Source organism: Pseudovibrio sp. Ad37, from assembly GCF_001623075.1.
GTDB lineage: Bacteria > Pseudomonadota > Alphaproteobacteria > Rhizobiales > Stappiaceae > Pseudovibrio.
This window is the reverse complement of record NZ_LMCF01000067.1, coordinates 57,672-114,478: the sequence shown is the minus strand read 5'-3', so window position 1 is coordinate 114,478 and position 56,807 is coordinate 57,672. Positions and strand designations below refer to the sequence as shown.

Below are 56,807 nucleotides of genomic sequence, written 5' to 3'. Positions count from 1 at the left end.
CGATCAGCGCCCAGAGCATCAACGGCCATGGCCGCACAGATCGCACTATCAATACCGCCGGACAGGCCCAGCACCACGCCGGGGAAGCCATTCTTGTTTACGTAGTCTTTCAGGCCAAGCACGCAAGCAAGCCAGTCTGCTTCCTGTGTATCTGGCATTGGAACGATGCGAGTTGGTTTTGCGAACCACAGACCTTCTGCATCTTTATTGAAGTCGAGGTAATCTGTTTCCTCGGTGAACTGACCGAGTTGCATCACCAATGAGCGATCATGATTGAGGGCAAAGGATGCGCCGTCAAACACGAGCTCATCCTGACCACCAACCTGATTACAATACACGAGCGGAAGGCCCGTTTCGACAACACGAGAGAGCATGATCTGCATGCGCTCATCTATTTTATCGCGGTAGTAAGGAGACCCATTTGGAACCAGCAGGATTTCAGCGCCTGTCTCTTCCAGACATTCGCAAACCTCATCGGACCAAGTGTCTTCACAAATCGGAACGCCAAGGCGCACACCACGGAAACTCATCGGACCCGGATTGGGCCCAGCATCGAAGACACGCTTTTCATCGAAAACGCCATAGTTTGGCAGGTCGACCTTGTAACGCAGGCCCTCAATGTTGCCGTTGTCGAGCAGTGCGACGGCGTTGTAGAGCTTATCCTCTTCGGCCCATGGCAGGCCAACGAGCAGTGCGGGACCACCATCAGCCGTTTCTTTTGCCAAGCCTTCCAGTTCACGCTTACAGGCAGCTACGAAGGCTGGCTTCAAGACCAGATCCTCTGGCGGATAGCCAGCCAGAAACAGCTCAGAATACAAAACCAGATCAGCGCCTTGTTCGGCGGCCAGCTTTCGGTGATGACGCACTTTCTCAGCATTACCGGAGATATCACCAAGGCAAAGGTTGGCCTGTACGACGGCCAAACGGAACTGGTCTTTAATCATCATATAAACTTCAAAGGCTTTAGTGGATGGAAGGGGTGGCCCTGTTTGCTTCGAGCTTTAATAGCTTTGGTTCTCGTGTACCGCGTTTTTGTAGCAGAGAAAAGTCGATCCATCACATAGTTGACGGTTGAGGAAAGGATTCACAGGGTGAAAATCAATCTGACGACTTCTTCTTCACCTGCCCAGAATCTTTCGCCTTTGCCATGAGGTCCAGATGCTGTTGCAGCCTTGTGCCCATTGGCATCTGTGCCATGTCCCTGGCCTGAATAGGCTCATCCCCCTGCATCACGATGGCCTTCAGGCGATCATACAGAATTGCGGGCGCGATTGGTTTGGCAAGGAAGTAATTTACGCCAGCATTGCGCGCCGCCACAACAACGGAACGGCGGGAATCAGCCGTGATGACGATTACCGGGGTCTTGGCAATTTCAGAATCTTCGTCCTGCCTGAGAATACGGAGGAAGTCATTGCCATCAATCGGGTGCATGATCCAGTCGCACAGCACAATATCAGGCCTGCGGTCCAGCAGAATTGCGATCGCATCCGCCCCGTCGCCTGCTTCGTAGATGGAACGCACGCCAAAGCCGGAGATCATAGTGCGCAAGATGGAACGCATGTAGTTGTTGTCATCCACAATAAGGATTGAATAGCCAGACAACAAAGAATCGCTCTGAAGCAACAAACTCTCCCTGAGGGCGAAAAAACCTAGAAAAACATCGGGCAATGAAAGGCAGGAGGCACATCATTCCAATTTTCTATGTGCTTCGCATATAAATATTTATCAAAAAAAGAGGGGCTGCACAATGTGCAACCCCTGATCATCATATGAATACTCTAGATAGAGTTAAGTGTTCACTGCAAGGCGCGTATCAGATTCTTTTCTGAGGTTCTCTGCGATTTTGAACGCCAGCTCCAGAGCCTGATCCGCATTGAGGCGAGGATCGCAATGGGTGTGGTAACGATCACCGAGTTGTTCTGCGGACAGCGCGCGTGCACCACCGGTACATTCGGTCACATTACGGCCAGTCATTTCGACGTGAACACCACCTGCATGAGTGCCTTCAGCGCGGTGAACCGCGAAGAATGCTTCTACTTCACGCAGAATACGCTCGAACGGACGCGTTTTGTATCCGTTTGCTGTGATGGTATTGCCGTGCATCGGGTCACAAGACCAAACAACTTTCTTACCCTCACGCTCAACAGCGCGTACCATAGCTGGGAGATGTTCGAACACCTTGTCCTGACCGAAACGGGTGATCAGTGTCAGACGACCAGCTTCGTTTTCAGGGTTCAGAACGTCGATCAGCTTGATCAGCTCTTCAGGATCAAGAGATGGACCACATTTGAGGCCAATCGGGTTCTTGATGCCACGGAAGAATTCAACATGTGCATGATCCAACTGACGCGTACGATCACCGATCCAGAGCATATGGCCGGATGTTGCGTAACATTCGCCAGTGGTGGAATCGATGCGTGTCAGCGCTTCTTCGTAGCCCAGAAGCAATGCTTCGTGACTGGTGAAGAAATCGGTGGAACGCAGCTGTGGTGTATTGTCGGGATCAACACCGCAAGCACGCATGAAGGAGACAGCGTCGGAAATACGATCTGCCATTTCCTGATAACGGTGTGCCTGCGGGCTGTCTTTTACGAAGCCGAGCATCCACTGATGGACGTGATCCAGATTGGCAAAACCACCTTGCGCGAACGCACGGATCAGGTTCAACGTCGCAGCAGACTGACGGTAGGCTTTCACCTGACGCTCAGGGTCCGGAATACGAGACTCTTCGTTGAACTCGATACCGTTGATGATGTCACCACGGTAGCTTGGCAGTTCAATATCGCCCTTCTTCTCAATATTGGAAGAACGTGGTTTTGCAAACTGACCAGCAATACGGCCCACTTTTACAACTGGCTGCTGCGCACCATAGGTGAGCGCCACGGCCATTTGCAGGAATGCTCTAAAAAAGTCGCGAATGTGATCAGCGTGATGCTCTGCAAAGCTCTCCGCACAATCACCACCTTGCAAGAGGAATCCACGCCCCTCGGCAACATCAGCGAGCTGCGCTTTCAACTTGCGCGCCTCACCTGCAAACACGAGCGGCGGATAAGTTGCTAGGCGACTTTCAACGTCTGCCACTGCTTCCTTATCTGGATAGTCCGGTACCTGCACGATCGGTTTTGATCGCCAGGAATCCGGTGTCCATTTGTCCGCCATTTTAAAACTCCATCAATACGGAATGCTGCCAGCGCGCCCTATGCGCCTCTCTTTGGCAGCGTTAATTCTTTGAGCTATTCTCATCATGAGACAAAAGCCCAGAAAGGCTTATACACGCAGCCCGTTTATCTGACTAGGGGGACGTATACGTTGTTTTATCGCTGTAGGTTGAGGATACCTCAAAAAAATCAGGCCTTATGAGAATCCATCAAACCAATTTGCTTTAGAGCTACTATGTTCTAATAAATTAGAACTTGATAGACAATTATTTCAAAGCGCCCTTCAAGATCGCAGATGAACACTTGTGTAAAGATACATGAAGCGTTCACACTCGCGAACCATGAACCTAATTTCAGCGATTTAAATATTGAGCATTCACAGATTTCAGCAGATCGTCAATCGTTGCCGCAAGTTCTTTGGACAGAACAATAGCACGCGGATAAAACGGCTCTGAGCGATCATTTAGGATTGGTACACGATCCCAGCCGTCCGTGGTTTCCATGAAGTGCAACAATCCTTCATGCCCCCACAGGCGATGGAATCCAGCCATGACGCAGTCAACATAGCTTTGCAGGATTGGGTGCTCGTCATTGCCCCAGTGCGCGTACTGATCCTGCACCTGATAAAGGAACGTGTCTGATGGCATCTGCCTGCCACAGTCGGGCACGAAACTATCATCGCAGAGGGATTTGCGGTTATAATGCCATTCACGTTTATCCAGCGCCGGCAGGTTTGCTTTTGTATCAAGCACCATCGCACCACGAATGACAGAGCCCTCTTCACGACGGACACCCAATGCGCAGACACCAACGCCTGACATGCGGCCATTGCCTTCTTTGCCTTTGGAGCAGCCACGCCATTCCCGCTTCCAGCCACTCAGCTGTCCAGCAACCACAGTCGTGCCTGCGGGCAATGTTTCTTCATTTACGAGTGAGCCATAACCAAAATAGCAAATCTGGTCCTGTGTGAGGTCAGTCACGGGTATTCCTATCAAAACGAGAAAGATGCCCTGCTCCAGATGCAGGACAAAAAAGAACCGCTAGCAAAGACTAGCGGTTCTTTGAAAGTCGACTAAAGTTTAATTCTTGCGGATACGCTCAGATGGTTCGCGCATTGTCACCAATTCTTCTGCAGCAGTCGGATGCACCGCAATGGTACGGTCGTAGTCCGACTTGGTGGCGCCCATGGACAGGGTCACGCCGATGATCTGGATAAGTTCGCCAGAGTCTGGACCCATGATGTGAATGCCGAGGATTTTGTCGGTATCCGCATCCACCAGCATCTTGAGGAACATCTTGCCAGGTTTGCCAGAAAGGGTGTTCTTCATCGGACGGAAGGATGAGGAATAGATATCGATGTTGTCGAAGCGCGCCTCAGCTTCTTCCTGCGTTAGACCTGCAGTGCCGATCTCAGGCTGCGAGAAGACTGCGGTCGGGATCATAGAGTGATCGACATGCCACTCCTTGCCACCATAGGTGCTGTCTGCGAAAGCATGGCCTTCACGAATCGCAACTGGCGTCAAGTTGGCACGGTTGGTGACATCGCCCACAGCAAAGATGCTTGGCACAGAGCTCTGACTCTGCGGAGTAACGACGATTGCACCGGCTTTGTCGAGTTCAACGCCAGCCTCTTCGAGACCGAGGCCTGCCGTGTTCGGGCGACGACCGATTGCGTAGAGAACCTGATCGGCTTCAATCACTTCACCAGCGTGCGTCGTGACTGTCAGACCGCCCTCATGCTTCTCAATGGATGCAATGGTGGACTTGGTTTTTACGGTGATGCCCTTTTCCACCATCTGCTCATGCAGGCCAGTGCGCAGGTCCATATCAAAACCACGTAGGATTTCTTCACCGCGATACAGAAGCGTGGTCTCTGACCCCATACCGTTGAAAATGCCAGCGAACTCAACGGCGATGTAACCACCGCCGACGACGACTGTTCGTTTCGGGAACTCAGAGAGATGGAAAGCTTCATTAGATGTGATGGTGTGCTCACAGCCAACAAGGCCTGCGTCAACGTTTGGAGTTGCGCCGACAGCGACAAGAATGCGCTCAGCGGTGATGACCTGATCGGTAGAAAGCAAGCGAACGGTGTTCGGGCCTTCAATCACTGCGCGGCTGTCATGCAGCTCTACGCCGGATTTATCGAGATTGCGGCGATAAATGCCTTCCAGACGAGTAATTTCCTTGTCTTTATTCTCGACAAGCTTATCAAAGTCGAAGGTTGGCGTGCCGTTCAGGCTCCAGCCATACCCGTCCGCATTTGCGAATTCTTCGGTGAATTTAGACGCATAGACAAAGAGTTTTTTGGGAACACAGCCGCGGATAACACAGGTCCCGCCGTAGCGAAATTCTTCAGCAATACCGACACGGGCGCCATGGGTTGCTGCGATACGCGCTGCACGTACACCGCCTGAACCGGCCCCAATAACAAAGAGATCGTAGTCGAAATTAGTCATTACAGCCCACTTTCGTTTGCAATAAACCTTATGCAACGACGTTTCGTTACGCTCTAAGGTCTTGTCTTATAAAAACGTAGGCTCAGATTTGGGCCAGATACGCCCAAATTTCAAGGGGCGTATCTGATCTAACTGTTCATTTTGGATTGCGATTTCGTGATCGCTTATTGAGCAGCCATTTCAGCAAGTTTCTTCCGTGAAATTGCAACCATATCGGTGCTGACTGCATCACTCCATTGCTTTGCAGCACCGATCGTCAATGCAGACAGTGTACCCGACAGGTCAGCAAGACGCTTACCGGTGTCGGAGTTGTAGAAGGTTGCGATTTCATTGAGCTGCTCTTCAGAGAAACGACGAGCCCAAACTTCGTAGATCACACGATCCAGCTCCTGACGGCGCGGGATAAGTTCAACAGCAGCTTCGTTCACAGCGATGTCGATCTCAGCGCTCATTGCCGGATTAGAACGAATAAACAGGGTACGAGTACGCTCTGCAACATCTGGAAGGATGTTATCGAAGTTCTCGATGGACTTTGTTGCACGAACAGCCGCTTTTGCAGCTTCGATGTGGCTTTCAGAAATGGAATTGTCCTGAGCCATAACCGGGCTGGAAATCAGCACACCAGCAACAACCAGTGATGCAACACCTGCAATTGCTGCAGACTTGAACTTAGCGAGCATAAAATGGCTCCCCTATATTTTAATCAGCTGTCCTAAAATGACTGTCTGGACAGCTTAAGGTTCCAAGACACGAATTTCATCAGTACCGGCAACATAGGCCCGTGCTGCCATATCAATAAACAACCCGTGCTCAACGACACCTGGAATAACTTCCAGACGTTTTGCCAGTGACTTCGGATTGCTGATTGCCTGTAGGTGGCAATCAAGGATGTAGTTGCCGTTATCGGTTACAAGTGGCTTTTCCCCTGCCATACGCAGGATCATCTCACCTTGCAGCCCCTCAGCGTCCAAGCTGTTTTGCATCATCTGGCGAGTAGCCTCAAGTCCGAACGGAACAACCTCCACGGGAAGCGGAAACTTTCCGAGGGTATCAACAATTTTGCTCTCATCAGCAATCACAAGCATGCTTCCGGAAGCCGCCGCAATAATTTTTTCACGAAGCAGCGCTGCGCCGCCGCCTTTGATAAGGTTTAACTGCGGATCAATTTCATCCGCCCCATCGATAACCAGATCCAGCACTGGCGCTTCATCCAGCGTGGTCAACGGCACTCCAAGCTCGTCGCAAAGAGCTTGAGAATAAGATGAGGCTGGCACGCCGATGATTTCAAAGCCATCCTTCACCATCTCTGCCAGAAGGCGGATCAATTCGTTGACTGTTGATCCGGAACCTATCCCCAACTTCATGCCGGGCTTAACTTCCTTGAGTGCTGCAGCTGCGGCCTGCGCCTTCAAACTCATTGCCATCTGACTAATTTCTCTTCCCCAGACCCAAAGCTTGTTCGGAAACGTTCACAGACAAGAACAATTCTGCCTAGTTATTGCGCTTGGGTCTACTGTGACATAACTCCTGCTGATTACCATGAGGTGTGTGTCCCGCCAAGCAGCAATCCACCCAACACACTATAGGTTTTCCTCGCAAATTGACTTCACGGTGAATTTCGGTAGTGTGGCGCAGATTTTCTCAACAGAAACGAGCTTAAGTATGACAACACCAGTTCTGGTTTTCGACCTAGACGGTACTCTCCTGGAGACCATGGGAGACCTCACAGCGTCGATGAATCATGTTTTGGTAGAAGCCGGGTTTGAAGCCATTGAGCCTGAACGGGTCAGGAAAATGGTCGGCGCTGGCGTGAAAGTGCTGATGAGCCGTGGGCTCGAAGCAAGCAAGATTGAAGTGACGGATGAAGTTCTGGAACCATTGCTTGCCAAGTTTATTCGCTACTACGAGACACATATTGCAGACAAGACCCATGCATTCCCGCAGGCGCTGGAAACAGTTGCACGGCTGAGAGATGCTGGCTGGAAAACAGCTATCTGCACAAATAAACTGGAAAAACTGGCTAAACCGCTGGTTCGGGCCATGGAAATGGAACACCTGTTTGATGCTGTTGTGGGCGGAGACACGTTCTCCAAGAACAAGCCAGATGCGATGCCAGTCTTTGGTGCAATCGACATTGCCGGTGGCTCCCGCGCAGGCTCCATTTTCATTGGCGATTCCAAGGCTGACATCAACGCTTCACGTAACGCTGGCCTGCCCGTGATCGCCGTAGATTTCGGTTACACAGACATTCCTGTACGCGAATTGGGGCCTGATGTGGTGATTTCTCACTACAACCAGCTGGAAGCGGCAGTCAAAGAGTTGAGTGCCGAGAACGCACCGACCTAACTCTCTGATTTAGATACAAGATACTCTGCCGCCCCTGTTCGTTCAGTGGGCGGCAGTTTTATTTACAGCCGCAAATCCGTCTCAATTCCCCCACGTAATTCCCATCAATAAATCACTGCTTGGATCGAATTTTCGCTTAATGCAGTCACATTCCCCTGCGAAACATTCAGTCAATCGGAAAGCTCTGTTTTCCTAGAAACAACGTCAATACAGGAACACTGTGCCGCATCAGGTGCAGGTCAATGGCTGCATGGTTAAAGCTTCACTCGTTTCTCTGTTTGCGATCATTCTGGCTAGTGCGCTTGCGCAACTGGCGAGCTCTGCTTTGCTGACAAGCTTGCCGCTTCAGATCGCCAGCATTGGCGGCTCTGCCTCTCAAGCTGGCCTTGTGGCAGGGGCTTACTCTCTTGGCTTCATGGTTGGATGTATGCGTGGTGTACGCATGATCAACCGGATCGGACACATCAGGGCCTTTGCTGGCGCTGCTGGTTTGACAGCTCTTCTTGTTTTGCTTTTCAAGAATACAGAGAGCATCATTTTCTGGACTGTACTCAGGTTCTTCATGGGGGCGGCATTTGCGGTTTTGTTTGCCACAGCTGATGCATGGCTGAATGAATCTATCAAAGACGAAGTTCGTGGGCGTATTTTATCTGTGAACTCCATTGTGATTGGTGCAATGGCCATTCTCTCACAGATTTTCGTTGCCAAATTCACCGAGGTTCCATTGCAAATGCTGGAACTGCTCAGCGCCGTTCTGCTCGCAGCTGTTGTATTGCTTTGCATGACCCGCTCTGTGCCACCACGCACATACAAAGCAAAGCGCATTAAATTCAAAGAAATCTGGGCTCAGTCTCCTGTGGCTGTGCTGGGCGCTTTTGCTTCCGGTGCTATTGTCACCAGTCTTTTGACCATTGTGCCCTACTCCCTGTCCAAGGCCGGGGTTGGAGGCAGCACTACGGCTCTTATGATTGCGATGATCTATATTGGTCGTCTGATGTTCCAATGGCCTTTTGGTTCTCTTGCTGACCGCATGGACCGCAGATGGCTCATTCTTGGTTCTTCGGCACTAATCACCGTCATCATGGTGACCTTCCTGATTGCTGATCCGTTCACGGGCTGGAACTCCGGTTTCCTGCACAATTACCATCTGTTGAGCATGCTGGGTCTGGTGCTGGTTGTTCTTGGAGGCCTCTCCTTCCCGCTGCAATCTATCTGCGTGGCTCACGCATTTGAACGGAAACCAGAAAGCAGTGTTGCGTTGTCGACCTATCTGCTTTTCATCTGGGCTGCGGGCAGTGTTGCAGGTCCAACACTCATCAGTATCCTTGCGCCAGTGCTTGGTTCCAAGACGCCTGATCTCATTTTGATTGGCCTTAGCGGTTCGCTTGCTCTGTTCACCGCCTATCGGCTTTATGTGGCGAAGCTGTTCTTTGTTCGTCGTTCGCCACGCAAACAACTCCTAAGTGTGAGCAACATGCCTTATGCAAATTATCACCAAGCTCAACCCTCTGAAAAATATAAGTAATACAAAGCCTATGGTGTCAACGGGGCCGCCTCCAGCGATATATTTGGAATTCTTTTGGGAAAAGTTTCTTCAGGGGCTTGCGAGAACCCGTCAAAGGCCCTAAACACCTCCTCACGCCACACGGCGTACCACCCTACGGGGGCGATTAGCTCAGTTGGTAGAGCGCTTCGTTTACACCGAAGATGTCGGGAGTTCGAGTCTCTCATCGCCCACCATTTCTTCTTATGAAGACTTTAAGTCTCCCGATTATTCGCGGAGGCTTTTTTATTTTCTTCCATTGTTTTCCTTGTACACACACTCTGCCTCCCCATATTGCCCCAGAGGGTTTGGAAACATGTTGTGCCTTGGCGTTTTCGTGGTGCACATCACAACTCTTTGTTTTGAAGCAGAAATTCTTTGAAAGTCTGAAGCAGTTTTTCTAAGATGGGCTTCTGAAATTTGGGCAGTTTTAAAGGTCAGGATCACGTCTATGAACCGGATTTTTTTGTTTATCGGCAAGACTTTTGCAGCGTCTGTGATGCTGTTCTTTTTCGTGGTTGTTTTCCAAACCGTGATGTATGGCGGCCCGGCGCGTGATGTTGCAGCCTTTATCTCAGGTGCAGGCGGTGTTTCTTACACTTCTTTTGTCGCGATCCGAAATCGGAACGCCTGATCAAGTCATTCGATCCGCATTAAGAAAGGGAGCCGAAGCCCCCCTTTTCTGTCCTTCTTATATTTTCAGATCTTCGCCTGTGCCAAAGTTGTCGGCGACATAATCCAGATCCTTATCACCACGCCCTGACAGATTGACGAGGATTGTCTCTCCCGGACACTCCTTAGCCAACTTCATCGCATACGCGACTGCGTGAGAGCTTTCCAGTGCAGGAATGATCCCCTCATAACGCGAGAGTGCCCAGAAGGCTTGCAAAGTCTCATCATCGGTCGCTGAGGTGTAGTGCACCTTACCGATATCATGCAGGTAGGAGTGCTCAGGTCCAACGCCTGGGTAATCCAAACCAGAGGCAATTGAATGCACAGGCGCAGGGTTGCCTGCTTCATCTTCCAGAACACGGCACTTGAAGCCATGGAGCATGCCCGGTTTGCCGAATGTCATGGTTGCTGCGTGCTGCCCGAGCTCAGGTCCCTTACCCATTGGCTCAACACCGTGCAGTTTGACTGAGTTATCCTGAATGAAGCCAGAGAAGAGGCCCATTGCGTTTGAGCCGCCACCAACACATGCCACAGCATGGTCTGGCAGATTGCCGGTCATTTCAGTGAACTGCTCACGAGCCTCGATGCCCACGATCTGCTGGAAGTCGCGCACCATGCGCGGGAACGGGTGCGGACCCACTACAGAGCCGATTGCGAACAGCGCCTCATCGGCCTGCTCCAGATAGGATGTGAACGCTGAGTCCACAGCCTCTTTCAGGGTACGACCACCGAAACCAACCGGTACGAGTTTTGCACCCAATAATTGCATACGGACGACATTTGGGTGCTCTTTCTCGATATCCACTTCACCCATGTGAATTTCGCAGTCGAGTTCAAAGTAAGCTGCAGCTGTTGCTAAGGCCACGCCGTGCTGGCCTGCCCCGGTTTCTGCAATGAGCTTCTTCTTGCCCATGTGCTTTGCCAGCAGAGCCTCTGCCATGCAGTGGTTGAGCTTGTGGGCGCCGGAGTGGTTCAGGTCTTCCCGCTTTAAGTAAATGTTCGCGCCTGAGCCAATCCGGTTGGACAGGTTGCGTGCATGCGAGATGGGGGTCGGGCGGCCCTGAAAGTGCTTGCGGATGTAGCGCAGCTCATTGATATAGGAGGCATCGCCAGAGATCTTTTCGTAGGCTTTCGCGATCTCTTCGAACTGAGGCACCAGCTCAGGCGGCAAGAATGCACCGCCATACTCACCAAAGTAGCCTTCTTTGTTCGGGAACTCTTTTAAATAATTGTCCATCAGCTCACGCTCTCCCAGCCCATTATCTATATGTATGAGACTGATGCTACTTTAAGCCGTGCGGGGCAATCCATCTGGTAATTGGAACTAGTCACTGATTTCTTGGCAGATAAACAAGCACTTAAAGCACCGCATGGCCTTCCATGCAGTGTTGGAACAGAGTTCCCGGAAATCGGGATGAGCAAGGCGGCAGGCAATACCTGCGCTGTTTGTTAAGTTAGTTTCTTCGGCATTGGCTACACGCCTTGCCCGGGCTTTCTTATAATGAACAACGTCGCCTCTTTTGCCTATAAGGTACGATAGTCAGTTTCCTGAAAAGACAGTGGCTTATCCAGTCAGGTTTCCCTGCTCAGACAGTTCCTCCGTCTTTGACAGACACGTTCAGCAAAAGTGGATTTCCCACCGGTGCATCTGCATCCGTCACCGCGTGATACCCTATAGTCCTGGGCCCTTCCCCTCAAACCATGCGGTCACGTTTGAAGTTCGGTTCACCGGACCACTGAAAGGTGCGTTACGTCTTCCAGAAGCCCCGCCCAACCTACGACATACTGACGGTCGCTCCGCCAGTAGCCCGTTACGTAGGCATGCGCTTAGTATGGGCATGATTTCGAGCCAGGGGGATAAGTTTTTACACACCCGCATACAAAAACAAAAAAACCCCGGCACATGGCCGGGGCTTTTCGTATTCCAGAGAGAACTCTGAATTACTTGAGGTCAACGCCGTAGAAGATGTGACCACCGAATGGATCGATCTTGTAGTTTTCAACCTTCACAGAGATAGGCTCAGAAACAACAGAGTGAGCGATGGTTGCCCATGGAGCTTCACGCTTGAAGACCACTTGTGCCTGCTCATAGAGCTTGGTACGCTCAGCAACGTCAGCAGTTACTTTCGCTTTCTGGATCAGGTCTTCAAATTCAGCGTTACACCACTGAGCGCGGTTGGAACCACCAACACCGTCACAGCCAAGAAGAACTGCGAGGAAGTTGTCCGGGTCACCATTGTCACCAGTCCAGCCGAGCAGAACAGCACCGTCACGGTCCAGCTCTTTAGAGCGCTTCAGGTACTCACCCCACTCGTAGGAAACGATCTCAACGTCAACACCAACCTTCGCGAAGTCGCCCTGAATAACTTCAGCCATACGACGTGCGTTCGGGTTGTATGGACGCTGAACAGGCATCGCCCAGATCTTCATCTTCAGATCTTTAACGCCTTCCGCTTCCAGAGCAGCTTTTGCAGCAACCGGATCATATTTATCATCCTGAAGGTCTGCATTGTAAGACCAGATGGTTGGCGGAATTGGGTTGGAAGCGACTTTACCAGCACCCTGGAACACCGCACCCAGAATTGCCTGCTTGTTGACAGCCATGTTCAGCGCTTTACGCACCTTTGGATTGTCGTAAGGCGCCTGCTGGGTGTTGTATGCCAGATACCCAACGTTCAGACCTTCCTGCTGCATGAGGTTGATCGATGGATCTTCCTTCATTGCTGCAATGTCAGCAGGGTTTGGATAAGTCATCACATGACATTCGCCAGCTTTCAGCTTCTGATAGCGAACGGATGCATCAGGAGTGATCGCGAATACCAGATTGTCGATTGGTGCTTTGCCAGCCCAGTAATCCGGGTTTGCTTTATAGCGAATGATCGCATCTTTCTGATAGCCAACCAACTGGAATGGGCCGGTGCCTACAGGGTTCTGATCGAATGCATCCTGATTGTTCATCATCTTCTCTGCATATTCAGCAGAGTGAATGGAAGCAAAATCCATCGCAAGGTTTGCGATCATCGGAGCTTCTGGACGGGTCAGAACGAACTTCACAGTGTAGTCGTCTACCTTCACGATCTCTTTGATGAGATCAGGCATGGACATTGCGTTGAAGTATTCGTAGTTACCGCCGGAAACGCCGAAATATGGGTTTTCTTTGTTGCCCTGACGGTCGAAGGAGAAGATCACGTCGTCCGCGTTGAAATCACGCGTTGGAGTGAAGTCTTTGGTGGTGTGGAATTTTACGCCCTTACGCAGCTTGAAGGTGTATTCCTTACCATCTTCAGATACGTCCCAGCTTTCAGCCAGTGCCGGAGCAATGCTTGTTGTACCGCGCTCAAACTCAACCAGTTTGTTGAAGATCTGGCGGGAAGACGCATCAAATGTTGTGCCTGCTGTGTAGAGCGCTGGTGTGAAGCCCTCAGGAGAACCTTCTGAGCAGTATACCAGTGTTTTGGCCATGCCTGGTGCAGCAAACGCCATTGTTGCAGCCAACACACTGCCCATAAGAATTGATTTTTTCATTTCTCGTGTCCCCAATCACCTAAAGTGAATGCAAAAGCCAAGGCCTTTGATCATTTATCGAAGCTGCTTGATGCAGTTCTTCTCATAGGATTTTGCAGCGCCACACCGCAGGCTCACCTCAAGCCTACGAACCTCTTCTCAAAGAAGAAGCCATGTTCAGAATGATTTCAGGAAGAAATAGCGCGGATAGAGCACAAAATACCTCCCTCCGCTGCATTGTGTCCTCCCCAGCACACCCCATATGCAACAGCTGCAAACGGGAGTACCATATACGTAAATCTCGGTAAAATCTCCTCTTAATTGCGCATTTTTCAAAGAAATTGTTTCAACATTGCACTGAATTGGGAAAATCGTTAATGAAATGACAAAGGGCGGCTCCCCACTGGGAACCGCCCTTTCATTTTTCAAATTACACAATCAACTTAGTGAGAAGCAGCAAGCCGCGCTTTGATGTGGGCGACATCTGCCTGAGGCGTCGCGTTGAACAGTGTCTGAGTATACTCATGCTGAGGGTTTCCAAACACTTCGTCGCGTGTGCCATATTCCACCACTTCACCAAAATACATCACCATGACCTTGTTCGCGATGTAGCGCACCACAGACAAATCGTGGGAGATGAACAAGTAGGTCAGATTGAACTCGTCCTGCAAATCCGCAAGCAAGTTGAGTATCTGGGCCTGAACGGACAAGTCCAACGCTGAAACAGGCTCATCAAGAATGAGGAGTGACGGGTTGAGAACCAGTGCACGACCAATCGCGATACGCTGACGCTGACCGCCAGAAAACATGTGCGGATAGCGGTTGAAATGCTCAGGACCAAGACCGACTTTGACCAGCATTTCCATCGCCTTGTCACGGCGTTCAGCTGGAGACAAGTTAGTGTTGATCATCAAAGGTTCAGTGAGAACGTCACCAACACGCTGGCGCGGGTTCAAAGACCCATACGGGTTCTGGAACACGATCTGCACCTTGGAGCGCATGTCCTTGGACAACTTTTCCTTTGAGATGTTGATCGGCTTGCCCTCAATGAGGAGCTCGCCTGAGGTTGCCGGATCGATCAAGGTCAGAATACGCGCCAGTGTGGACTTGCCACAGCCTGATTCTCCCACCACAGCAAGCGTTTTGCCGCGTTCCAGACTAAAGCTGATGCCCTTCAGAGCACGGTTAACATGCTCTTTTCCGAAGAGACCTTCTTTGGTCCGGTATTCGCGAACCAGATTGCGCGCTTCGAGGATGATATCGTCAGCCATTATGCAGCTCCTTCATCGCCGAGGTGAAAATCAGAGACCGTTGGCAAACGATCGCCTGTTGCGTTTTCAGGAAGCGCGGAAAGCAGAGCCTTAGTGTACGGGTTCTTTGGGCTTTCAAAGAGTGAGAGAACATCTGCCTCTTCCATCTTCTTGCCTTTGTACTGAACCACCACACGGTCAGCTGTTTCTGCAACCACCGCCATGTCATGGGTGATCATGATCAGGCCCATGCCGCTTTCATGCTGCAGATCAAGGAGCAGATCGAGGATCTGCTTTTGAATGGTCACGTCGAGCGCAGTTGTTGGCTCATCAGCGATCAGCAGCTTTGGCTTACACGCAATTGCCATGGCAATCATCACACGTTGGCACTGACCACCAGACATCTGGTGTGGGTACTTTTTCAGTGCCTTCGCAGATTCAGGCATCCCAACGGAGTCGAGCAGCTCAATCGCACGGGTTTTACGTTCACCGCGGCTCATTGTGGTGTGCTCTTTGAGGGTCTCATCAATCTGAGCACCGACAGTGAAGCACGGGTTCAAGCTTGCAATTGGCTCCTGGAAGATCATGGAAATGTCTTTACCAATGATCTCGCGGCGCTTTTTTGCAGACATGGTCAGAAGGTCAATTCCTTCGAACTCCAGCTTGTCCGCCCATAGATGTCCATTATTGGCCAGCAGGCCCATAACAGCCAACATGGCTACAGATTTACCAGATCCACTTTCACCCACAACAGCGAGAACTTCACCTGGATCTACGGAATAGCTCACACCATCCAAAGCCCGGAAACGTCCATCAACCGTGTCGAATTCAACCGTTAGGTTTTCAATTTCAAGAAGGGCCATCGTCAGCTCCTCTTCAGCTTAGGATCGAGGGCGTCACGCAGACCATCACCGATCAAGTTGATCGCCAGCACTGTGGTTAAAATCGCAATACCTGGGAAGGTGACAACCCACGGCGCACGCAGGATGAACTCGCGGGATTCAGCAAGCATCGTGCCCCATTCGGGTTGAGGTGGCTGAGCACCCATACCGAGGAAGCCCAGAGCCGCTGCATCAAGGATCGCGGTGGAGAATGAGAGCGCTGCCTGCACGATGAGTGGAGCCATACAGTTTGGCAGCACAGTCACAAACATCAGACGCAGAGTACCAACACCGGAAACACGCGCGGCCATCACATACTCACGGCTCATTTCGGACATCACTGATGCTCGGGTGAGACGCACATAGTATGGCTGCTGCACAATCGCAATCGCGATCATCGCATTAAGGAGCGATGGGCCGAGAATAGCAACAAGCACCAAAGCCAACAGCAAGGACGGGAATGCCAGAATGATGTCCATGATACGCATGATGATGGTATCAACCCAACCACCAAACGTACCGGCCACCAGACCGAGACACACACCAACAACAAGCGCAACAGATACAACCACCACACCAATGAAGAGCGAGAACTGGCTGCCGTAAATCAGGCGAGACAGCAGGTCACGACCCACAGCGTCTGTGCCAAGAACGTAAGACCAGCTTCCACCTTCCTGCCACGCAGGTGGCAGAAGCAGTGCATCACGGTACTGTTCGATTGGTGAGTGAGGTGCAAAAACACTTGCCCCCAGAGCAATAACAACAAGCGTCAGGAAGAAGATCAGACCCGCAACAGCCCCTTTGTTGGTGCGGAAATGTCTCCAGAAATTGACGATAAGTTCAAACCGGGTATCCGGTCCGGAATTTTGTGTCACGTCAGCCATGATTTACTCCGTATGCCGAATTTTCGGATTAACCAGACCGTACATCAGGTCTACAATCAGGTTCACGATCATGACGATTGCAGCAATCATCAAAAGACCGCCCTGCACAACCGGGTAGTCACGACGGAAAATACTATCAACCATCCATTTGCCGATTCCCGGCCAGGAGAAGATGCTCTCAGTCAGGATTGCGCCGCCAAACAGCACGCCGATCTGCAAACCAATAATGGTGATGACCGGAATGAGCGCATTACGCAGAGCATGAATGCCGACCACACGGAAGTTGGAGAGACCTTTTGCACGTGCAGTACGCACATAATCTTCATCCAGAACTTCCAACATGGCAGAGCGCGTCTGACGCGCAATAACTGCCAGTGGAATAGTGCCCAGAACAATGGTTGGGAGAATCAGATGGCTTACAGCCGAGGTGAATGCACCTGGCTCATCTGAGAGCAATGTGTCGATCAACATGAAGCCTGTAACAGGCTCAATCCAGTACAACAGAGAGATACGACCTGAAACAGGTGTCCACCCCAAAATGCCGGAGAAGAAGATGATCAGCAGCAGGCCCCACCAGAAGATTGGCATGGAATAACCGGCCAACGCTGTTGTCATAACAGTGTGGTCCAGTGCCTTACCGCGCTTTACAGCTGCGATAATACCAGCAGGCAGCCCCACGACGATTGCAAACAGAATTGCACAGAGGCCAAGCTCTACCGTTGCCGGGAAGAGCGTCATAAACTCCTGAAGAACAGGCTGTTTTGTGACAATAGATACGCCAAGATCCCCTTGAACCAAATTGCCCAAGTAAGTGAAATACTGTTGCCAGATCGGTTCATTGTAGCCGAACTGCACCATAAGTTCTTGATAGCGCTCAGGGCTTACACCGCGTTCGCCAGCCAAAAGCAGAATTGGATCGCCTGGCAGCAGGCGAATGAAGAAGAACGAGGTCAAGGTAACCCCGATAAAGGTCGGGATGAGCAAACCCAGTTTTTTTAATATGAGACGAAGCATACTTCAGTCACACCAATCAGAGGATTGTTTATCCGCAAGCCACCACTTGCGGTATGGAAGACTTTTCCAAAAAAGTATCCCGGCGAATACATCGCCGGGATACAAATTGTCCAGCGGAAAATTATTTCTACTTCAGATCTACGCCATAGAAGTAATGGCCACCAAACGGATCAATCTTGTAGTTTTCAACACGAACACTGATCGGCTCAGAGACAAGGGAGTGCGCAATAGTTGCCCAAGGCGCCTCACGTTTGAATACTACCTGAGCTTCCTCATAAAGTCTTGTGCGTTCATCTACGTCAGATACCTGTTTCGCTTGTACAACAAGATCATTAAATTCATCATTACACCACTGCGCACGGTTGGAACCACCCACTGCATCGCAAGACATCAGCACTGCAAGGAAGTTATCCGGGTCACCATTATCACCAGTCCAACCGAGCAGAACTGCGCCGTCACGATTGATGTCAGAAGAACGTTTAAGATACTCACCCCACTCGTAGCTGACTATCTCAACTTTAACACCGATTTTCGCAAAGTCAGCCTGAAGGATTTCAGCCATACGACGCGCATTCGGGTTGTATGGACGCTGTACAGGCATCGCCCAGATCTTCATTGTCAGATCTTTGACGCCTTCCGCTTCCAAAGCCGCTTTTGCTGCTGCCGGATCATATGGGTCATCAACAATTTCGTTGTTGTAGGACCACATTGTTGGCGGGATCGGGTTTTTCGCGATCTGGCCGACGCCCTGGAATACTGCGTCCAGAATTGCCTGCTTGTTGATAGCCATGTTCAGCGCTTTACGCACTTTTGGATTATCAAACGGTGCCTGCTGGGTGTTGTATGCCATGTAGCCAACATTCAAACCTTCTTGCTGCAGAAGGGTGATGTTTGGATCTTTGGACATTGCATCCAGGTCAGCCGGGTTTGGATATGCCATAACCTGACATTCACCTGCAGTGAGCTTCTGATAGCGCACAGATGCATCTGGTGTGATTGCAAAGACCAGATTGTCGAGTGGCGCTTTGCCATTCCAGTAATCAGGGTTTGCTTTATAGCGGATCAGAGCGTCTTTCTGGTAGCCAACGAGCTGGAAAGGACCGGTACCAACTGGCTTCTGATCAAAGGTGTCCTTGCTGTTCACCATTGCGTCTGCGTATTCTGCTGACTGAATGGATGCGAAGTCCATTGCCAGGTTCGCAATCATCGGAGCTTCTGGACGGGTCAGCTTGAATTTGACGGTGTAGTCATCAATCTTTTCAATGCTGTCGATCAGGTCAGGCATGTCCATGGCGTTGAAGTACTCGTAGGTACCGCCAGACACGTTATGATATGGGTTTTCTTTGTTGCCCTGACGGTCGAATGAGAAGATCACGTCATCGGCATTGAAATCACGGGTTGGTGTGAACCACTTTGTGTCGTGGAATTTTACACCCTTGCGAAGGTGGAAGGTGTATTCCTTGCCATCCTCAGAAACTTCCCAGCTTTCAGCCAGTGCCGGAGCAACTTCGGTTGTGCCAGGCTTGAACTCCACCAGCTTGTTGTAGATCTGACGCGAGCTTGCATCAAATGTGGTGCCTGCGGTGTACAGAGACGGTGTAAAGCCTTCCGGAGACCCTTCAGAACAGTACACGAGAGTTTTTGCCATTACAGGGCCAGCCACAACCGCTGCTGCGAACAGGCTACCACCAAGCAAGAGGTTTTTTTTCAAGGACATTGGTATTCTCATTCCGTTTTATTGCTTGTTCCAGTTGTTCTTCAACACTGCTTATTGCTGCAGTTTATTCAGGAATTTTGGCTTTGAGAGATTATTCGGCAACGGAAGGATGGAAGGCCGTCTTCTCCACATAAAGATGTATGACGCAGTTTCGCTGCGAGATACATTCTTCAGGTTTTTCGATTTCGGCTTACACGTAATTCCGCGACGAGATTACCCACTCATAGCACAAACCAAATCAACGACATCGCACAATCATATGCGATTAATTCTTCGATGGTCGATTTTAGAACATTAAGTTTCGTTTCTGACTTCGGAAATAATTAAAAATTTCAGAAGCACTGTCTAATCGGTATGACTACCTAGAACAGCATCCTCAGGTTGTTTTATTCCTTCTTACTTACCTGAAATTACATAGGTATTCTTACCACATATTCGCGGTGTCGTAATTATACTTTAGAATCGAACTTGATTATTTAAACAGTTTTTACACAATACTATCAGGAGCTTATACGAGTTCAGGCCTGCAGATACGCGTTTTGCGTGTCACACAAGCCTGTTATCCAGCTGGTTTTGGAGTGTTTTTATTCTTCAGAAAGCTTAGCCATACATTCGTCATGTATGGACTGGATTTCGGAGATCGTGACTTCCAGCGCTTCTTTTCTTGCGCTCAGCTCTTTCAGCACTTCCCCGGTTCGAGACCCAAGGTACTCAAGCTGCTGGCGGTGCCCTTCCCCGTGCTGACCATAAAGGTCCAGGAAGTGTTTGATCTCGGAGAGAGAGGAACCAATCGCTTTACCGCGCAGGATCAACGCCAGGCGCGCTCTGTCTTTGCGATTATAGATACGCACACCATTGACGCGCTGAGGTGAGATCAGACCTTTACTCTCATAAAACCGGATGGATCGGGTAGAGATCTCAAACTCTTCAGCCAGATCGCCAATTCCAAAAAGTTCCTGATCAGCGTGACCCGTTTCTTTTTCCGCTTCCGCGAGAGGGTTCAGCGTTTCTTCTCTTCTCTCAGACATGCATCCCCCTAACATTGAAGAACTAGATTGACGTTACCTAACGTCGCCGTAAAGCATTACCATAACGGCGACACTATATCACCAAATTGTCATTGCGTTTACGACTTCTCGATTTCTTCCTAATCTTTACCTATAGGATAACCATCAGAAATCAACACAAATTGCAATTAGCCAGACAGGTAATATTGCGAGATATCGATAGCGCCTTATAAAAAAGAACGGGATAAACCCACAAGAGATGCCATAGAACATCCGTATCCTGCGTGTTTTTGAATTTTTATTGCGCTGCCGCATTCCCCAGACTTGACAAGTTTGAGGTTTTGGAAGACCCCTGCCCCTACGACGCCTACTGAAGCAACTTGCCTTTGGCTTAGGTCATTTCAGTTATTTGTATGCGTATCCTCTTTCGCGAACCGATTGGCTCTTCAAGGAGATACGCTCTAGGATAAGTTATGAGTAAGAGTCTTGAGGAACGGGTCGACGAACTGGAAATGCATATCGCACACCAGAACGAAACGATCGAAACACTCAATGATGTGGTCTCCAATCAGGCACAGGTTCTTGACCGACTCGTCTCAGCAATGGGACAGATGAAGGACCACCTGCTTGATATTCAGGATCTGGTTGAACAAACACCTGCGAACCAGAAACCTCCACATTACTGAGCAAACAGGCTTTTCCTATACTAAGAGGAAACTATTTTCCTGCTGAACATCAGCAAAGATAGGTATACTCAGGTAAGGGGAAACCTGATATTAAGAGATGACAGGTCTGCTGTGCTTGAACGCAGGCCCTTTTTTCGTGGATCACTCAACGTTACGAGAGTGAACAATACAATTTTCTGTTCCGCCGCCTATAAGGGCTGCCACTGCTGTCCTTTTTTGAACAGCACCTGAGAACAAAAAAGCCTGGATGAGAAAGAAACCCAATGGCTATTGAGCAGATACTGGCGACCCATAAAAAGGAGAGCCTTGCCGATAAAGCTTATCGTCTGATTGAAGAGCTGATCGTCAACCTTGACCTTGCGCCTGGCATGGCGCTGACTGAAGGTGACCTTTGCGAACGGACCGGCATCGGCCGGACTCCAGTGCGCGAGGCCATCAAACGCCTTTCAACCGAGGGGCTGATCGTTATTCGCCCGCGCAAAGGCCTGTTTGTTTCTGAGATTGAGACTTCCGAGTACGTTCTGGTTCTGGAAACCAGAAAGCCTTTGGAGCAGCTCCTCGTCGCTTCCGCCGTGAAGCGTGCGACCGCAGAAGAGCGCGAAGCTCTGCACCAGTGTGCTGAAGAAATCCTTGCGCAGGCCCGTGCAGGCGATGTGAAGGGCTACCTGCGTGCAGATAAGGTTTTTGATGAAGTGCTCTGTGCCGTCTCTCGGAACCCGTTTACAGCTCGCGCTGTGGCTCCGCTACAGACTATGAGCCGCCGGGCCTGGAGTGCTTTCCGCGGTGCTGAGAAACTCGAAGATTCTGCTATTCGCCATCATAAGCTTGCTGAAGCTTTGGCAAACAACGATGCAGAGAAGGCAGAAGCGGCAGCTGTCGAGATGATGGACCATCTGACCAACTTTGCAGTCAAGCAAGCTGAAAAGACTGGCGACAATGCCTAGGTTCAGAGATCTCAATCAATAAGCAAAAAGCGGAGCCTGTGCTCCGCTTTTTTATTGCTCAGTTTTTGGCATTTTAAAGGTATCTATCCGGGCGTTACGCCCGCTTGCCCCGAGCAGAACCAAGTATGGTTGATCTGTTTGAATTACCGGTCGCTTTGCACCGTAAATGCCTGAGAGCCGCAAACGCACCTCACCGTGAGGTGTCATTCCTGTAACCATCCCCGCAGACATCTGAGAGAGCTTAATAGGAGCGTAAAGGATCTCGTAGGAGGGAGGGGCAGCTCCAGGGCGCATGACGACCACAGCGTTGGCTCTGATATCACGCCCCTCGTCCTGTACGTCGACCACTCCAACGGCTCGGTGCAAAATTTTATACTGGCAATTCATCTAGATAATCATCGTCGTCGATACATTATGAAGCCGCTGCCTGTTTGGCAGCATTTTCAACAATCTTGTCCTTCAAACTCGCAGGCACATGGAATGTAAAGTCCTGAATGAGGACGTCCTGCACGATATCTGTCGCGAAGCGTTCGTTGACACGGTCACGGACCTCGTCGGTCAACTCCTTCAGGTCAGATTTTTTCAGCTGGGCAAACTCTTTGTCGGCCTTGCTGTAAATGATACGAAAAGCTTCATCGACGATGAACGCATGAGGTGGAACCGCCAGCTTTGCAAGCAGTTCACTATCAACCGTGAACACAAACTGCGCCACAATATAACCGTGGATCTTGCCATCTTCGAGCACCGGAACGTTGATGGTCGGTGTGCTTTGATAATCCAGTCCTTCCAAATGCGCATTCTTTTGCAGCATCGGATCAAAGTCGGTCTTGTACAGAGCTGTAAAGTAGGCTGCACCGACGGTGACGAGACAGATCCAAACTCCGGTTACGAGAACTTTCAACATACGTTTTTACCAGCTTCCAACCAGAGATTCATAGGTGCCATCAGAGTCATGATCCTTCATCACTTGTGACAGGAGACCAGATACTTCTTTGACAGCATTGAGCTGGGTCGACAGCAGCTTCATATTAACTGCAAGCTTTTCCTGAAGCTCCTGAAGCCGGACAACGATCTCGCTTGGCAAATTTTCAGGGCCAACTGCCTTGCCCGCCATATCAAGATCAAGCATCGCACGGCCTTTGAGATAGGCGCTCTCTTCCAGATCAATATCGCCTTTGCCGATCAGAGCTTCATTTTCAGTCGACAGCAGCTTGTCTACACGTCCGATACTTTTTGAAAGAGCAATGTAGTCTTCCGGCAAGATGTAAGCGTCGGTGTCATCAAGCTGCCCAGTATCCTGAACCACTGGTTTTTCGTCATGTAAAACCAGTTCCTTGTGCTCACTGTCGATCATCTCAGACATTTATGCCTCTTGCTTTGGGAGAGTTGGACGAATGGTATCTGGCAGGAGCATTTCTGCCAGACCAAGAGAACCTGTTTTGGCGAGTTGGTTTGCGAGCTGCTCCGCCATCAAGCCTTTCCACATGGTGCCTGCTGTCCCGCCGCCATAGACGTTTACAGTCTCCTTTGGCAGCATGGATTTCACGAAGGTCTGCAAGACAGCACTTTCCAGCTTCTCACCGAGATCAGCTGTCTCAAGTTTCTTGGAGTAGCGGTTAGCCATTGATTTTAAGCTCTCAACACCCTCCTGCCCTCTTGCCTGAGCCGTGCCGGATGCATTGTCAGCTTCCGCCATAAACCTGGAAAAGCTGCTTGAGGCCCATGATGGCTCAGAGACAGGCAAATCCTTTGAAACGACGGCGGGAGCTTTAAGAGAGCGCGTGGCAGCTCTAACCTCAAAAGGGTCTGCTTGATTTATTACGTCCAGAACAAGATCGCTGACAGGCTGAATGGCCATGAGCACTCCCACTAGTCAAAAGAAGGGCATATATAATTGGAAAGACCCTAATTTCTCAGACTTATCTGGGCCTGACCTTCTTAGGCGCCGCCTGTAGCTCGGCGATTTCCTGAAGCTGCTTTTTCTCTTCGGTCCGGTGATAAGACACCAGAGCTTTGCCATGATGTTTTTCAGTCATGGAGGTCTGCCTTTTCTGATCAAGCAACTTGCCGAGCAACTCGCCCTTGTGCTTTTCCTTCAGAGACTTGCTTCGATTGTTGGTCTCCAGACGCCTGGAGATCGCCCGGTTCATCACTTCACGCAACTCCCCTTCATGACGTCCCCAGTGGCTGACCAACTCCTCGCTCTCTTCGTCGCACCTTTGAATTTCGCTATCAAGAACCGCGATGTCGTACTTGATCATCTGCTTTTTTTGTTCCTGAACCTTCAAAATGCGCCGGAGGCGTGTGATGCGTGCTTTATCCATGGCTTTACTGCAATACCAACCAATCGCCGAGCCCAGCATAGAACAGGCGCAACAGCTCAGTTATGATCTGCCAGAGGATGAAAAGCCCTCCCATCATAACAACAGGTAGTGCCACAAAGTAGACTGGCATCTGAGGCATTAGTCTGTTTGTGAGGCCCAGAGTCAGGTTAATTACAACGCCATAGATCAAAAACGGACTTGTGATGCGTAATGCCAGCAACAGACCCTGCATCAGCTTGGTTGAGAACTGATCTAACGCCGCTGCGGGAACAAATTCTCCCCCCACCGGAATTGTCCGATAGCTCTCGGCAAGTCCAACAAAGACATCAGCATGTGCCCCAGTGATAAACAACATGGCAGTTGCGGTGAGCGTAACCAGAGATGCCAATGGTGGTAGCTGCTGAAATTCTTCGACAATAGTGACAGGCTGGTTGAAGCTGGATGCGTTTGCAGCCGCGCCAATCATCATCTGAAGCATTCCGAAGAAGGCTCGTCCGAATGCTGCGATCAACAGTCCGATCAACAGTTCAACAAAAATGATGCGCAGCAACTCATCCAAAGGCGCAGCTGAGATGATCGGCTCAACCACCTCCAATATGAGAGGAGAGATCGCCAGGGTTGCAGATATTGCTATGAATAAGCGAACACGGATCATCACACGTGGCGACGAAAAACCCGGCATGGCCATGAGGCATGCTCCGACGCGGCAAAAGACCACGAAGACACTCAAGATTGCCTCTGGAGCATTTTCCAAGGTCACGAAATTGATCCCAATGCCTCGATATCAACGCCGCGTGCCACTTCCATATGAGAGAGAATGGGAAGCGCCGGGAACATACGTTCGGTGATCATGCGGACATATTGGCGCGCTTCCGGAGCAACGACGACAGCAAATCGCTGACCCGCAGAGATATGCTCGCGAATAACTTCCGCACTGTCTTTTGCGAATTCTTCGACCTGAGAAGGCTCCATATCGAACTCGATGACTTCACCATTTGTGTCGCGGCGAAGCGCCTGATGGAATGCAAGATCCCAACGATTACCAAGGCGAAGGACTTTAAGGCTCCCATCTCCAGCGATATCACCACAAATCTGCGTCGCCATACGAATGCGTACGTGATCTGCAATCTGCTCTGGTCGGCGTGCATGTGGCGCAATCTCAGCGATTGCTTCCATGATCAAAGATAGATTTCGGATGGAGATACGCTCTGCAAGCAGCAGCTTCAGCACAGCCTGCAAGCCTGAGTAAGAGATGTGCTGTGGACAGATATCGTCGATCAAGCGCGTGTAAGCTGGATCCAGGCGGTCTAAGAGCTTGCGCATGTCCTTATAGGAGAGAAGCTGTGAGAGGTTGTTTCTGATCACTTCAGACAGATGTGTCAGCACAACTGAAAGGTTATCGACGGTCGTATAACCTTGACGTTTGACTTCATGCTCAAAAGCCATCGGAATCCACATGGCCTGCATACCAAACGCAGGTTCCCGCGTTTCGGTTCCTGGAAGAGCTGGCAGTTCTCGGTTGCCGCCGATCACCATCAGTTCACCAACTTTGATGTTCTCTGAGGCAACAATAGTACCGTGAATACGGAACTCGTAACTCTTAGGTTCGAGGTTGAGATTGTCAGTAACCTTGATCTCTGGAACCACAAACCCGTATTGCTCAGCAAACTTCTTACGCATTTTGTTGATGCGATTTCCGATTTCTGGCTTTGCGGCCAGAAGGCGGGCAGTGAGCTGCTTGCCAAGACGCATTTCAATTTCAGAAAGTACAAGACTGTCCTTTACAGACTCTTTCTTGACTTCCTTCTGCATCTCAACCTTTTGCAACTCGGCTTTAGCGAGTTCGGCTTGGGCCTCTTGCGCCCTTTTGGGAATAATGTAAGCAGAAAACCCAAATATGCCGCTTAAGAGAACAAACGGCAGGAATGGAAGACCCGGAAGCAGCGACAGTAGCAAAAGCAGCAGTGATGCGACAGCGAGAGCGCGAGGATACCCCGCTAACTGCCCCATTACAGCTTGCTCGGCTGACCCTCTGGTCCCCCCCTTCGAGACAAGAAGACCTGCTGCGAGAGAAACGATCAGCGCCGGGATTTGCGAAACAAGACCATCACCAACAGACAGTTTGGTGAAAACATCAGCCGCTTCGGCTAAGTCCATATTGTAGCGTGTAACGCCAATGACGATACCGCCCAGGATGTTTACAACGGTGATAATCAATCCGGCGACAGCATCACCGCGCACAAACTTCGAGGCACCGTCCATGGCACCAAAGAAAGAGCTTTCCTCTTCTAGTTCTGCTCGCCTGTGTTGCGCCTCTTTATCATCAATCATACCAGCAGACAGATCGGCATCAATCGCCATCTGCTTGCCAGGAATTCCATCAAGGGTAAAACGTGCACCAACTTCTGCGATACGACTTGCACCTTTGGTGATCACCAAAAAGTTCACCGTTACAAGGATCGCAAAGACGATGAGGCCGATGACAAAATCACCGCTCATGACAAACTGAGAAAAGCCGTTGATCACATACCCAGCTGCGAGCGGGCCTTCATGACCGTTCGCCAGAATGACACGCGTTGTCGCAATGTTCAGCGCAAGCCGAAGCATGGTTGCGATCAACAGAATAGTTGGGAATGAGGAGAACTCTAAAGGCCGCTGGATCCAGAGCGAAACCATCAAGATCAAAACCGATAATGCAACTGATATTGCAAGACCGAAATCGATCATGAACGTTGGCATGGGAAGAAACAGCACAGACAGAATGAAGATAATTCCGACTGCAAATCCAATATCACGTTTGCTGTTTGGAGCAGCAATTCCCGTCACTGTCTGAGACATTCGCACCCTTCAATTCGGTATAAGCATACTGCTCTACTTAGGCAGAAACATTGAAGAAGGAAGCTTGTGTGAGGGTGGCCTAGAGGGGAAACAGCGCCAGCTATCCCCTCATAGCTTATTATAGCGAACCTGAAAAAGCGGCTCTAAAACCCGTATTCAATCCGTCCATAGACCATCTCGGTCAACGAGAAAATCTGTGAACCAATATACGGGCCTGTCATGGCAATCAAAATAAAGATCACAACAATCTTCGGAATGAACGTAAGTGTCATTTCCTGAATTTGTGTGAGCGCTTGAAACAGAGCGATAATCAAACCAACAAGCATGGCCCCACCAACGGCGGGACCAGTTGCTGCTATCACAGTCCAAATTGCGGTACGCACAATATCGAGTGCATCTGCTTCATTCATTGCTTTATGATCTCACTTCACCATTAAGATGTAGCATCAGACTCGTCAGGAGTATCAATGTCAGTGTCAGTCGTCGCAGCAGGTACAGGACGCGAAATCTGGATACCAGGCACCAGAGCCACTTTTGTATCGTCTTCCAGAGTGGCAATTGACCCATCTGTGAGGATCTGAACAGACTTGATTTTGCCAGTCATGGTTTCCGTGCCATCTGCGTTTGGCACCTCCACCGTCGCACCAATCAGATTGTTGGCCTGATTGATGGAGTTCTGCTGAAGCATAGATGTCAGATGTGTGTTCGTTTTGGTGGACTGCTCCACAGCGGAGAACTGCGCCAACTGTCCCATATACTCAGCAGTATCCAACGGATCTGTCGGATCCTGGCTCTTGAGAGACTCCATGAACAGCATTAGAAACGCATTGTAGTCTAAGTAAGCCTGCTCACTGCCCTGCGGCTTGAAGACAGGCTCATTATTCTGAGTATTATTTGCGGAAGATACTGGATCAACACTCATGAAAAAATCCTTTAGTTTTCGCCAACAGCACGAGCGAAGGGCGCTATAACAGCCTCAGTTTGATCCATTTCGTTGTCTTCAGACCAGATCGATAACTCGACATCAAATAGCTTTTTCAACGTCCGGAGAGCGTCAAAGTAACGGCGTTTATTAATCTTCACTTCGACAAGCTCAAGACCATCAAGAATGTCGGTATTCTCAACAGCTTTCCGAATAGACGCCAACATCAGTAGGGCACGCTGAAGACTGTCTAACTCGGTCTTTGGATCGATCAGTGCATTTTGAATGTAAAAATACAGCTGCCGCAAAGGCGTTGTCGTCTCCTCGAGTTGCATAACATAAGCTTCAAGAAGAAAACTTGCGTCATTTAGAAGCTTTACCGATGTCTTCTGCTCAAATGACAGAACAGCCCCATTGATAAAGACTTTTTCACCTGCTTTTAGGTGCAAACGCATTCTACATCCCCTTAATTAACTAAGGCCATCACGGACTAGCTCGTTGATTTCAATCAAACTTTGGAAATCGTCTGAGTTTCCTATTCTAATTAGATCAGCTTGCTTCACGCACCAAATTCCGATTGAAATAAGGTCTGCACGCAACTCAGCGGGCAACGCATTATCTGGATTTCCCAGATCGTCGATCAAAATGCTCCACAAACGATGGACTGACTTCAAAGCCTGCGCAGCCTCGCTAGAGCTATTCCCATGCTCCTTAGCGGCGTGCAGCTGAGCCACCACCAGAGAAAATAGCTCTCGCTCTTGCCCTCTTCTGTCATAAGAAGAGTCTTCAAGAGCTTCTGCATAAGACATTTGATACATTCAACACTCCTAGAGAAATTCAACTCGTCTCTTCTAATGACCTACAAATATTTCATGATATTTAGATCTTTGATCTTGGCAGTAATTGAATAAGTTGCCTCTAACTGAGTTTGAGCTTGACTCAACTCGACAGCAGCACGGTTCTCATCGACGTTTTCAAGATCAATGATCTGGACATTCAAAACATCTCGTTTGGCTTCAATGTCAGTGTTCGTGCGTGTTACATTAGCCTTAATCGCACCATTGGTAGCCGAAACATCGATTGTCTTACCAACACCTACATTCAGATGATTAATTGCTCGGTCGAAAATGAGCTCCTGAGCTCCTTCTCCAATGTCAAATTTTCCGAAAACTGCTACCATCGCGTAGCCTTTAGCCAATTCACTAAATGCTTTTGAATTTGCCGTACCTGAACCGTCCGTGGTGACCCCAGGACTGATCGTCGTCAGCATTTTCTCTGTAGTTGCAGAAGTCCATGTCGGTGACCAACTAGCATCAAAAATACTATTGAATTCGGGGCTATCTAAAAAAGCCTCCCAAGATGCATCAGGCAGCGCCTCAATAAGCGCAGTATCAGTACCAATAGTTAACCCTGTGACAGTATCGAACGCTTGCTCAATCGCCTGTTCAGGGCCTGCGGGATCTGCAGGTGACGACGTTGGTGACACGTAATCGAAATCACGAACTGGCGGAGTCCCTGTATTAATTCCGCCAAATACATACACTCCACCTACATTCGAATTTAAGGCATTTGTCAGTTTGCCTAGTTCTGTATAAGCCAGATCCGAGGCAGTCTTTAAAGTACCAGCATCTTTCTGCAATGCTACCAAGTTCGAACGAAAGTCCGTTCCACTTTTTTCAACATTATCCAGAGCTGTATCCATTACCTCAAAACGGGTAATGACCTGCTTATTCGTGTTCAGCTGGCTTACCATCTGTGAGTATTCAGAACGGAAGGATGTTGCCATCCCGGTCTGTGCACCTAAGGTTAAGCCAAAATCAGCATGTTTCTTTGAAGCGTTTTCGATTACCGCTTTATCTAACCGCGCTCTGTGCTCGATGAGATAGTCAGTTAAACGCAAAGAACTCGACAATGTAGAAACTGAATAGACCATTTTATCTCACTGCTCCCAAGAGCTCTTTGAACATCTTATCAACCGTCGTCATCAAACGAGCAGACGCAGAATAGGCTGTTTCAATTGTAAGAAGGCGCTGCATCTCAGTATCAATGTTGACACCAGTCGTATTTGACAGCATTTGCGCATTTGAACTAAACGCAGATGCCTTCAACGTCGAATTCTCGGTCGCGACCTTGCGCTCAGCACTAAACCAACTCACCGTATTTGCAGTAAAATCCTGCAGGGTAGAATTAGCAGTTACTCCAGTGGCTCCGGTAAAAGACTGCACAGCATTAAGTTTATCTGTATAGCCGCGAAGCAGATCTGAATAACCAGCAGCATCACCCGTATTATGCTTGTAGGCTGCCGTGATGCCACCGTCGCGAAGCAGGTTAACATCTGCCGCGACCAATGGGTTTACGTGCAAACGACTAACAGCATCCGCAGTGGTAGGTCCATCAAGGATAAAGAAACCAGGCCCATCACTTGTACCCGGAGCAGGCTGCGGCTCTCTAAAGGTCTCAACCAGCGCGTCCGCGACGGCATTAAGCTGCGTTTGCATCGTAACAAGAGTTTCATCTCTCGCTTTGGCATAACCAGCAATTGCTCCACCAGTGACTGGGGCAGTCGCACCAGGACCTGCGACAGAAATACCATCTACAAGTATATTATTTCCGACATCTTCTGACCCTAAATGAAGAGAGGTGTCGAATGTAACTTCGCGCGCACTTTTCTCAAAAAGAGTGATGCCACTGTCGGTATAGATCGCAACCCCGTTATTGTTCTGCTGAAGAACTTCGATACCTATTTCTTCCGAGAGAACCTTTAGCATTTCATCGCGTTGATCCATCAGCGCGTTGACGTCCGTACCAGCAGCAGTGCCTAGAACGATTTTATCGTTAACACCCTCAAGATCAGAAAGGATATTATTGATATTGTCTACCGCACGCCCCATAGCTGCATCAGAATTCAAGCGCGCTTCTTTAAGAGTCTCAGAAGACTGCTTCAATCCATCAACCAGGCTATGACCTGCATTTAAAACCGAGAGTCCGAGCACCTTATTTGACGGATCATTGCTATAAGCAACAAGTGTCTCATTCAGCTTACCCATTGCAGCAGCAGTACTTGTACCAAAAGGCACTTGCCCAGACGGGTTAAGTTGATCAAGCATTTTGGCATAGGAACCCGCAGCAATGGCAGCACTACCTGTCTTCAGGGTTGCTTTAAATGCTGCTTGATTGACCATGCGAGACGCATGAGAAACATAAACAACTGATCCTGTATCAGTAACAATGTTCTGTACGCTCGCTTCTACGCGAGTGTAATTCGGATTATTGACATTAGCGACATTGCGGGACGCAATTGCCATCTCAGCAGAGCGAGCTGCGATGGACGATTGCGCCGTGAGCATTGCGGAAGTAAGAGACATACCGAAACTCCTAGCGCAGGTTGTTCAACTCTTGGAGTAACTCGGAGCTCGCGTTGAACACCTTTGTGTTCGCACTGTAGGTACGTTGGGCCTGAACCATCTCAGTTAGTTCAGCTGCAAGGTCAACGTTCGACCCCTCAACTGCACCAGAATAAAGCGAACCAAAACCACTATCGCCCGGAAAACCTATTGCTGCATCACCAGAAGCATCTGTTGCAGCATAAACATTGCCGCTTTTAGCCTGAAGACCATCAGGGTTTGAAAAGTTCACTATCTGGATCTGATCTAGAAGTTTTTCCGCACTACTATCGTAAACGCCGAATATACGCCCATCAGATTCAATACGCACACTCTGAATTGCTGACGGCTTATATCCATCAACATCGACTTTAATAATGCTGGACTTTTCACTTGCAGTTACTGACTTACTCAGATCAAGCGTAACAACTTCGCCGTTGGGCACTTTAAATTGAAAATCAGTGTCAGAACCGCCAACAATCTTACCATCCCCTGTAAAATGCAGTTGAAAAGCGCCAGCAGGAGCAGGAGGAACAGCAGGAGGGAATATTGATATATCATCACCTAAATCCGTAGCTGCAGTCGCCTCTACGATCCAAGTAGACCCGGTCACATCGCTCGTTAAATCAGTCGGATCAATGTGTGCCTGACTAGCTTTCGTATAAACTATATTAATTTTTACTTCATTTCCACTCTGATCGAACGTACTAACAGAAGTCCTATAATCACCGTCAGGCAGACCACTCGTCGGAACCGAGGCAGGCGCAGGTTTATTGGAATCCAATTTGGCAGCAAGCTCACCTTTAGCACTCGCCTGCCAAACCGGAGTATTCAGATCAACAGTAACAGGCGCTCCACCTGCAGAAAGCAGATTATAGCCGCCAGAATTTACCATCTGCCCATTCTTATCAAGCACGAAATCTCCAGCACGTGTGTAATACGTGCCGCCTTGCGAATCCTGTACGGGGAAGAAGCCATTACCGTTGATCGCGAGATCAGTACCACGGGAGGTGAAGTTGAAGGCGCCTTGTTGGCGGACGGACTGAACAACGGTTGTGTTCACGATGCCGGATTCGTGACCTGAGCCGCCGCCAGAACCGACCAAAGACGAGAATGCGGTTTTGTAGCGTTTGTAGCCTACGGTGTTCGCGTTCGAGATATTGTCTGCGACAGTTGAGAGTTTGTTCGACTGCGCGTTCATACCTGACACGCTGGTATTCATAATTCCGTAGAGGCCCATGGTGTGCTCCTGGCTACATCAATTGCAAAATTAACTCATGGCAGTAAAGCTTGTTAATCTTGTCTGAGCCTGACCCGAAACCTGTTGAATTATTTACAAAATTTTAATGAGTTCGGCGTCCATCGTCCGTAACCGGACGCGACGATATTTTTGATCACGCGGCAAACATAACGCTTTTGTGCAGGGTTGTTGTTTGGCCCGGCATGGTACCTGGCGACTGCCATGGTCCAGCTCTTCTCACGCTGCTTCAACTCAGAGAGGAATCTTGCTGCATAAGCAACATTTTGCGAGGGATCGAGCATTGCCCGGAGATCAGAGAACTTATTGAGATGATAGTAGATGTTGATCTGCATACAACCAACATCAATCAGCTTTACACCCCGATTTCGCGATCTCTTAATTGCGGCCAGGGCTTCTGTTGCGCTGTCAGCGAAGTAAGCTTTGCCTGCAATATTGAGAGCGTAGGGGTGTAGAGAGTTTTTGCGGCCCGTCTCTGTCAGACCAACCGCATAAAGGATGCCGAGCGGCACGTTGTATTGTTGTGCCGCTTCCTGCATCTGACGCTCACACAGGCGGATGGCTTTTTTCTTTCCAGCCGCCTGCGCAGAGAATGCTATCAAACTACAAATAGATGCCGCTGCGAATATCTTGAGCATCCGCTTCATTCTGCCCTACCCCGGCATGATCCGCATATGGTTGGTCTTCCCAGTTTTGCTGAGTTCCGCTTTCGCCGCCCTCTCCCTCAGAGTTCTCTCCCCGACCGAACCGTTCCTGATTTTGCCCAGGTTGGCGCATTTGGTCAGATACTTCCTCTTTGAAATTGACGGTAATGTTTTGTGTTTCCGTGCGATAACCAGCATCTTGCAGAACACGTGCTAATGCCTGTCGATCACCCTTCAGCATATCCGCTGCTTCCCGAGTGTTCGTGACAAGAGAAATTTCCAACTCACCACCGCGCATTTGAATATTTGCGCGAACAGCACCAAGATTGTCCGGGCGCAGCTGGATCTCGAGCGATTTAACGGGCTTTGCCGCTTTTGCGTCAGCAGCTTGAGCTGCCAACTCCTGAGCGGTATTTGCTGCAGATGCCGCTTGAGAGAGTTGCTTGGACAAAGCACTGGCAACCTGTTGCGCAGGACGTCCCAACTCAGCAGGTGGAAGGTGCGTCTCAAGACTCACCACTTTAACTTCACCACCCACTGCAGGCTTACCGGCAGTTTGGCTTGCAGAGGCATCTGGTTGCGATTTGCCTTGCTTTAGCAGGAAATCAGCCGATAGCTGCTTAGCTCCGGTTGCGTTTCCTTCTGTCTGAGGCAAATTGATTGCACCACTGCCTTCGAGCTTTGGACCAGCATTAGCAGACTTAAGGCTGCCTACTTCTGAGGCACCCTGCCCCTGAGCAGTTCCGCTCGTTTTCGCGGTACCCGATTTTGCATCGGCTTCGCCATTCAAGGCCTTCAACTCTTTTGAGCTTAACGCGTTCAAGACCTGAGCCATCGTCCCATCTCGACTGGTGACGGTAGAACCGGTCATATTAGCGAGGCTGGTCATTGAACTCATCTGCAATCCAGCTTTTTGCTCAGCTGTCATTGCTGCATTGACGACAAGCTGCTTGGCCAACAACTCATCTGTAAGCAATTCGGCAGCGCCTGAAGCCTTTTGAGCGGCGGCTACCTCATTTTTCGCAACAGTATCGTCTGCTCCGGCGGCATCAGATGAACCTGCACCAGCCTTTTTCAAAAGGTCTTTGATCGTTTCTGATGCTTCAGAATCGCCTTTATCAGACTGGGTCTCGGTTGACGCTGATTTTGCTTCTTTTTTCTCGTTAGACGCATCTTTGCGATCCGGGATTTTTTTATCATCCCGAACTTTATCGATGACCTTATCAAACCCGTTCGCACGATCATCTTTTTCGGAACGAGCGGACTCTTTACGAGTATCTACAGTGTCTTTAACAGGAGCACTACGATCTACATTCGGAAGAGTTGCATTCATCAAAACTCGGCCTCTTTCAGTGCTTCATCTGCATCGTTTAGTGCGCTTTTAAATGGGACTAACACTTCTGTGTCGTATAGCTTCTCTTCCAGTCCAACATGTGGGACGTAAGGAACAAACTCGGAGGCTGCAGGTGTTTCTGGCTGTGGCCATTCTCGAATAGTATTTGCCATCGCGATTGCAGCAGTCTGGATCAATTGATTGCCAGCACTTAAGTCTGCAGCCTTTACCTCAACCAAACCAGAGATTGCCTGTTCCCACTCTTCACCGGAAGCTTTGGCGGCTGAAAGGTAAAGCTTGGCTTCACTCACACGCTCTGCATCATCTGAGTTCAGATCAAGAAATGCAGCGCCTCCCTTGACTGCAAAAGCCGTATTACCACTGATCAAAGCAGCTTTGGCGAGGCGAAGGAGGAGGATACTTTGAGATTCCTCGTCAAACTCCGATACCAGCTGGAACACACGGTCCCACTCATCTTCTTGCTTCAGATAATCAGAGCCGCTGATCACATCAGCGACCGTGTCCCGAAATTCAGAGGCAAATACTGAGGAGCTATATTGGAACAAATATCGACGAGACAGTCTCTCGAACTTCTCCGTATCGCCCAGCTCCGCAACCATTGGCGCTTGCCTGCGCAATGCGCTCTCTTCCACAAGCGTCCCTGGCATCATCAAGCGCGCAAGATCAAAATAGCGCTGTGCGCCTGCCGGATCTTCATTAGAGATCAAAATCGCCTGCGCCAGAGCCACCTGCCCTGCAACTGCTACCGGAAGCGTTATTGGATCGACCTTTAACAACAAGTTCAACGCCATTTGGCGATTGCCTTGCGAGTAGGCCATGGCGCCAGCAAACAGGTTCGGATCACCAGTAAACTTTACGCCTTGAACAGCAAGCTCCTGGAAGACAGATCCAGATCCGCCGCTGAGCATAAATGATACAGCAGCACGCGAGTTTTTCTCCAGCTTCCAAATCTCAGGATCCAGCCGAAGGAACCGACGGCCAATCACAATGAGAGAAGGTTGCAGCAAATTGTAAGCTTCCAGATTCCCCTTAATGATCTCATCTTGAAGAATCTGCAGCTCCAGAACCATAAGATCAGGATCCGCTGTAGACACCATCTGGGCCGATGCTGGCTGAAGGTTCATCGCAACAGGACTTGCAGCCAAAATCAGCGCTGTGGTCAACAGTCCAGATCTCAGGAGAGAAGTTCCAGCTTTTCTTGCAGCGCTAACCAGCATCAAGCCTTCCCTTTCATCAGCATAATTTCAATGCGGCGGTTTTGAGGAGCGTATGGCTCTTCAACGTCTTTTAGACGGCGGTCTGCATAGCCTTCAATGCCTACGATACGGTTTTCATCCAAGCCACCACGAGTAAGCATGAAATAAGCCATGTGGGCACGAGCTGTAGATAGACGCCAGTTGTCGTTGCGCTTGGATTTGAATGGCCGTGCATCAGTATGGCCGCGAATTACGATCTCACCGTTCTCTTCTTCAAGAACCTTCGCAATTTGCTCCATCGCCTTCACAACATCCGGATGAGGCTCAGAGGACCCGACAGCGAACATTCCAAAGTCGTCATTGTCCATGATGCGAATCAGAACACCATCTTGAGAGTGAGTGAACTCGATGCTCGCTCCGGTTTTCATACCTTCAAGCGCTTCACCAACGGAGTTCGCCAGAGAGACCAGCTGCTTATTGCCTTCATCATCCTCATTATCACCAGTTTCGGACTTCTGAGATGATTCTGTAGGCTTTGCGGCAGGAACTACTACAACAGCTTCAAGCTTCGCATCAGCCAGCTCTACTGGCTCTGTAACGAGATCAGGCTGTTTTATATCAACCTTCATGCCTGCGTTTTTCTGAATTTCTTCAGCGTCCTCGATCAATGTCGGAACTTCCTGTTCAGCATCGTCAGTGGCTGCTGTTCCTGCTTTCACTTCAGCGAAAATAAGGCGCGTCATCACAGCATCTTCGCCATCTGCTTCTGCCTGGCTCTGAGCAAGCTGTTTCAGAATTTCTCCCTCGGCAAAACTCTCACCTTCACCATCTGGAGCGTCACCGATTACAATCACGGAATTTTCTGCAGACGCCTCGCCCGAAACTGCCGGGAGGTTCTTACCTCCACGCGCCAGCTCAGAAGCTTCTTCCAAGACTTTGATTTGCTCAGCGGTCAACTCATTCGCCGGAATACCTTCTTCTTTTTCATGAAGGATCGGAATTTGAGCGAGCAAAGGAGCATTGCCTGGCAGCTCATCTTCTTGCCAACCAGAAGGATCGAACGGATCGCGGAAACTGGTTCCGTCAGCCAAACCTTGCCCATCCGGATCACGGTTCGGAAGTGCAAATAGAACCGGGGTCTTCGCCATCTTGAGCGAGCCTAAACCACCTGTTCCAGGCGAGCCGTCTGTCTCAACCGTTGATTCAGCCTCTGCAGCGAGCGCCGCAAGGATAGCATAAGGGTTATCAAAAAGCTGCGCTTCGCTGTACCGGGCATCACGCTCATAATCGCGACTAATGGCATTAATTGGCTTAACACCACCATCTTCAGCGTTCGCACCAGCTAGATTAGAATTTTCACCCGTCTCCCGATCAGAGACCGGTTCAGGCTTCTCTACACCACCACCTGACGTTGGACCCTTTTTCTCCGTACCGCCAGCACCTATAGGCTTGCCATCATCGACACCTTCATCACTATCAGTGATCGACGGTGTTTCTTCAGGATCTCGAATACCCTTTGGGCTTGCAGTAGAATCTACTAGTTTGATCGGATTGAAGTAGCTTGCAATACCGCGCTGAGAAGCCTCATCAGATGCATTGACCAACCACATGAGAAGGAAGAATGCCATCATCGCCGTTGCAAAATCTGCATAGGCAATCTTCCAAACACCTGACTTATGTATGGTGATCATGTCGCTGTTACGCCTGCGAACGATAATCAGTTCTTGTGGTTCCAACGCCATGGCTACTACTCTCCCAGCGTACTGCGAAGCTCCTCGCACCATTCCGTTAGGCCGGTGGAAAGTGCCATGTCAGACACCTTCACCACGAGATCAGTGCTGGAGTTTTCAGAAAATTTTATTGTGTTTGAAAGTTCGCCAACTCTTTTGCCGAACAAATCAAATAAATGTTCGGGGCCAGCTACCTCAAGCACGACTTCAGGCGTTTCAGAGAGTTGTCGACGTACGACCTGCACCAATGAGGTTACGGCACGATCCCTCGCACTCTCTTCGATAAACGGAACCAGAATCTCAGAGACCGCCTTAGACAGTCTATCTTCAATTTCCACGAGAGAATGCTGAAAAGCATCTTTTAACTTCTCACCCTCCCCCTCTTTGAATGCTTTTTCTCGGTCAGCCAGCTCAACTTCTAATTCTTCACGCATCTTCTTGACGCGCTCATCTGCACCCGACCTGGCAGCCTCTTCCCCTTCTGAGAACCCATTTTCATAAGCCTCGAAGACGCGGTTAACCCAGTCGCCACCTTCGCCATACCCCTTCGGAAGCATGGAAATCACTTCCTGCATATCCTGAAGGTCTTTGGTGGTAACTCCTGTATCTGTCGTAAAGTCTGCTAGATAGTCGTTGATGCCGCGTGTCATCCAGCACGCTCCTGATCATACATCCACTGTTTCAGGATGATTGCCGCCTGCATGTCATCCATTTCAACGGCACGCTCAAGCTTACGCAGATTATCACGATTCACAACGGTCGCATCAACGCCTTCACCAGACATCCCGTCCCCGTTTGTGTAATCTGGCAACTGGCCTTCTTCGCCTTCAATTTCACCATCCCGAACAGCGTTGGAGTTAGCACCAACGGGCAAACCTTCTTCAATTTCTTCAGGCTTCGGAATAAGGAAGGCAACAGCTGGACGCAGACCGAACCAGATAATCATCAGCGTAACAATAAGGATTGCACCAGCGTTAACCACTGACCCCATATTGCGTATCAATACGTCCTGCCAGGTCCGCTCTGGAATAGCAGCAAGCTGCTCACCAGCGAGAACAAAGTTCACGGCAGAAACAGAAACCTTATCGCCGCGCGCAACATCAACACCGGCTGCCGTTGCGATAATTTCTTCGATCTGCTCGACCTTCTCGGTCAGATCTGCTTCGGCACCATCAACAATAGCATCGCCTTTTTGCCCTTCGACACGACGTGCTAATTCTTCAACAAGACGATCACGATTAACCAGCACAGCAATACTCATGCGATCAATACGATAATCATCAAAGATGGTTTCAACGGTGCGAGAGGAGATCTCGTAGTTCGTCAGTTCTTCGCGGCGTTCGTTTTCTTCTGAAGAGCGCTCACCGGACTGCGATGACACCGCTTCTTCAGGAAGGTTTTGCTCAACAGTAGTTGGATTCTCCAAACTTGCATTTTGAGCGCTCGCATTTTCTCGCACAACGCGGAAAGATCGCTCAACACGTGTCTCAGGATCATATAAGGTTTCAGAGACACGTTGATTGTCTGTATTCACAGAGGCAGAAACGCTGACTTCAAAGTTATTTACACCGAGATAAGGTGCCAACGCCTGGCGGATCGCATTTTCCTTGCGTGAAGCCAAATCAGCTTCCAACATTGCCTTACGACCTGTGGACGCGCTCTGCGCATCTTCACCAGCAGCTAGAAGCTGCCCCTCAGTATCAAGAACTGTCACCGCTTCAGCAGTAAGTCCTGGAACGGCAGCTGCAACAAGATAACGAATAGATTGCGCAACCGAATTTGTCTGAACACCTTCGGCGCGAATAAGAACGGACGCTGTCGGCTTTTGATTCTCACGTCTGAATGTTGCTTTTTCCGGAAGAACCAAATGCACGCGAGCGGCTTTGACGCCCTGCATACTTTGGATTGAGCGAGCAACTTCCCCTTCAAGCGCACGCACCTTAGTCACGCTCTGCATAAAGGATGTCAGGCCCAGAGAACCCATCTCATCAAAGAGCTCATAACCTGCACCCGACCCACGCGGCAGACCCTTTTCCGCCAGCAGCATACGAGCGCGAGCGGTTGCGCCGACACCGACTGAAATCGATGTACCGTCTGCATTTACGTCAAACGGAACGCCGCTAGCCTGCAATGCCATACCGATTTGAGTGACATCGTCCCTCTCCAGATTAGCGTAGAGAATTTCCTGCTCCGGACGAGACAAGAGATATGCTGCTGCGCCAATCGCAACAAACGTAAATAACCCAATAAAAGCGAGCACCATCAGGCGCTTTGCACCTAACTCGGCCAGATTACCATAGATTTTTTCGGCGTTTTCACGAGCTGCCATTGCGACCTCTGCAGGTGTATCAATGGCGCTACCTTCGCTTTTCAACCTTGCGCGAACGTGATCAGGATTTACATTGGGCGAAAATCCACGCTTTCTCGGAGCCAATACAAGCTATTTTTAGAGAAAACCAAGAGTATCAGGTATATACATCCGCGTGCGTAATACGCTGGATGCTCGGCAGGCCATGCACAGACAGACCACAGCCCTGCCCCTTTAAGCGCTTACTCACACGATCTGCCGTTGCATTGATTGCTACAATCGTATTTGCACCGCACTCAATCTGACGAAGCTGACCTTCCTGTTCAAAAAGCACATCTCGCGCAAGCGCAACAACAGAACTCCAAAACCGCTCATTGCCCCGCAATGCAAACGTTAGGCTCTCAAGCTTTTGCTCAGATGTGAGCGCAGAGAGGTCAACTTGACCAACTTCCTGATCCCATTGCCTGGAGATATTTAACTGACTACTTAACATCAAGCACCGCTCAACTAAAAAAACAACCCAACACGAGATAAAGCTTAAGAAATCTTTTCTCAAATACTGGTATATTTTATCGAACTTGCCTTAACCTGACTTATGATAATTTTATCTAAATTTTTAGCATAATTACAAATAAAGGCCCCGGCGATTAACCGGGGCCTTCAAGCTTCTAAGGTTCTCAGAGCTTTCCGACTTAACGGAACAGGCTGAGGATGTTCTGGGAACCGGTGTTTGCAATAGACAGAGCCTGAATACCAAGCTGCTGCTGGGTCTGAAGAGCCTGCAGACGAGTGGATTCAGCATTCATGTCCGCATCAACCAGCTGACCAATACCACGATCAACAGCATCTGTAAGTGTGTTTACGAACTCAAGCTGCATATCGATACGCATCTTAGCAGAACCAAGCGTGGTTGCTGCATCAGTCATTTCCTTACCTTTTGTATCGATAAAGGAAATCAGACCTTCGAGCAAGGCGTTGTCGTTTGTTGTATCCTGAAGCTGCGAAATATCGAAGTTCAGAACGGTTATAGTGGCCTCACCATCAAGGAGAAGGTTCGCAGTATCAAGAGCACCTGTCCCACCATTTTTAGCAAAAGCAGCCGCTGCAGCACCCATCACACCAGTACCAGGCACAGCCGCCGCAGTTTCATCACCCGGTGTTGCCGGATCATCCACAACAGCTGGAGTACCAGCAGCTCCCAGCCCGTCAGAAGTCAGGATACCAGAGTTGCGCGCAGTATCGCCATCAAGGTCAACAAGAACAACAGCGGAGAGATCAACCTCAATTTTTTCTAGCGTCGCATTACCGGCATTATCACGTGTAAAGGAACCAGTAATTTCCGGATTCAGGTTGTCATTCTGCTTATCCAAAGACAACCAGTTATCACCGTTAAATACCGCTGAACTGGCATTGGTACGCAGCTGATCCTGAAGCGCATTGAGATCCTGCTGAATCTTTGCGCGACCATCCTGGCTCTGTGTTGTTGCAGAGGTCAACTTTGCAACCATCTGCTCCATAATTTCCTGCGACTTTGAAGCAGCAGTAAATGCGATATCTACAGTTGCTTTACCAAGACCGATCCCATCTTTAACAGCACCCAAAGCAGAATTATCTGAACGCATAGTAGTTGCGATGGACCAGTACGCAGCGTTATCGGAAGCGTCATTCACGCGCATACCGGTAGAAATGCGGTTCTGTGTCATCGCCATATCATTGTTGATGCTGCGAAGGTTAGACAGAGCCACCATGGCTGCGGAGTTAGTCAAAAGAGAAGACATATTATTTGTCCCTGTATAAGAAGAATTGGGACATTCCGGATTAAATTCCCGGAGTTACAGAGTTGCATCATGCACTTTGAAGGCCAAAGCCTGTAACAGAAGATAAAGATGACCCACAAAGCTTACGCGAAACTGACTCACTGACTTAGGCAAGAAAAAAGCCCCGAAACGGGACTTTTCGTGGTTAAGTTTAGGTAAACGATCTTATCAGACCGCCCGTTAGCAAGTACCACCCATCAATCAAGACAAAGAATAATACCTTGAAGGGGAGTGAGATGACTGTAGGGGGGAGCATCATCATGCCCATGGACATTGTGATTGTTGCAACAATCATATCGATGACGACAAAAGGCAATGCAATGAGGAAGCCGATTTCGAAGCCTCGCCGCAGTTCTGAGATCATGAAGGCTGGAATGAGGACGCGGAGGTCGAGCTCCTCGATGGGTGCATCTTTTTCATAGTTGAACGCGCTCACTGCAAGATCATCGAAGAGGACCAGGTCTTTTTCGCGCACATTATCCAACATGAATCGTCGGAACGGCTTCGTCATTTCTTCGTAGGCGACTTCTTCAGTGATCTGCTCTTTGATTAGCGGCTGAAGACCATTTTTCCACGCGGTATCGAACGTTGGTGCCATGACGTAGAAGGTCATGAACAATGCGAGGGAAATGAGGATAATGTTTGCTGGTGTCGTCTGCAGACCGATACCGGACCGCAAGAATGACAAAGCAACAACGAAGCGCGTGAAGCTTGTTACCATGATCAGGATCCCCGGCGCCAATGAGAGCACCGTCAGGATCATGACGTACTGGATAATCCGACCACTCGCAGATGCCTGTCCTGCCGGAAGCAAATCACTCAGGTTGATATCCTGAGCGGAGGCTGGTGCGACCCAAAACAACGCAAATAAACTCAAAAAACCCGTAAGAAACGCAAAATAACGCATTACTGAATCACCACAGATTCAAGGACGAGTTCCTTGACAAATTTTCCACCGCGCATCTTTGCGCGCTCGTTAAGATCATCACGCAGGCGCAGCAAACCACGAGTGCCTTCGAGCTGGCGTGGCCCCAATGTACGGGCGTAAAGCAGCAGATCCTGCTCTACTTGCTTAACCAGCAAGGAGTGATCCTGTTCTTCGATTCCGCGCTGCATCAAAACGACTGATGCTTCGATGCGAATCCAGTTCTTAGATGATGACAACAGATTGGTCACGATTGGCTTCAACGAGACAATCTGACTGCTTTCTGTGTATTCCGGATTGATCAAAGCGCCGCTGTTGGCCTTTTGCTCTTCCAGATACTTGCCGTGTACCTGATCAACCAGCGTAGAGCCGATTCCCATTCCACCTGCACTTGCAACGGCAGTCACCACAATAGCAGCGACTGCAACGCCCATCCAAGAATTCTCGGAGGCTGGCAACTGTGGCTTTGGCAACTGTGGTTTAAGAGCCATAGAAGCCTCCTTTAGAGCGGGCTAATGATATCAATGATTTGCTGACCAACGCTTGGTTGCTGCATTTCCGTCACGCGGCCACGGCCACCGTAAGAAACACGCGCTTCAGCGATCTTGTCATACTCAATGGTATTTCGACCTGTGATGTCTTCGGGACGCACGATGCCGGCAACTGACAGAACGCGAACCTCATAGTTCACACGAACTTCCTGTTGCCCTGAAATGATCAGATTGCCGTTGGCAAGCACTTTGGTCACTACTGCTGCAATGGAAAGTTTGATCTCTTCACTGCGATCAATCGCGCCCTCACCTCTACTGCTTGTCTCACCAGTACCGGAAATGCTTGCGTCTGCTTCTCCTGAATCAACACCAGCCCAAGAGAACGCACCTCTCAATCCAGTAGATCGTGAGGAATCACGCGATCTCTCACTGGAGTTGTCTAACTTAGCCTTATCGTTGATTTTGATCGCAACGGTAAGAACATCGCCAATTTGCTTTGCTCGGGGATCGCGGAAGAAATCCTGCTCACCATCAGCCCAAAGCCCGTGATAAGCGCGATTTGAACGGCCGCCACTTTTCGCTGGAGTTGCCGGCAAGCTTGCAACATTTGGCTGAAGTCCCTGCCCCAACGGGGTCAGATGCGGCTCCTTGCCAACGTTTTTCATTGCATTACAGCCAGTGAGCGTAATTGCGGCGAGAATGCATACCAAAGTGCGCTTCACTGTGAAACTCCCATACTTTGCTTGGCGGCCTTTCGAGCTGTAAGTTCTGCCATCAGATCAGTAAGATAGGCTGCGCGCTCTGAGGCCAACTCAGCAAGCACCGAGCTGGCTTTCCGCGCCTTCATCTGGAGAAGAATTGAAACGGCTGTTTCATCATCCAGAGACGTCAACTGCAGCGCCGCTGCATCCGGGCGCATGTTGGCATAGATATTAACAACATGCCCTTCCGCTCTCTGCAGGATTTCATCACGACGTTTCACCCACATGCGCAACTCAGCAATCTTGGCGTCGAGCTCTGTAATCTTAGCTTTCATCTGATGCTCAACATCAAACAGAGCACGCATTTGCCAAGCAATCCGAGCATCTTTTGCCTGATCGGCAATCGCTTCGCAGTAGTTCTTGGCCTGCTCAATTGCTATAGTCAGCTCTTCCGTCTCGGTTTCGTTTGTCTGTGCACTTGCGCTTACAAGCGTCATGCACAAACCGAGAGATACCCCGGCACACTTAAGGGGAAAGAACTTCTTCTTAGAGAGCTTTAGGAGAGGCATTACAACTCAGTTCCAATAGGTTTAGCGGTACATTGAAGCCACAAGCTTGCCCGTGGCTTATCCAATTGCCGTGCGGTCTTATTTGACCACCAGAGTTGCCTGGAGAGCCCCTGCCTGCTTAATCGCCTGAAGGATTGCGATGATGCCGCTCGGCTTCAAACCAATACGGTTCAGCCCCCTAACCAGAGTTTGCAAATCAGTCCCACCAATCAACTGCAACTGACCATCTTCCTGCACCACATCAATATCTGTGCGAGGCACAACTACCGTTTCACCCTGCTGTGCAAACGGTGACGGCTGAGAGACTTCAGGCCGTTCAGAGACGCGAACCGTCAGATTGCCGTGCGTCACAGCAACTGTTGAAATCCGCACATTCTGACCGATAACGACGGTTCCAGTACGCTCATCCACGACCACTCTTGCTGGCGTATCCGGCTGAACCATCAGGCCTTCAATCTGAGAAATGAAACGAACTGAACTGATACCTGCAGGGCGTTGTACCTGAACTGATCTATAATCAAGCTCACTCGCAAGCTTCAGACCATAACGATTCAGCGAAAACGCATTGATTGCATCCGTCACACGCACAGCAGTTTTAAAGTCTGGATTTTTTAGTTCCAGCACCAGCTGCGGCAGAGAAGAAAAATAATCAGGCAGCGTTTTCTCAATTAGCGCGCCATTTGAAACACTTCCGGCAGTTGGAACGCCCTGCGTTAAACTGGCAGCATCACCTGCAGCTGCAAAACCAGAAACGGAAACAGAGCCCTGAGCAACCGCGTAAACATTACCATCAGCCCCCATCAATGGCGTCACAAGAAGCGTTCCGCCCTGTAACGATGCCGCATCGCCGAGCGATCCGACAGAAACATCAATACGGGCACCATTTCCAATAAAGGGAGGCAACTCGGCAGTCACAACAACTGCCGCTACATTCCTTGATCTTAAGTTAGACTCTCGAACGTTCACCCCCATGCGCTCAAGCATGGATTGCAAAGACTGTTCAGTGAACGGAGAATTCCTCATGGTATCGCCAGATCCATTCAGACCAATCACAATACCATAGCCGACAAGCTGATTAGAACGCATTCCGCGCAGATCAGCTATATCCTTGATACGGACGAGTGCAGACGCACTGTCAAACGATAAAAACAAAGCAAGAAAAGCAAGATAAATTGCCCCCAGAGAACGGCTTACAGAACGCACGGTGTTATTCCCCTTCAGCCAGCAAAGATCCGTTTTCTTGCACTTTGCCTAAAACACTTAAACCTGTATCAGGGTTCTTAGCCCTGATATTTGCACCAATCGCCCCAGATTCCTGCGCCTCAACAATGGCGCGGATTTCCAAGCCTTCTTCTTTAAAAACCAACAGAACAGAGGAACCGCGTCGCACTACAACAGGATCTTGAACCGCGTTTTTGGGAATTGGCTTTCCTGGAAAAAGGGTACGGCGCGCTTCCAGCCCAACCACATCTTGCATTCGACCTACAATCGAAAGCTGCGCAACCGATTTCTTGAAGAACCCGCGCTCGCGAAGCATACCTTCTTCGATCTTATCACCCGGATAAATCATCATGGCCGGCACTGGAAGTTTTACAACTTCTCGCCGGCCTGCTGCTGATGCCACTGTCAAAAACAACGGCATGCAGCACGCTAGCAATGCCAGGCTATATAGGCGCTTGGAAGCACTCATCACCGCGCCCTTAGCGAATGCCCTTGGACACAGTTCCAGCCATATCATCTGCTGCCTGAATCACTTTGGAATTCATCTCGTACCCACGCTGCGCGCTGATCAAGCTTGTGATCTCTTTAACAGGATCGACGTTAGCGCCTTCAAGATACCCTTGACGAATAACACCAAGCGCACCTTCACCGGCAATACCTGTATTAGGTGCACCAGAAGCTATTGTTTCGCGGAACAGGTTGCCACCAATCGCCTTTAGGCCAGCATCGTTCACAAAGTTAGTCAGGTTCAGCTGACCAATGCTCGTAGCCGGATTTCCGTCAGCATAAGTAGCAAACACTTCACCACTTTCATTGACAGTAACTTTAACAGCCTCAAGCGGAACAGTGATGCCAGGTTGAACCTCATAACCATCAAGAGTTACAAGAGCCCCCTCACCATTCACATTGAATGCACCGGACCGCGTAAAGAGCGCCTCACCTTCAGGGCCGATAATTTCAAACCAACCCTGACCATCGATCGCCAGATCAAATGCGTTATTGGTTTGCTGTAGCGCACCTTGAGAATGCAACTTACGAACCGCTGCAGTTTTCACTCCAAGGCCTTGCTGAATTCCTTCAGGAACAGGCGCAGCACCACCACGATTGGACACACCAGCTGCACGATCAGTTTGATAAAGCAGATCGGAGAATTCAGCACGAGACGCCTTAAAGGCAGTCGTATTCATGTTCGCGATGTTATTTGAAATAACTTCGAGATTTTTCTGCTGAGCGGACATACCCGTCGCAGCAATAGCAAGAGCCTTCATAGGAAAAACCTTTTCTCAAACAATTAAATACTCATACGAGAGAATTCTTGATAGGCCTCAACAACCTTGTCACGCACAGCTACTGCGCTCCTCAAGGAAAGCTCTGCCTTCATCACAGCCTCGACCACTTTTTGAGCCGAAACCTCGCCACGCACCGCCGCAACAGATGTCGCTTCAGCCGTTTTCAAATCGCCTGCAGTTTCACGAACCACATCAGCCATAGTGTCAGCAAAGCTGCCCTGAACCTCTTGGGCCGCCTGCGTATTCTGCGCCCCGCCTACCAAGTACTGACGAGTACGAGCAGTAGACGAAACATCGTTTACCCCACTGGTAAACGTTGAAACACGCGACACTGAACTCAACGCCGAAAGATCCGCCATCACCTACTCCTCAACAAATCGATTGTACGGGTAATCATTTCTCTGGATTTGACCATCATCTGCAGACCAGCTTCATAAGAACGCGAGGCTTCTCGCATGTCCGCCAACTCAATCAGAGTGTTTACGTTTGGATATTTTACGTTGCCATTCTCATCTGCCGCTGGATGCGACGGATCAAATTCAATACGGTAATCACCTTTATCCGTACCGATATTCTTAACCTCAACGAGATTGGCACCAAGCGCGCGATCAACCTCACTCTTGAAGGTAATCGTCTTGCGCTGATAAGGATTCGCTCCGGGGGTATCGCCAGTCGACTGAACGTTGGCCAGGTTTTCCGAAACAACGCGCATACGCTGTGACTGAACCCTCAAACCCGAGGAGGAAATTTTTAATGAAGCGACAAGTGGATCAATCATAATATTTATCTTCCTAAGCTGCTCTTCATCAAACCATAGAAGGACCCAACAAGCTGAGTATTAAGCGAGTGCTGACGAGCAACCTCACCTGACTTGATCAACTCTTGCTCTAGGGAAACGGAGTTATCTGAGACGGTAACTTGCCACGCCTCGCCACCCTTCACCCGCACACGACGGGCATTGGTTCCATCTTCACTGATATGACCCGACTGAGTAGCAGCCATCTGAATGCTGGTTTTATCCAGAATGTCCTTAAAAGGCTCGACATCCTTACTTGCAAAACCAGGAGTATCAACGTTCGCGATATTTTCGGAAATTGTCGACTGTCGCACTGACAACCAAGAATTTTGCCGCGAAACCAAACTAAAAAGATATACGGGCTCCAAAAAATCCACTCCGCTACAAAAACTGCTAAAAGTGGATAGCAGTGCAATCTTGTCCGTAGCTGGCGGAATCAATATTTCCGGAAAAAGCAAAAAAAGATATACTTGGTTAGTCAAGTATATCTTTTTATCTTAAAATTTTAGGTAAATATACAATTAATATATTTCTTAAGAAATAACAGATGCGTCCGCAAGCGCTGTTTCCAGCCTTTTTGTATTTTCCTGCGGATCTTCAGAAGGCTGCTCAAATGCAATGAACTTGACATCAACGGCCGAGTTTAATGCAAGCAAAAACAAATGAAACATGACACTCACGCCGTCATTTACAAACTTCATATGCAAGCAAACTATTACATCGCCGTTCCAGTTCAAATCGATTGACGACGTCCCAGCATAGGTGAGTGTGTCAGGCTTAAAATAAAGCTCCGACGAAGATTCCAGCAAATCTGTGAGATTAGCAGCTTCATTTGAGAGAATATGGCGAGCTAAAGAAGACAGATCACATAACCGTAACTCGGCTGCGATGGGCTTCATAGCGTTTGCAATCAATGCCTCGCGCAAAACATCTTCAGATTTTGCAGGCAAGTCGGCTTTCTTCAATACGGTCTTTGTAGACAAAATACCCTCTTAAGGCAGAAACGCGCTTCGACAAAGTCTTTAGCGCTTTAAATAAACATATGAAATAATTTCGGCTACCGCTCGATAATATTCCTCTGGAATACTCTGATCTATCTCTACGGCGGCATAAAGTGAACGCGCGAGTTGTCGATCTTCTACAACTGGAACATCATGAATATAGGCCAGTTCTTTGATTTTCAGTGCAATCAGGTCCTGCCCTTTTGCAACAACACGCGGCGCTTGTTCGCCCTCACGCTCATAATACAGCGCAACAGCAAAGTGTGTGGGGTTCGCAACAACAACAGTCGCATCCTGAACAGATGACATCATGCGCTTGCGAGCCCTATCACGAGCAAGAGAGCGTAAACGCGCCTTGATAAGCGGATCGCCCTCTGCCTGCTTAAATTCGTCCTTTAGTTCCTGGTGAGACATGCGCAAATTCTTGCGCCACTGGAAACGCGCCAAGACCAAATCGAAACCAACAAGGAAGATGGTTGCAACGCAGATACCGGAAAGCAAAGTCATTGCAACAGACAAAATAAGCTGAGGCACTTGACTTGGGTCGCTGTACATCGCTGTCAACGCAACCGCTTGCTGCGATTTCAATACAAGCGCAGCGACGACGATCACAGTCACTAGCTTGAAGAGAGACTTCACAAATTCCATAGCGCCATTGACACTAAAAAGTCTACCCAGCCCCTTTTTCAAGGAAATCTTGCTGAGCTTCGGCTCAATTCGGTCCAACACCAAACGTGGCGTATTCTGCATAAAAGAGGAAGCCAAGCCAAAGAAAATCAAGATAGAAACGATCGGACCAAGGAACCAGACAAGCTGGAAAGCCACAGCAGACATTAACTGCAAAGGCTCCGCAGCACTGACAAACTGGATTTCACCCGGATTATCCAAAAACCACTTAAGGAAATACACCAGACCCTGCGCCTTATCGACAGCGATAAAGGAAAGCACAAGAAGAAGCGCAAGCATTGAGGCGAGCACAGACGCTTCCTTGGAGACTGGGATATTCCCTTTCTCCAAGGCATCACGAACCTTCTTCTCCGTGGGTTCCTGGGTTTTACTGTCGGGATCCTGGTCTTCAGACATGAAACCTGCCGCTTCTCAAGATGTTTTGACAGACTAATAAAGTCATGTCTCAGCTCTAGACGTAGACTTCTTCCCCGCCACGTCCGATCTCAAGGTCGATCTCACCCGAATTTGCCTTTTCAAGGGCAAGGTCAGTGATCGCCCGACGCGCATCCATCACTTCACGCTGTGTCATCGGCTCTCCAGAAGCCAGATCATTCTCAACGATCCTACGGGCACGCGACGCCATACTTGCAAGGATTGCCTGACGGAACTCCGGATTCGTTCCTTTAAGAGCTGCAGTGATAACTTCACTGGTAACATCATCAAAGATTGCCGTTCTGGTGCGCAGATCTAGGTTCTGGATATCATCGAAGGTGAAGAGCAAGGCATCGAGCTGTTCTGCAGATTTTGGCAGAGCTTCGCGCAGATTCCCCAGCGTATCTTCAAGATCATCACGTTCCATTTTGTTGAGAATATCTGCCATACGAACGTGGGAATCTGTACCCACTGTTCTTGCAAAGTTCACCATGAAGTCTTCGTGCAGTGTCTTCTGCACTTCCTCCATAACGTCCTCGACGATAGGCTTGAGCGTCAACATACGACGGACGATCTGATTACGTTTTCTACGCGGTATCTGGGAAATCACACGCGCAGCACCACTTGCGGAGATCTTTGACAAGATCACTGCTGCAGTTTGCGGATGTTCTTTCTGTAAATATGTAGAAAGAACATGCTCCGAGATTTGTGAAACCTTGTCCCAGATCGAACGCTTGGAATAGCCCATCACGTCCGACATAATTTCGGCGACCTGATCTTCCGGAAGAATACCTTTCAGAAGACTCTCGGCCCCTTCGGCTGTACCGAACAGGTTTACACCACCTGAGAAAAGCTCGATGAACTCTTCAATCAGCTCATCGAGTTCACTTGCAGGAACTGTGCCCAGATCTGCAGCTGCCCGGATGATCATCCGCATTTCATCATTGTCGAAATGCTTCAGAACACGGGTTGCCTTGTCACTCCCCATAGCCAACAGCAAAGCTGCTGCTTTCTGATGGCCATTTTTTCTGGAAATGACGCTTCCCATTTCAGCTGGAACAACACTGTTCATTCTCTACGCGCCTCGGATACACATATAAAATCAAGCACAGCTCTTGTGCGGCTAGTTGTAGCTGCCTTTTGCGCCTACAATTTCAGTCAGAGACACTCCAAACCGCGAGTTATCATCTTCAACAACCACGATTTCGCCACGCGCTACAGTGCGGCCATTTACGACGATGTCGACAGGCTCACCAACGCGGTGATCCAGAGGTATAACCGCGCCACGACCAAGCTTAAGCAAACTGGCCACAGGCATGGTCGCAGATCCAAGAACAACCTGCATATCAACCGGAATACCTAGAACTGCATCCAGATTACGGTCGACGTTCTCGTCGCTCATACCCTTTTCAGGCGCGGAAGCAGCTGGCTGGGCTGCTGCAGAAGGCGCACCCATATCCATATCCATCTCGGCTTCAGAAGCAGCAGCTTCCCATTGCAACGCGAGGGCTTCATCACTCATTTCATTTGAGCTGCTCATTGCGGATCATTCTCCTTCTCAGGACTTTCGTCGTCCTTTACATTTACAGATCTGAATGTGGCGCTCTGGCCGAAAGAAACTTTTCTGACTCTGACATTCTGGTTATCTATTGCAGATACTGCGGTATTTTCTTGGTTGCTTGCCGGCGCAGGCTTGCCCATTCCACCGGCCAGCAACAACGCGGCAGTATTGGACGCTGCACTCGTAACGGGCTTTTGCTTTGCCTTTGTTGCAGCAGGCTTTGCAGTGCGAATGGAACGTCGTCCGCGATCTCCACCTGGCCTTGGCGGTGCATCATTCATACTGATGCCAACTTCATCACTTTTCTTGCTCAACCACTCGATATGTTCCTGAAGCGCTTTCATTTCTGTTTGCGCCTGCAGGATCACACCAGAGATATCAACGGTAGCCTCGCGAGCCTCATCAATCCGCTGACCAAGATTACTTAGGATCTCCTCACCGCGAACCCGGATTTCCTGCAAAGACAAACCAATGTTGTCCATCGCTTCCGAGGTCTGGTCAAAAATCCTTTGATACTCTTCATGATAGCCGGAGAGCCGCTTTAGCTGCCGGTACATGATCACAACGCGCCATGTCGTAACCAAAAGAGCAAAGAGTAAAAATCCGTCAATTAGATAAGATATCATCGAGAAGTTCCCCTTCCTGCTCGATCAACTCTTCAACGCGTACTGTGTAAGACCCTGCAACCTGACCCAGGCGACAGTTAAACAATGGCTGGCTGTTACATTCGAGCTGAACGGCAGTTTTTGGAGTAGCATTCAATTCAAGAACAAGACCAACCTCGAATTGCGCAATCTCTTCTAGGGTCATGCGCTGCTCTTCAAGAATTGCAGTAAGCTTTACTTCAGTACGCTGAACTTCCTGTTGGAACTGTTTAGTCCAACGCGTATCGCGACCAGCAACCTCACCAGACAACACCTGCGTCAAGTTTTCACGCAGCGGGTTCAGAACCGACTGAGGAATAATGATGAAGATCTCACCTTCACGGCCGATGATTTCAGCAGTCATTTTAGCAAGCACACACGGATTACTCTTCCGGCCCGTTTGCGCAAATTCCATACGGTTTTCGAGACGCTCTACTTTCAACGAAGTATCAGCAATCGCCTCGAACGCCGTTTCGAGTGCCGTAGCCGCTTCCTGGAACATTCTATAGGCAAGCCGCTGCTCGACATTGGTCAAAGCACGATCTTCAAGAAACGCCTCTTCTTCACCATCCCCGCCGAGCAGAACTTCAACCATAGAGAAGATGAAGGTTCGATCAAACCCGAGCAAAATGCGTGCATCCCACTCTTGCGCATGAAGGACAGCAACAACTGCACGATCCTCATATTGCTCAAGAGCATCACCGATACGCTCATTAGAAACCGATTGAACCGCCAAATAAGGTGCAGTTGCCGCCATCTGCCGAAGTGTATCGATGTACTGGCGCGCCATGCGATCAAAGACCACATGAAGCATCGGAAGACGATCAACACCCAGACCAGCCGCATCCAACAAACGAGAAGGCAAATCCACCTTCGCGTTCTGAGCGCTGATCACCTCATCATTCATTTCCAGCTCTTGAGGCTCCATCAGGCTTCACCTCCAGCTACAGACACCACCGGACCAGCATTCATAGTTTCCGCCTCAACCTCATCAATTGTAGGACGATCATCTGCACCGATGGTTTTACGGCCGTGCTCCAATGCGATCTGAGGCGCTGCACCATTCATGAACGCGAGCAATGTCTGCTTCACCTCAATATAGAGGCGATAACGCTGTTCACGGATGGACTTAATCTTGACCGCAATCGGACCGACAATACCGTAGGATAAAAAGATACCGAGGAATGTACCGACGAGCGCAGCACCAATCAGACTACCAAGAATCTCCGGCTCCTGATCAATGGCCCCCATCGCTTTCACGATACCAAGCACAGCAGCCACAATACCGAGAGCAGGCAAAGTCTCCGCTACAATACTAAGCGCCTGATACGGCTTCATCTCTTCACGACCGAGAGTATGCAATTCCTCATCCATCAAGGCTTCAATTTCGTGAGGACGAACATTACCAATGATAATGAGACGAAAATAATCGCAGATAAAGCTCGTAAGAGATATGTTCGCGAGAACCCGCGGAAAACGCTGAAACAACTCAGAATCATCAGGATTATCAATGATCTGCTCAACATCATTACGCCCCTTTGCACGAAGGGTTCTCATAAGACCGTAGAGCACACTTAGCGTATCCAGATGGTCACGCTTTTTTGGCTTTGCATTCAACAAAGCTTCATGAATACCGCGCCCGGTATCCTTAATCGTCTTAAACGTATTCGCTACCACGAAGGTACCGAAGGCAGCTCCCCCAACAATCAGCAGCTCAAAAGGTTGCCATAGCACCTTCATATAGCCACCCATTGCAACATAACCACCAATTATGGATCCAATAACGATCACGAGGCCAACTAGAATATTCAATTTGCGCTCCACACACTTACCGGACAAGCACTTTTCTTATTTTGTGGTAGCGAGACTTACTTGTCCGAAGCTGGTGTTAAAGACGCTAAAATCCTAACAAACACCCGTACAGCTTCAGACAAGCCCTAAAGAGCATTCTCTTGAAGCATTTGAGTTTAGGTAGGGTTATTATGATCGACACAGTATTGCGGTATACCATGTTGACACGGAGCATGGATCAAACATTAGAACGCACAGCCAATGATCCGATGACCAAGCGTGAAACTGAGTATTACGAAGAGAACATCCGTAACATCAAGTCAATAGAAGACTTTCTGGAGGATGACCGGATCTATAATTACGCCATGAAGGCGATGGGCCTTGAGGACATGACTTATGCTAAAGGCATGATGAGAAAAGCACTCAAGGAAGGCGTCTCCGACCCAAGCTCTTTTTCAAATCAATTAGTTGATACCAGGTTCAAAGAATTTGCAGAAACTTTTGATTTTGCGGCTTTTGGAGAAGCTGCAACCGCGTTTGATAAAGCACAGACCGAAATTACAGAGAAATATGTGCAGCAAACGTTAGAAGCAACCGAAGGCATTGAGAACAATGGCGTTCGCTTAGCTCTCTATTTTGAACGTAAAGCCCCAGAGATTAATAGTGCGTACGACATACTGGCAGATCGCGCTTTATATGAAGTTGTAAAAACGGTTGCAGGCATTCCAGATTCAATGGTTGGAACCGATGTCGACAGGCAAGCTGCTTATATAAACAAAAAACTAAAAGTCGAAGACTTCAAAGAACCAGAAAAACTTGCAAAATTTATGGAGAAGTTCATTCACCTCTACGATGCAATTAATGGATTGAATACATCTCCTACTATCCAGTTATTTGCCCCATCAAGTTTCGGAATAAATCCAGATACGCTTGAGCAAGTTAACTCAATTAAATTTGGAGGCTAATAATAATGGTTGTCCCTTCTCTTTATGTCTCCCTCTCCGGGCAGATGGCCCTTGAGCGCCGACTTGAGACAGTTGCGCGAAATGTAGCCAACATGGAAACTGCCGGCTATCGGTCCACAGAAGTCAAATTCGATAGTCTCGTTAAGAGCCCTGGCAAAGACCCTGTCTCCTTCGCGTCTATTGGAGAGAACTATATCTCAACGCAAGCTGGTGCGATCAAGCAAACTGGAAACTCTCTTGATGTTGCGATTGATGGCAACGGATGGCTAGGTATTCAAACCGGCAATGGTGTTGCTTATACTCGAGATGGCCGCTTTCAGATTGGTGTTGACGGCATCCTCAGGAGCATCGAAGGCAATCCAATTCTTGATAGCGGAAATGCACCAATTATCTTGGACCCACTCGGCGGAGCTCCAGAGATTGCTAAGGATGGCTCTATCTATCAGGAAGGCCGTCAGGTTGGCGTACTCGGTCTTTTCTCCATCCCTCAGGATGCCAAGTTGAGCCGCGCAGGAAATTCTGCTGTCATACCTGACGCGCTAGCAGAATCAATTCAGGATTTTACAGAGAATGGATTCGCCCAGGGCTTCGTCGAAGGCTCGAACATTAATCCAATCTCTGAGATCACCAAGCTCATCACCATCACTCGTGCTTTTGAAAGTACAAACTCGATGATGCAGAGTGTGGAAAGTATTCGGCAGCAGACAATACGAAAACTTGGAGAGAGCTGATGGCTGTTAATCCGGTTCAAGCAATTTCTGGCACTTCGGAAGATACTCGTGCCGGAAACACTTCCAGCAATGCTAAGACCTCATCACCCAAGCCATTTAGTTTGGGTGAGTTGCTTGATATCATCAATCCATTGCAGCACATACCCGGTGTAAATACTCTTTATCGAGAGATTACTGGTGATGAAGCTTCTGTTCGCTCTCGCGTTGCAGGCAGCTCGCTGTATGGGATGATTGCTGGCCCTCTGGGAATGGCGGGCCTCGTCGCTGGAAACCTTGTAGAAATGAAGATTTCTGGTGTGCTAGACGCGGAGAACGCGGCCACAGACAAGGCAACGCCTCTCAGCACCATTGAGAAAAAAATAAAGACAAGTCCACGTGTACCTGCACCCGCTTCAGATATGGTATCCTCATCGCAAAGAGGAACGCCAATCCTGCCTGTCCAGTCCAAAGAAATCCCACCACTTTTTGGCAATATCGCTTCTGCCGAAGCCATTTCTATGGGAAATGAGAACAAGCTAATTCAAGCTTTGGCTGGTAGCTCGGAGAACGAGGAAAAAACTTCTTCTGATTTGGATGCATCAACACTTCCAACAGTTGATAAACTATCGCAGGATGCACGGAACTTGCTGCCGGAGGATTTGCTCAAGCAGCTACAAGAGCGGCATCGCAATACCATTGCACAAAGCTAACACTTCAAAAGGCTGTTTATGACCGCCCTTGCGCGCATTCAGGAACTTACCGCTCAAATTCCATCAAGCTCATGGAATATTGAGATAAGTGGGACCCTCTGTGAGGTCACCCCTAACCATCTTAGAGTTAAGGGACTTTCAGGTGGCGTTAACCTAGGGGACCAAGTCTCCTATATGAGTAACAACGGTGAAGAATTTGGAGAAGTCATCCGAATTGAGCCTGATAGTGTACTTGTGAAGCCCTATGCATCCAGATCTGACCTTGGTCTTGGGATCAAAGTGAAGCGTTGCGGCGAACTTAGCTTTTATCCGGACAACAACTGGCGTGGGCGCATTATCAATGCGTTTGGACAGCCGATCGATGGCCTTGGTCCGATGACTGAAGGACCATCTCTTGCTTCGTTTAATACCCTCCCGCCTCCGCCAGTTCACCGTGCGCGAGTTAAAGATGCTGCCATAACTGGGGTACGGGTGCTCGACCTCTTTACACCGA

Annotated in this window: 63 protein-coding genes and 1 tRNA gene (2 of these 64 cut by a window edge); 10 read left to right on the top strand and 54 right to left on the bottom strand. The window is 49.4% G+C overall.

Going from position 1 to position 56,807, the window contains the following annotated elements; translation table 11 throughout:
- The 7 genes from PsAD37_RS12645 to rpiA all read right to left on the bottom strand — a co-directional run.
- A protein-coding gene (locus PsAD37_RS12645) for an NAD+ synthase (protein WP_153039736.1) crosses the window boundary here: on the bottom strand, positions 1–944 show its 5' portion. 724 nt of this gene lie to the left of the window's left edge; only the first 944 of its 1,668 coding nucleotides appear in the window; its start codon is at positions 942–944; its stop codon lies beyond the left edge, outside the window.
- Between the two features lie 154 nt (positions 945–1,098).
- Positions 1,099–1,623, bottom strand: coding sequence for a response regulator (locus PsAD37_RS12640; protein WP_208860384.1), 525 nt, complete (start codon positions 1,621–1,623; stop codon positions 1,099–1,101).
- A gap of 165 nt (positions 1,624–1,788) precedes the next feature.
- Positions 1,789–3,159, bottom strand: a complete 1,371-nt coding sequence (locus PsAD37_RS12635; protein ID WP_063296443.1) for a class II 3-deoxy-7-phosphoheptulonate synthase — start codon at positions 3,157–3,159, stop codon at positions 1,789–1,791.
- Between the two features lie 352 nt (positions 3,160–3,511).
- A complete protein-coding gene (locus PsAD37_RS12630) occupies positions 3,512–4,138 on the bottom strand; it encodes a gamma-glutamylcyclotransferase family protein (protein WP_063296442.1) in 627 nt (208 codons plus the stop codon).
- A gap of 99 nt (positions 4,139–4,237) precedes the next feature.
- Positions 4,238–5,617, bottom strand: coding sequence for a glutathione-disulfide reductase (gene gor, locus PsAD37_RS12625; protein WP_063296441.1), 1,380 nt, complete (start codon positions 5,615–5,617; stop codon positions 4,238–4,240).
- 164 nt (positions 5,618–5,781) lie between these two features.
- Positions 5,782–6,297 (bottom strand): DUF2059 domain-containing protein, encoded by a 516-nt coding sequence (locus PsAD37_RS12620; protein WP_057466051.1) that lies wholly within the window; start codon positions 6,295–6,297, stop codon positions 5,782–5,784.
- A 54-nt stretch (positions 6,298–6,351) separates the two neighbouring features.
- Positions 6,352–7,041 (bottom strand): ribose-5-phosphate isomerase RpiA, encoded by a 690-nt coding sequence (gene rpiA, locus PsAD37_RS12615; RefSeq protein ID WP_063296440.1) that lies wholly within the window; start codon positions 7,039–7,041, stop codon positions 6,352–6,354.
- Positions 7,042–7,279: 238 nt separating this feature from the next.
- Between rpiA and PsAD37_RS12610 the strand changes: the two genes are divergently transcribed.
- From PsAD37_RS12610 to PsAD37_RS12595, 4 genes are all read left to right on the top strand, one after another.
- Positions 7,280–7,963, top strand: coding sequence for an HAD hydrolase-like protein (locus PsAD37_RS12610; protein ID WP_084407753.1), 684 nt, complete (start codon positions 7,280–7,282; stop codon positions 7,961–7,963).
- Between the two features lie 250 nt (positions 7,964–8,213).
- Positions 8,214–9,488 (top strand): MFS transporter, encoded by a 1,275-nt coding sequence (locus tag PsAD37_RS12605; protein WP_063296474.1) that lies wholly within the window; start codon positions 8,214–8,216, stop codon positions 9,486–9,488.
- Positions 9,489–9,627: 139 nt separating this feature from the next.
- A tRNA-Val gene (locus tag PsAD37_RS12600) sits at positions 9,628–9,703 on the top strand.
- 254 nt (positions 9,704–9,957) lie between these two features.
- Positions 9,958–10,140, top strand: coding sequence for a hypothetical protein (locus PsAD37_RS12595; RefSeq protein WP_057466048.1), 183 nt, complete (start codon positions 9,958–9,960; stop codon positions 10,138–10,140).
- A 57-nt stretch (positions 10,141–10,197) separates the two neighbouring features.
- Here the strand turns inward: PsAD37_RS12595 and trpB are convergent, their stop codons facing one another.
- The 8 genes from trpB to PsAD37_RS12555 form a co-directional block, all read right to left on the bottom strand.
- Complete coding sequence (gene trpB / locus PsAD37_RS12590) at positions 10,198–11,415, bottom strand: tryptophan synthase subunit beta (RefSeq protein WP_063296439.1); 1,218 nt, start codon at positions 11,413–11,415, stop codon at positions 10,198–10,200.
- A gap of 704 nt (positions 11,416–12,119) precedes the next feature.
- Positions 12,120–13,703 carry an ABC transporter substrate-binding protein gene (locus PsAD37_RS12585; RefSeq protein WP_063296438.1) on the bottom strand — a complete coding sequence of 528 codons (1,584 nt, stop codon included), beginning with the start codon at positions 13,701–13,703 and terminating at the stop codon, positions 12,120–12,122.
- Between the two features lie 422 nt (positions 13,704–14,125).
- Positions 14,126–14,953 carry an ABC transporter ATP-binding protein gene (locus PsAD37_RS12580; RefSeq protein WP_063296437.1) on the bottom strand — a complete coding sequence of 276 codons (828 nt, stop codon included), beginning with the start codon at positions 14,951–14,953 and terminating at the stop codon, positions 14,126–14,128.
- Positions 14,953–15,795, bottom strand: a complete 843-nt coding sequence (locus tag PsAD37_RS12575; RefSeq protein WP_063296436.1) for an ABC transporter ATP-binding protein — start codon at positions 15,793–15,795, stop codon at positions 14,953–14,955. Before PsAD37_RS12575 ends, PsAD37_RS12580 begins: the two co-directional genes overlap by 1 nt.
- Before the next feature lie 2 nt (positions 15,796–15,797).
- Positions 15,798–16,697, bottom strand: coding sequence for an ABC transporter permease subunit (locus tag PsAD37_RS12570; RefSeq protein WP_063296435.1), 900 nt, complete (start codon positions 16,695–16,697; stop codon positions 15,798–15,800).
- Positions 16,698–16,700: 3 nt separating this feature from the next.
- Complete coding sequence (locus PsAD37_RS12565) at positions 16,701–17,711, bottom strand: ABC transporter permease subunit (protein ID WP_057466044.1); 1,011 nt, start codon at positions 17,709–17,711, stop codon at positions 16,701–16,703.
- A 127-nt stretch (positions 17,712–17,838) separates the two neighbouring features.
- Complete coding sequence (locus tag PsAD37_RS12560) at positions 17,839–19,428, bottom strand: ABC transporter substrate-binding protein (protein ID WP_275078318.1); 1,590 nt, start codon at positions 19,426–19,428, stop codon at positions 17,839–17,841.
- A 584-nt stretch (positions 19,429–20,012) separates the two neighbouring features.
- Positions 20,013–20,456, bottom strand: coding sequence for a MerR family DNA-binding transcriptional regulator (locus PsAD37_RS12555; RefSeq protein ID WP_057466043.1), 444 nt, complete (start codon positions 20,454–20,456; stop codon positions 20,013–20,015).
- Between the two features lie 452 nt (positions 20,457–20,908).
- Between PsAD37_RS12555 and PsAD37_RS12550 the strand changes: the two genes are divergently transcribed.
- Positions 20,909–21,121, top strand: coding sequence for a SlyX family protein (locus tag PsAD37_RS12550; RefSeq protein ID WP_057466042.1), 213 nt, complete (start codon positions 20,909–20,911; stop codon positions 21,119–21,121).
- Positions 21,122–21,384: 263 nt separating this feature from the next.
- The gene (locus PsAD37_RS12545; RefSeq protein ID WP_063288353.1) at positions 21,385–22,065 is read left to right on the top strand and encodes a GntR family transcriptional regulator; all 681 of its coding nucleotides are present in this window, start codon (positions 21,385–21,387) and stop codon (positions 22,063–22,065) included.
- Positions 22,066–22,116: 51 nt separating this feature from the next.
- Here the strand turns inward: PsAD37_RS12545 and PsAD37_RS12540 are convergent, their stop codons facing one another.
- The 39 genes from PsAD37_RS12540 to motA form a co-directional block, all read right to left on the bottom strand.
- Positions 22,117–22,413: a hypothetical protein gene (locus PsAD37_RS12540; RefSeq protein WP_208980746.1), complete on the bottom strand. Its 297-nt coding sequence runs from the start codon at positions 22,411–22,413 to the stop codon at positions 22,117–22,119.
- Positions 22,414–22,477: 64 nt separating this feature from the next.
- Positions 22,478–22,969: a flagellar basal body-associated FliL family protein gene (locus PsAD37_RS12535; protein ID WP_063296434.1), complete on the bottom strand. Its 492-nt coding sequence runs from the start codon at positions 22,967–22,969 to the stop codon at positions 22,478–22,480.
- 6 nt (positions 22,970–22,975) lie between these two features.
- Complete coding sequence (locus PsAD37_RS12530; protein ID WP_063293137.1) at positions 22,976–23,428, bottom strand: hypothetical protein; 453 nt, start codon at positions 23,426–23,428, stop codon at positions 22,976–22,978.
- Positions 23,429–23,923, bottom strand: coding sequence for a rod-binding protein (locus tag PsAD37_RS12525; RefSeq protein WP_063296433.1), 495 nt, complete (start codon positions 23,921–23,923; stop codon positions 23,429–23,431).
- Positions 23,924–23,984: 61 nt separating this feature from the next.
- The gene (locus PsAD37_RS12520; RefSeq protein ID WP_063296432.1) at positions 23,985–24,389 is read right to left on the bottom strand and encodes a hypothetical protein; all 405 of its coding nucleotides are present in this window, start codon (positions 24,387–24,389) and stop codon (positions 23,985–23,987) included.
- A 4-nt stretch (positions 24,390–24,393) separates the two neighbouring features.
- Positions 24,394–25,149 carry a flagellar biosynthetic protein FliR gene (locus PsAD37_RS12515; RefSeq protein ID WP_208986621.1) on the bottom strand — a complete coding sequence of 252 codons (756 nt, stop codon included), beginning with the start codon at positions 25,147–25,149 and terminating at the stop codon, positions 24,394–24,396.
- Positions 25,146–27,227: a flagellar biosynthesis protein FlhA gene (gene flhA, locus PsAD37_RS12510; protein WP_063296431.1), complete on the bottom strand. Its 2,082-nt coding sequence runs from the start codon at positions 27,225–27,227 to the stop codon at positions 25,146–25,148. Before flhA ends, PsAD37_RS12515 begins: the two co-directional genes overlap by 4 nt.
- Before the next feature lie 143 nt (positions 27,228–27,370).
- Positions 27,371–27,637 carry a flagellar biosynthesis protein FliQ gene (fliQ, locus tag PsAD37_RS12505; protein ID WP_063296430.1) on the bottom strand — a complete coding sequence of 89 codons (267 nt, stop codon included), beginning with the start codon at positions 27,635–27,637 and terminating at the stop codon, positions 27,371–27,373.
- A 23-nt stretch (positions 27,638–27,660) separates the two neighbouring features.
- A complete protein-coding gene (locus PsAD37_RS12500; RefSeq protein WP_208991850.1) occupies positions 27,661–28,149 on the bottom strand; it encodes a flagellar hook capping FlgD N-terminal domain-containing protein in 489 nt (162 codons plus the stop codon).
- An 11-nt stretch (positions 28,150–28,160) separates the two neighbouring features.
- Complete coding sequence (locus PsAD37_RS12495) at positions 28,161–28,604, bottom strand: flagellar biosynthesis repressor FlbT (protein ID WP_063296429.1); 444 nt, start codon at positions 28,602–28,604, stop codon at positions 28,161–28,163.
- A gap of 15 nt (positions 28,605–28,619) precedes the next feature.
- Positions 28,620–28,967, bottom strand: a complete 348-nt coding sequence (gene flaF / locus PsAD37_RS12490; protein ID WP_063296428.1) for a flagellar biosynthesis regulator FlaF — start codon at positions 28,965–28,967, stop codon at positions 28,620–28,622.
- Positions 28,968–29,008: 41 nt separating this feature from the next.
- Positions 29,009–30,082 carry a flagellar hook-associated family protein gene (locus PsAD37_RS12485; RefSeq protein WP_063296427.1) on the bottom strand — a complete coding sequence of 358 codons (1,074 nt, stop codon included), beginning with the start codon at positions 30,080–30,082 and terminating at the stop codon, positions 29,009–29,011.
- Position 30,083: 1 nt separating this feature from the next.
- Positions 30,084–31,454 (bottom strand): flagellar hook-associated protein FlgK, encoded by a 1,371-nt coding sequence (flgK, locus tag PsAD37_RS12480; protein ID WP_244272520.1) that lies wholly within the window; start codon positions 31,452–31,454, stop codon positions 30,084–30,086.
- 70 nt (positions 31,455–31,524) lie between these two features.
- A complete protein-coding gene (locus PsAD37_RS12475; RefSeq protein ID WP_063296425.1) occupies positions 31,525–32,772 on the bottom strand; it encodes a flagellar hook protein FlgE in 1,248 nt (415 codons plus the stop codon).
- An 89-nt stretch (positions 32,773–32,861) separates the two neighbouring features.
- On the bottom strand, positions 32,862–33,437 hold the full coding sequence (locus PsAD37_RS12470; protein ID WP_153039733.1) for a transglycosylase SLT domain-containing protein: 576 nt from the start codon (positions 33,435–33,437) through the stop codon (positions 32,862–32,864).
- Positions 33,394–34,767: a flagellar hook-length control protein FliK gene (locus PsAD37_RS12465; RefSeq protein WP_063296423.1), complete on the bottom strand. Its 1,374-nt coding sequence runs from the start codon at positions 34,765–34,767 to the stop codon at positions 33,394–33,396. Before PsAD37_RS12465 ends, PsAD37_RS12470 begins: the two co-directional genes overlap by 44 nt.
- On the bottom strand, positions 34,767–36,005 hold the full coding sequence (locus PsAD37_RS12460; RefSeq protein WP_063296422.1) for a hypothetical protein: 1,239 nt from the start codon (positions 36,003–36,005) through the stop codon (positions 34,767–34,769). The genes PsAD37_RS12465 and PsAD37_RS12460 overlap by 1 nt, the downstream gene beginning before the upstream one ends.
- On the bottom strand, positions 36,005–37,726 hold the full coding sequence (locus tag PsAD37_RS12455) for a flagellar motor protein MotB (protein ID WP_063296421.1): 1,722 nt from the start codon (positions 37,724–37,726) through the stop codon (positions 36,005–36,007). Before PsAD37_RS12455 ends, PsAD37_RS12460 begins: the two co-directional genes overlap by 1 nt.
- A gap of 5 nt (positions 37,727–37,731) precedes the next feature.
- Positions 37,732–38,364: a hypothetical protein gene (locus PsAD37_RS12450; protein ID WP_063296420.1), complete on the bottom strand. Its 633-nt coding sequence runs from the start codon at positions 38,362–38,364 to the stop codon at positions 37,732–37,734.
- Entirely contained in the window at positions 38,361–40,043 is a 1,683-nt protein-coding gene (fliF, locus tag PsAD37_RS12445) for a flagellar basal-body MS-ring/collar protein FliF (RefSeq protein ID WP_063296419.1), read from the bottom strand. Before fliF ends, PsAD37_RS12450 begins: the two co-directional genes overlap by 4 nt.
- 136 nt (positions 40,044–40,179) lie before the next feature.
- Positions 40,180–40,515: a hypothetical protein gene (locus tag PsAD37_RS12440; RefSeq protein WP_063296418.1), complete on the bottom strand. Its 336-nt coding sequence runs from the start codon at positions 40,513–40,515 to the stop codon at positions 40,180–40,182.
- A 199-nt stretch (positions 40,516–40,714) separates the two neighbouring features.
- Positions 40,715–41,800, bottom strand: coding sequence for a flagellin (locus PsAD37_RS12435; RefSeq protein ID WP_063296417.1), 1,086 nt, complete (start codon positions 41,798–41,800; stop codon positions 40,715–40,717).
- A 190-nt stretch (positions 41,801–41,990) separates the two neighbouring features.
- Complete coding sequence (fliP, locus tag PsAD37_RS12430; RefSeq protein WP_063296416.1) at positions 41,991–42,746, bottom strand: flagellar type III secretion system pore protein FliP; 756 nt, start codon at positions 42,744–42,746, stop codon at positions 41,991–41,993.
- Complete coding sequence (locus PsAD37_RS12425) at positions 42,746–43,255, bottom strand: flagellar basal body-associated FliL family protein (RefSeq protein WP_063296415.1); 510 nt, start codon at positions 43,253–43,255, stop codon at positions 42,746–42,748. Before PsAD37_RS12425 ends, fliP begins: the two co-directional genes overlap by 1 nt.
- 11 nt (positions 43,256–43,266) lie before the next feature.
- The gene (flgH, locus tag PsAD37_RS12420; protein WP_063296414.1) at positions 43,267–43,977 is read right to left on the bottom strand and encodes a flagellar basal body L-ring protein FlgH; all 711 of its coding nucleotides are present in this window, start codon (positions 43,975–43,977) and stop codon (positions 43,267–43,269) included.
- Positions 43,974–44,453: a MotE family protein gene (locus PsAD37_RS12415; RefSeq protein WP_208991849.1), complete on the bottom strand. Its 480-nt coding sequence runs from the start codon at positions 44,451–44,453 to the stop codon at positions 43,974–43,976. The genes flgH and PsAD37_RS12415 overlap by 4 nt, the downstream gene beginning before the upstream one ends.
- 150 nt (positions 44,454–44,603) lie before the next feature.
- Entirely contained in the window at positions 44,604–45,728 is a 1,125-nt protein-coding gene (gene flgI / locus PsAD37_RS12410; protein WP_063296412.1) for a flagellar basal body P-ring protein FlgI, read from the bottom strand.
- 4 nt (positions 45,729–45,732) lie between these two features.
- A complete protein-coding gene (gene flgA / locus PsAD37_RS12405; protein ID WP_208991848.1) occupies positions 45,733–46,167 on the bottom strand; it encodes a flagellar basal body P-ring formation chaperone FlgA in 435 nt (144 codons plus the stop codon).
- A 58-nt stretch (positions 46,168–46,225) separates the two neighbouring features.
- The gene (flgG, locus tag PsAD37_RS12400; RefSeq protein WP_063296411.1) at positions 46,226–47,014 is read right to left on the bottom strand and encodes a flagellar basal-body rod protein FlgG; all 789 of its coding nucleotides are present in this window, start codon (positions 47,012–47,014) and stop codon (positions 46,226–46,228) included.
- Positions 47,015–47,037: 23 nt separating this feature from the next.
- A complete protein-coding gene (locus PsAD37_RS12395) occupies positions 47,038–47,394 on the bottom strand; it encodes a flagellar hook-basal body complex protein FliE (protein ID WP_063296410.1) in 357 nt (118 codons plus the stop codon).
- Complete coding sequence (gene flgC / locus PsAD37_RS12390) at positions 47,394–47,810, bottom strand: flagellar basal body rod protein FlgC (RefSeq protein ID WP_181952095.1); 417 nt, start codon at positions 47,808–47,810, stop codon at positions 47,394–47,396. The genes PsAD37_RS12395 and flgC overlap by 1 nt, the downstream gene beginning before the upstream one ends.
- Positions 47,811–47,818: 8 nt before the next feature.
- Entirely contained in the window at positions 47,819–48,313 is a 495-nt protein-coding gene (gene flgB, locus PsAD37_RS27520) for a flagellar basal body rod protein FlgB (protein ID WP_244272519.1), read from the bottom strand.
- 51 nt (positions 48,314–48,364) lie between these two features.
- Positions 48,365–48,796, bottom strand: coding sequence for a hypothetical protein (locus PsAD37_RS12380; protein ID WP_063296408.1), 432 nt, complete (start codon positions 48,794–48,796; stop codon positions 48,365–48,367).
- Positions 48,797–48,853: 57 nt separating this feature from the next.
- Positions 48,854–49,915: a flagellar biosynthesis protein FlhB gene (gene flhB / locus PsAD37_RS12375; RefSeq protein WP_063296407.1), complete on the bottom strand. Its 1,062-nt coding sequence runs from the start codon at positions 49,913–49,915 to the stop codon at positions 48,854–48,856.
- 55 nt (positions 49,916–49,970) lie between these two features.
- Entirely contained in the window at positions 49,971–51,005 is a 1,035-nt protein-coding gene (locus PsAD37_RS12370; protein WP_057466011.1) for a flagellar motor switch protein FliG, read from the bottom strand.
- 51 nt (positions 51,006–51,056) lie between these two features.
- On the bottom strand, positions 51,057–51,335 hold the full coding sequence (gene fliN / locus PsAD37_RS12365) for a flagellar motor switch protein FliN (RefSeq protein ID WP_244272523.1): 279 nt from the start codon (positions 51,333–51,335) through the stop codon (positions 51,057–51,059).
- A gap of 134 nt (positions 51,336–51,469) precedes the next feature.
- Positions 51,470–52,120 carry a hypothetical protein gene (locus tag PsAD37_RS12360; protein ID WP_063296405.1) on the bottom strand — a complete coding sequence of 217 codons (651 nt, stop codon included), beginning with the start codon at positions 52,118–52,120 and terminating at the stop codon, positions 51,470–51,472.
- Positions 52,101–53,066, bottom strand: a complete 966-nt coding sequence (locus tag PsAD37_RS12355; RefSeq protein WP_063296404.1) for a flagellar motor switch protein FliM — start codon at positions 53,064–53,066, stop codon at positions 52,101–52,103. The genes PsAD37_RS12360 and PsAD37_RS12355 overlap by 20 nt, the downstream gene beginning before the upstream one ends.
- Complete coding sequence (motA, locus tag PsAD37_RS12350; RefSeq protein WP_063296469.1) at positions 53,066–53,950, bottom strand: flagellar motor stator protein MotA; 885 nt, start codon at positions 53,948–53,950, stop codon at positions 53,066–53,068. The genes PsAD37_RS12355 and motA overlap by 1 nt, the downstream gene beginning before the upstream one ends.
- A 170-nt stretch (positions 53,951–54,120) precedes the next feature.
- Here motA and PsAD37_RS12345 point away from each other — a divergent pair, with 170 nt between their 5' ends.
- The 4 genes in view from PsAD37_RS12345 to fliI are tightly spaced (at most 18 nt apart) and all read left to right on the top strand, a layout consistent with a single transcriptional unit that may run on beyond the window.
- Positions 54,121–54,894: a DUF1217 domain-containing protein gene (locus PsAD37_RS12345; protein WP_063296403.1), complete on the top strand. Its 774-nt coding sequence runs from the start codon at positions 54,121–54,123 to the stop codon at positions 54,892–54,894.
- Between the two features lie 5 nt (positions 54,895–54,899).
- A complete protein-coding gene (gene flgF, locus PsAD37_RS12340; RefSeq protein ID WP_063296402.1) occupies positions 54,900–55,625 on the top strand; it encodes a flagellar basal-body rod protein FlgF in 726 nt (241 codons plus the stop codon).
- Complete coding sequence (locus tag PsAD37_RS12335; RefSeq protein WP_063296401.1) at positions 55,625–56,314, top strand: hypothetical protein; 690 nt, start codon at positions 55,625–55,627, stop codon at positions 56,312–56,314. Before flgF ends, PsAD37_RS12335 begins: the two co-directional genes overlap by 1 nt.
- Positions 56,315–56,332: 18 nt before the next feature.
- Positions 56,333–56,807: the 5' portion of a flagellar protein export ATPase FliI gene (gene fliI / locus PsAD37_RS12330; RefSeq protein ID WP_063296400.1), read on the top strand. The gene runs 842 nt beyond the window's last position; 475 of the gene's 1,317 nt are visible here — the first part of the coding sequence; the start codon lies at positions 56,333–56,335; the stop codon falls past the right edge of the window.

Bases quoted from the DNA above. Each gene is read 5' to 3' on its own strand.
- PsAD37_RS12635 (WP_063296443.1), bottom strand. From the start codon at position 3,159: ATGGCGGACAAATGGACACCGGATTCCTGGCGATCAAAACCGATCGTG.
- gor (WP_063296441.1), bottom strand. From the start codon at position 5,617: ATGACTAATTTCGACTACGATCTCTTTGTTATTGGGGCCGGTTCAGGC.
- PsAD37_RS12620 (WP_057466051.1), bottom strand. From the start codon at position 6,297: ATGCTCGCTAAGTTCAAGTCTGCAGCAATTGCAGGTGTTGCATCACTG.
- rpiA (WP_063296440.1), bottom strand. From the start codon at position 7,041: ATGGCAATGAGTTTGAAGGCGCAGGCCGCAGCTGCAGCACTCAAGGAA.
- PsAD37_RS12610 (WP_084407753.1), top strand. From the start codon at position 7,280: ATGACAACACCAGTTCTGGTTTTCGACCTAGACGGTACTCTCCTGGAG.
- PsAD37_RS12605 (WP_063296474.1), top strand. From the start codon at position 8,214: ATGGTTAAAGCTTCACTCGTTTCTCTGTTTGCGATCATTCTGGCTAGT.
- PsAD37_RS12595 (WP_057466048.1), top strand. From the start codon at position 9,958: ATGAACCGGATTTTTTTGTTTATCGGCAAGACTTTTGCAGCGTCTGTG.
- trpB (WP_063296439.1), bottom strand. From the start codon at position 11,415: ATGGACAATTATTTAAAAGAGTTCCCGAACAAAGAAGGCTACTTTGGT.
- PsAD37_RS12585 (WP_063296438.1), bottom strand. From the start codon at position 13,703: ATGAAAAAATCAATTCTTATGGGCAGTGTGTTGGCTGCAACAATGGCG.
- PsAD37_RS12580 (WP_063296437.1), bottom strand. From the start codon at position 14,953: ATGGCTGACGATATCATCCTCGAAGCGCGCAATCTGGTTCGCGAATAC.
- PsAD37_RS12575 (WP_063296436.1), bottom strand. From the start codon at position 15,795: ATGGCCCTTCTTGAAATTGAAAACCTAACGGTTGAATTCGACACGGTT.
- PsAD37_RS12570 (WP_063296435.1), bottom strand. From the start codon at position 16,697: ATGGCTGACGTGACACAAAATTCCGGACCGGATACCCGGTTTGAACTT.
- PsAD37_RS12565 (WP_057466044.1), bottom strand. From the start codon at position 17,711: ATGCTTCGTCTCATATTAAAAAAACTGGGTTTGCTCATCCCGACCTTT.
- PsAD37_RS12560 (WP_275078318.1), bottom strand. From the start codon at position 19,428: ATGTCCTTGAAAAAAAACCTCTTGCTTGGTGGTAGCCTGTTCGCAGCA.
- PsAD37_RS12555 (WP_057466043.1), bottom strand. From the start codon at position 20,456: ATGTCTGAGAGAAGAGAAGAAACGCTGAACCCTCTCGCGGAAGCGGAA.
- PsAD37_RS12550 (WP_057466042.1), top strand. From the start codon at position 20,909: ATGAGTAAGAGTCTTGAGGAACGGGTCGACGAACTGGAAATGCATATC.
- PsAD37_RS12545 (WP_063288353.1), top strand. From the start codon at position 21,385: ATGGCTATTGAGCAGATACTGGCGACCCATAAAAAGGAGAGCCTTGCC.
- PsAD37_RS12535 (WP_063296434.1), bottom strand. From the start codon at position 22,969: ATGTTGAAAGTTCTCGTAACCGGAGTTTGGATCTGTCTCGTCACCGTC.
- PsAD37_RS12530 (WP_063293137.1), bottom strand. From the start codon at position 23,428: ATGTCTGAGATGATCGACAGTGAGCACAAGGAACTGGTTTTACATGAC.
- PsAD37_RS12525 (WP_063296433.1), bottom strand. From the start codon at position 23,923: ATGGCCATTCAGCCTGTCAGCGATCTTGTTCTGGACGTAATAAATCAA.
- PsAD37_RS12520 (WP_063296432.1), bottom strand. From the start codon at position 24,389: ATGGATAAAGCACGCATCACACGCCTCCGGCGCATTTTGAAGGTTCAG.
- flhA (WP_063296431.1), bottom strand. From the start codon at position 27,227: ATGTCTCAGACAGTGACGGGAATTGCTGCTCCAAACAGCAAACGTGAT.
- fliQ (WP_063296430.1), bottom strand. From the start codon at position 27,637: ATGAATGAAGCAGATGCACTCGATATTGTGCGTACCGCAATTTGGACT.
- PsAD37_RS12500 (WP_208991850.1), bottom strand. From the start codon at position 28,149: ATGAGTGTTGATCCAGTATCTTCCGCAAATAATACTCAGAATAATGAG.
- PsAD37_RS12495 (WP_063296429.1), bottom strand. From the start codon at position 28,604: ATGCGTTTGCACCTAAAAGCAGGTGAAAAAGTCTTTATCAATGGGGCT.
- flaF (WP_063296428.1), bottom strand. From the start codon at position 28,967: ATGTATCAAATGTCTTATGCAGAAGCTCTTGAAGACTCTTCTTATGAC.
- PsAD37_RS12485 (WP_063296427.1), bottom strand. From the start codon at position 30,082: ATGGTCTATTCAGTTTCTACATTGTCGAGTTCTTTGCGTTTAACTGAC.
- flgK (WP_244272520.1), bottom strand. From the start codon at position 31,454: ATGGCAATTGCGTCCCGCAATGTCGCTAATGTCAATAATCCGAATTAC.
- PsAD37_RS12475 (WP_063296425.1), bottom strand. From the start codon at position 32,772: ATGGGCCTCTACGGAATTATGAATACCAGCGTGTCAGGTATGAACGCG.
- PsAD37_RS12470 (WP_153039733.1), bottom strand. From the start codon at position 33,437: ATGAAGCGGATGCTCAAGATATTCGCAGCGGCATCTATTTGTAGTTTG.
- PsAD37_RS12465 (WP_063296423.1), bottom strand. From the start codon at position 34,767: ATGAATGCAACTCTTCCGAATGTAGATCGTAGTGCTCCTGTTAAAGAC.
- PsAD37_RS12460 (WP_063296422.1), bottom strand. From the start codon at position 36,005: ATGCTGGTTAGCGCTGCAAGAAAAGCTGGAACTTCTCTCCTGAGATCT.
- PsAD37_RS12455 (WP_063296421.1), bottom strand. From the start codon at position 37,726: ATGGCGTTGGAACCACAAGAACTGATTATCGTTCGCAGGCGTAACAGC.
- PsAD37_RS12450 (WP_063296420.1), bottom strand. From the start codon at position 38,364: ATGACACGCGGCATCAACGACTATCTAGCAGACTTTACGACAGATACA.
- fliF (WP_063296419.1), bottom strand. From the start codon at position 40,043: ATGGCAGCTCGTGAAAACGCCGAAAAAATCTATGGTAATCTGGCCGAG.
- PsAD37_RS12440 (WP_063296418.1), bottom strand. From the start codon at position 40,515: ATGTTAAGTAGTCAGTTAAATATCTCCAGGCAATGGGATCAGGAAGTT.
- PsAD37_RS12435 (WP_063296417.1), bottom strand. From the start codon at position 41,800: ATGTCTTCTCTTTTGACTAACTCCGCAGCCATGGTGGCTCTGTCTAAC.
- fliP (WP_063296416.1), bottom strand. From the start codon at position 42,746: ATGCGTTATTTTGCGTTTCTTACGGGTTTTTTGAGTTTATTTGCGTTG.
- PsAD37_RS12425 (WP_063296415.1), bottom strand. From the start codon at position 43,255: ATGGCTCTTAAACCACAGTTGCCAAAGCCACAGTTGCCAGCCTCCGAG.
- PsAD37_RS12415 (WP_208991849.1), bottom strand. From the start codon at position 44,453: ATGACGCTTGTAAGCGCAAGTGCACAGACAAACGAAACCGAGACGGAA.
- flgA (WP_208991848.1), bottom strand. From the start codon at position 46,167: ATGCCGTTGTTTTTGACAGTGGCATCAGCAGCAGGCCGGCGAGAAGTT.
- flgG (WP_063296411.1), bottom strand. From the start codon at position 47,014: ATGAAGGCTCTTGCTATTGCTGCGACGGGTATGTCCGCTCAGCAGAAA.
- PsAD37_RS12395 (WP_063296410.1), bottom strand. From the start codon at position 47,394: ATGGCGGATCTTTCGGCGTTGAGTTCAGTGTCGCGTGTTTCAACGTTT.
- flhB (WP_063296407.1), bottom strand. From the start codon at position 49,915: ATGTCTGAAGACCAGGATCCCGACAGTAAAACCCAGGAACCCACGGAG.
- PsAD37_RS12370 (WP_057466011.1), bottom strand. From the start codon at position 51,005: ATGAACAGTGTTGTTCCAGCTGAAATGGGAAGCGTCATTTCCAGAAAA.
- fliN (WP_244272523.1), bottom strand. From the start codon at position 51,335: ATGAGCGACGAGAACGTCGACCGTAATCTGGATGCAGTTCTAGGTATT.
- PsAD37_RS12360 (WP_063296405.1), bottom strand. From the start codon at position 52,120: ATGATATCTTATCTAATTGACGGATTTTTACTCTTTGCTCTTTTGGTT.
- PsAD37_RS12355 (WP_063296404.1), bottom strand. From the start codon at position 53,066: ATGGAGCCTCAAGAGCTGGAAATGAATGATGAGGTGATCAGCGCTCAG.
- PsAD37_RS12345 (WP_063296403.1), top strand. From the start codon at position 54,121: ATGATCGACACAGTATTGCGGTATACCATGTTGACACGGAGCATGGAT.
- flgF (WP_063296402.1), top strand. From the start codon at position 54,900: ATGGTTGTCCCTTCTCTTTATGTCTCCCTCTCCGGGCAGATGGCCCTT.
- PsAD37_RS12335 (WP_063296401.1), top strand. From the start codon at position 55,625: ATGGCTGTTAATCCGGTTCAAGCAATTTCTGGCACTTCGGAAGATACT.